The following is a 57054-nucleotide window of genomic DNA, read 5'->3' as shown; positions in this document are numbered from 1 at the left end:
TCAGGGTTCAGTACAGCATGGATCCGGTGGAGCCAGTAGGCCCCGCCTTCTCCATGCCCGGAAGGCTATGAGGGTTGGCACGGCCCGCGCAAACTATTTTTCCGGCAGATTCGTAACAGCCTCCGTGACAGATTCCGGAGCCCCTTCGTCCACTTGTTCGCCCGCCGGTTCCCCGGCGTCCGCGCCGACCTCCTCGCCCGCGCACAGGGCCAGTACGTCGGCGCCGAACCTCTGGAGTTTGCGTCCGCCCACACCGGGGATCCGCGCCAGCTCCGCCTCGTTGTCGGGCAGGGCCTCGGCGATCGCCATGAGGGTCTTGTCGGTGAAGACGCAGTAGGCGGGCTGGCCGAGCTGCCGGGCCTGGGCCGAGCGCCACTCGCGCAGCCGCTCGTACAGTTCCTCGTCGAGGTCGGACGGGCAGCCCTCGCAGCGCATCAGCTTGATCTCGCCCGCGTCGGTGAGGGTGCGCCCGCAGACCCGGCACCGCACCGGACCGCGCCGCCTGCGCGACCGCCCGCCGCCGCGCTCGACCCCGCCGGCGCCACCCGTACGGCCGCCGTCCGACTGGGAGCCGGGCCGCAGCCCCGCCAGGAACCGGCTCGGGCGGCGTCCGCCGCGCCCGCCCGGCGAGCGCGACAGCGCCCAGGACAGGGAGAGGTGGCGCCGGGCCCGGGTGACGCCGACGTAGAGCAGCCTGCGCTCCTCCTCGATCTGCTCGTCGGTCTTCGCGTAGGTGATGGGCACCGTCCCGTCGGTCAGTCCGACCAGGAAGACCGCGTCCCACTCCAGGCCCTTGGCGGCGTGCAGCGAGGCGAGGGTGACGCCCTCGACGGTGGGGGCGTGCTGCGCGTTCGCCCGCTCGTCCAGCTCGGCCACGAGGTCGGCCAGCGTCGCCTCCGGCCGGGCCCGCGCGAAGTCCTCGGCGAGCCGCACCAGGGCGGCCAGGGACTCCCAGCGGTCGCGCACCGCGCCCGAACCGGCCGGGGGCTGGGGCGTCCAGCCCGTGCCGCCGAGCACCGCCCGCACCTGGGAGGGGAGGTCCACGGCGTCGGCCAGCAGCGTGTCGTTGCCTCCGGCGCGCGCCGCGCCGCGCAGGGCGACACCGGCCTCGCGCACCTCGGGCCGCTCGAAGAACCGCTCGGCGCCGCGCAGTTGGTAGGGCACCCCCGCGTCCGCCAGGGCCTGCTCGTAGACCTCGGACTGGGCGTTGACGCGGTAGAGCACCGCGACCTCGCTCGCGGGGACCCCGGCGTCCATCAGTTCACGGATCCGGCGGGCGACGCCCTCGGCCTCGGCCGGCTCGTCGGCGTACTCGGTGTAGGCGGGCTCGGGCCCGGCCTCCCGCTGGGAGACCAGCTCGAGCCGGTGCTCGGCGGCCCGGCCCCGGGCCTGGGACAGCAGTCCGTTGGCCAGGTGCACCACCTGCGGTGTGGAGCGGTAGTCGCGCACCAGCTTCACCACCGTGGCGTCGGGGTGCCGGGCGCGGAAGTTGAGGAGGTGGTCGGGGGTGGCCCCGGTGAAGGAGTAGATCGTCTGGCTGGCGTCGCCGACGACGCAGATGCTGTTCCGCTCCCCCAGCCACAGCTCCAGCAGCCGCTGCTGGAGCGGGCTGACGTCCTGGTACTCGTCCACCACGAAGTGCTGGTACTGCCGCCGCACGGTGTCGGCGATGTCCGGCCTCTCCTCCAGGATCCCGACCGTGAGCAGCAGCACGTCCTCGAAGTCGATGACGGAGCGCTCGCGCTTGAGCTGCTCGTAGAGCCCGTAGATCCGGCTGATCTCGGCCGGGTCGCGCGGGGCCTCGCGCGAGGACTTCGCCACCGCGGCCGGGTAGTCCTCCGGCACCGTCTGGGTGACCTTGGCCCACTCGATCTCGCCCGTCGTGTCGCGCAGTTCGTTGCGGTCGAGCCGGATGCGGCAGCGGGCCGCGGCCTCGGCGACGAGCTGCACCTTGCGCTCCAGCAGGCGGGGCAGCTCGCCCCCGATCGCCTTCGGCCAGAAGAACTGCAGCTGGCGCAGGGCGGCGGAGTGGAAGGTGCGGGCCTGCACACCGCCGGCACCGAGCTGGCGCAGCCGCCCGCGCATCTCGCCCGCGGCGCGGTTGGTGAAGGTGACGGCCAGCACACTCGCGGGCGGGAGTATGCCCGCCCGCACCCCGTACGCGATCCGGTGCGTGATCGCGCGCGTCTTGCCCGTACCGGCCCCCGCCAGCACGCACACCGGGCCGTGCAGCGCCGTCGCCACCTCCCGCTGCTCGGGGTCGAGCCCGTCGAGCACCGCGTCGGGCGACCGGGGGACGGAGGGGAAGAGTGAGGAGGGGGTTGCTGCTGTCACCCCGCCATGCTGCCAGGTCGGCGCGGAGGCCCGTAACCGTCGTCCACAGGCGGTCGTGATTCCTCACAGGAATGCGGGGCGGGGACACCGGGAAGCGGCGGGGGCGCACGCGTACACGCGTACGGGGGAACGGGCGAGGCGGCCGGGAATGGTCCGGGCCGGTTGAACGTTCCACCGATGCCACAGCGGCGAGACCGTCGAGACTGCCGAGACGAAGGAGCGCGAGACCCATGGCGGGAACGGTGACGATGTACAGCACCACCTGGTGCGGCTACTGCCGCCGGCTCAAGGGCCAGATGGACCGCGAGGGGATCGCGTACACCGAGGTGAACATCGAGCAGGACCCGGAGGCCGCGGCCTTCGTGGAGAAGGTCAACAACGGCAACCAGCTCGTTCCCACCGTGCTCTTCCCCGACGGCTCGGCCCTCCCCAACCCGTCGATAGCGCAGGTCAGGGAGAGAGTCGGCGCCTGACGTCCCACCGCGGGGCGGTCCGGGCGGCCCCCAGCGGCCGCCCGGACCGCCCCGCCGTGCTTTTCCGGGGGGTTCCGGAACGTCCCGGGGCGTCCCGGGGTGTTCCGGGGGCTCGGCCGGGGGGCCGGGGGCCGGAGTCAGTCGGCCGCGGAGCCGGACGCCGCCGCGGGCACCTCCCCGAAGGCCTCTTCGAAGGCTTCCTCGAGGGCCTCCTCAAGGAGTGCCCCGGCGGCGTCGACGGCCGCCGCGAGGGCTTCGGGAGAGGCGTCCAGCCCCGCGACGACGCCGTCGACGCCGCGCAGTCCGGCCCGCGCCAGCAGGCTCTTCTCGTTGGTCACCCACTCGCCCCGTGCCGCCAGCACCGCGTGCCCCGCCTGCGCGGCGGCGGTGGCGACGGCCCCGGCGACCTCCGCGAGACGGCCGTGCGGCGCGTGGTGGTCCCGGGCGTAGGCCAGGGTGAGGCGCGCGGTCGCCCGCCACTCCTCGGCGGCCGCCCCGCGCAGCGCCGGCGGATAGGACGAGGGGCGGGGCAGGGTCCCGCGCAGCACCCGGTTGACGGCGAGTTCGGCGACGACCAGGTAACTGGGGATGCCGGCCAGGTGGAACATCAGCGGCTCGCGGTGGAAGCGTCCCCGCACGGCCTCGGCGAGCTGGTGCTCCACGACGTCCAGGTCCCGGTAGTGCACGTCGACCCGGCGGCCGTCGACGGTCAGCCAGGCGCCGCCGTTGAACACCCCGCCTCCCCAGTCGCCGATCCCGGAGACCTCGCCGGGCCAGCCGACCGCCCGCAGGTCCCCGGGGTCGAACCCGCCCCGGTAGTAGACCGCGAGGTCCCAGTCGCTGTCCGGCCGGTGCGTCCCCTGGGCCCGTGAGCCGCCGAGGGCCACGGCCCGGACGCCGGGGAGCGCCGCGAGCCGGTCCGCGACGTGGTCGAGGAACGCCCGGTCGTCCACGGGAACCACCTCGCCTTCCGATGCGTGCCGGTCATGTCCTGCCGCGGTGAAGCGTGCCACAGGGACGGCGGAGGCGGGGGCGGAGGCGGGTGCGGGCCGCGCGCCGAGCCCGGTGTGCGCGCCGTGCCGGAGGACGGACGGCTTCCCGCGGCGGGCCGGGGGCGCGCGCCGGTCACACCGGGCGCGGCAGCGGCTCCCCGTACCACAGCTCGATCAGCCGGGCCGCGATCGAGATGCCCGACGGCGGCAGCACCTCGCCGGAGGCGAAGGCGTCGCGCAGCTCCTCGCGGGAGAACCAGCGGGCCTCCTCGATCTCCTCGCCGTCCACCCGGATCTCGGTGGAGGTGGCGTGCGCCACGAAGCCCAGCATCAGACTGGACGGGAAGGGCCACGGCTGGCTGGCGACGTACTCGACCCTGCCGATCGTGACGCCCGCCTCCTCCCCCGCCTCGCGGACGACCGCCTGCTCGATGGACTCGCCCGGCTCCACGAAGCCCGCGAGCGTGGAGAAGCGGCCCTTGGGCCAGTGCACCTGGCGGCCCAGCAGCGCCCGGTCCCCGGAGTCCGTCACCAGCATGATCACGGCCGGGTCGGTGCGCGGGTAGTGCTCGCCGCCGCAGGCCGGGCAGCGGCGGATGTGGCCGGCGGCGGCGATGACCGTGCGCTCGCCGCAGCGCGAGCAGAAGCGGTGCATGCGCTGCCAGTTCTCCAGGGCCACGGCGTGCACCATCAGCTGGGCGTCGCGCTCCGAGAGCAGCACGCCCGCCTCCCGCAGCCCGGCCGGGCGGGCCGCGTCGTCCATCCGGCCCGGCAGCGCGTCCTTCTGGAGGGCGAAGTAGCGCACGCCGTCCCCGTCGATGCCGAGGAAGTAGCGGTGCGCCTCGGTCAGCGGGGCGTCGAAGGACGGCATGGTCACCAGTTCGGCGCGGCCGTCCCCGGTGTCCTCGATCAGCACCTGCCCGCCGGACACCACGAAGCAGCGGGTCGTCGGGTGACTCCAGGCCGCCCCGAGCCAGGCCTCGTCCAGCCGGTGGTGGGCGGCGCGGTCGATGCCGCCGGTGGCGGTGAGCGTGATCGGAGGGTGGGCGGTGGTGTGGTCGGGCCAGGTGATCACGGCTGCTACCAACTTCCCCTGCGGCGTGAGCGGTGGTTCGGGTGCGTACGACGGCCGCCCGACGGTCCCGTGCTGTCCGGGTGCGGTGGAAGCCCCGTTCCCCTCCGTCCGCGGCAGCGCCCGCTCACGGCCGTCCCGTCCGCTCCCCCGTGCCGGGGGGGCCGGGGCGCCGGCCGTCTGCGGGAACGGCAGGCCGACCAGCGGTGTGCGCGCGGACGGCGGTGTCCACGAGCGGCCGGGGTGGTGCTCATGCCCCGAGCCTATCCGGCCGCCCCACCCGTCCCGGAATCGGCCGCCGCGTCCCGCCGGGCGCCCGGCCCCTCGCGACGGCCCGGAATGTCCGGACCGTCCCGGAGCTCGTCCTCCCCGTCCTCCTCGGGGCCGCCGCGTCCCCCGCCGCCCTCGCGCTCCTCCGGCCCGTACAGCAGCAGCCGCTCCAGCTCGGCCCGGCCCGGCAGCCGGGCGGGGCGGACCAGCTCGCCGCTGCGGACGTGGAGGAAGGCGGCGCGCACGGCCTCGGGCGGCAGCCCGTGCCGCTCGGCCCAGGCGAGGCGGTAGACGGCGAGCTGGAGGGGGTCGGCCGTCCGGGAGTGCCCGGTCTTCCAGTCGATGATCTCGAAGCCGCCGTCCTCGTCGCGGTAGACCGCGTCGATCCGGCCCCGGACCACCCGGCCCGCGAGCACCAGGCGGAAGGGCGCCTCGACCCGGTACGGGGTGCGGTGGGCGTAGGGGGTGCGGCCGAACGCCTCCTTGAGCGCGGCGAGGTCCCTCTCGTCGGCGATCCCGGCGGCGGTCCCGCCCGGGTGGGTCCCACCGTCCTCCTCGCCGCCCGGCAGCTCCTCGGGGTCGAGCAGGGGCAGTTCCAGCGCCTCGAAGCGGGACTCCACCCAGGCGTGGAAGCGGGTGCCGCGCCGGGCCGCGGCGGGGCGCGGCGGCTGCGGCATGGGCCGGGCCAGCTCCTCGGCGAACCTCCCGGGGTCGGCGGCCAGGCGCACGAGCTGGGTCGCGGACAGGGTGGGGGGCAGCGGAACCTCCCGTACGCCCGACCGCGCGCGGCGCAGTTCGGCGGCGAGCGCGTCCAGGTCGCGGTCCCAGGAGGCGACGGCCCGCGCCTCCTCCGGGGTCAGCTCCGGCGCCGCGGGCTCCTCCCGCGGCGCCGTGCGGGGACGGGGCAGCGTCCGGGCCGGCGGCCCCCCATCGGGCCCGCCCCGCTCCCCGCGTCCGTCCGGCCCGCCGTCGGCGCCGCCGTCCGGCCCGCCGTCGGCGCCGCCGTCCGGCCCGCCGTCGGCGCCACCGTCCGCCCGTCCGTCCAGATGGGCCAGGACCCGCGCGGCGGCGGCGCGGCGGCGCGCCCAGGCCGCCTCGTCCAGCGGCAGGGGCCAGGCGCGCTCCTCGGCCGGCTCCTCCAGCGCCGGGTTCTCCTCGCCCTCCTCCGGCTCGTCGGCCCAGTGCTCGACCTCGCCGTGGCGGGGGTCGGCCTCGCAGTGCCCGCGCAGCGCCTCCAGGAACGCCGAGGGACCGCGCGGCGTCTTCTGGCTCGGCCCCCACCAGTGGCCGGAGCCCAGCAGCAGGGAGCGGGGCCGGGTGAAGGTGACGTAGCCCAGCCGCAGTTCCTCGGTGTACTGGTGCTCCCTGACCGCCTCGTCGTAGGCCTTGCGGTCCCCGGCCGTCCAGCCCCCCAGCTCCGGCAGGGTCGCCGCGTCGCCGCGCAGCGCGGGCGGCAGCACCTTCGGCTGGGCGAGCCAGGACTCGCGGGCCTGCTCGCTGGGGAAGTTCTTCCGCACCAGCCCGGGTACGGCGACCACGTCCCACTCCAGGCCCTTGGACTTGTGCGCGGTGAGCACCTTGACGGTGTTCTCGCCGCCGGGCAGCGAGCCGTCCAGGCCCTTCTCGTACTCGGCGGCGGCGCGCAGGAAGCCCAGGAAGGCCAGCAGGGTGGACTGCCCGTCCAGCGAGGCGAAGCCGGCGGCGATGTCCAGGAAGGTGCCGAGGGTCTCCCGGCGGCGGGCGGCCAGCGCGTGCGGGGAGGCGGAGAGCTCGACCTCCAGGCCGGTGGCGGACAGCACCCGGTGCAGCACGTCCATCAGCGGATCGGCCAGCGAGGCCCGCAGATCGCGGATCTCCTTGGCCAGCCGGGCGAAGCGCACCCGGGCCTCGGCGGAGAACGGCAGGGGGTCGTCGTGGCCGCTGGTCCCCAGGAAGGTGTCGAGCGCGTCGGCCAGCGAGACCACCTCGGCCGGGTCGGTGCCCTCCACGGCCGCGGCCAGCCGCGCCCCGACGTCGGCGTCCCCGCCCTCCGCACGCGGGCCGCCGGGCACCAGCAGCCGGGCGCGGCGGCCCAGCAGGGCCAGGTCGCGGGGGCCGATGCGCCAGCGCGGACCGGTGAGCAGGCGGACGAGGGAGGCGTTGGCGGTCGGGTCCTGGAGGACCTCGCACATGGCGACCAGGTCGGCGATCTCCGGCAGGTGCAGCAGTCCCGACAGGCCGACGACCTCCACCGGCACCTCGCGGGCCACCAGCGCGCCCTGGATCTCGGCGAAGTCGCCGGCGGTCCGGCACAGCACGGCGATCTCGCCGGGCGGCGTGCCGGTGCCGACCAGGTGGGCGATGGAGTCGGCCAGCCACGCGATCTCCTCGGCGTGGGTGCGCAGCAGCGCGCAGCGCACCAGGCCGTCGCGCTCGGCGCCGGGGGCGGGCCGCAGCGCCTCGACGCCGGCGTGGCGGGCGCGCAGCGGCGCGGCCAGGGTGTTGGCCAGGTCCAGCAGCCGTCCGCCGCTGCGGCGGTTCTCGCTCAGGGCGTGGCGGCGGGCGGGGGCGCCGTCGGCGCGGGGGAAGTGCTCGGGGAAGTCGTCGAGGTTGGCCACGGACGCCCCGCGCCAGCCGTAGATGGCCTGGCAGGGGTCGCCGACGGCGGTGACCGCGTGCCCGGTGCCCCCTCCGAACAGGCCCGCCAGCAGGACGCGTTGGGCGACGGAGGTGTCCTGGTACTCGTCCAGCAGCACCACGGCGTACTCCTCGCGCAGGATCCGCCCGACCTCGGGCACGTCGCGCGCCAGCCTCGCCGAGAGGGCCATCTGGTCGCCGAAGTCCAGCAGTTCGCGCTCGCGCTTGCGCCTGCGGTACTCCTCGACGAGCCCCAGCAGCTCCAGGCGGCCCCGCACGGTCTCGGGCACCTTCCGCAGGGCGGCGTTGGTGAGCTTCACCGCGCCGCTCTCCAGCAGGTCGAGCAGCGCGCGGTCGTACGCGCGCAGCCGCTCCGGCTCCACCAGGTGCTCGGACAGCTCGCCGTCGAGCGCGAGGAGGTCGCGCACCAGCTCGCTGACGGACTTGGTCAGCGCGGTGAAGGGGCCGGGCGCGGCGCGCAGCACCGAGGCGGCGAGCTGGTAGCGGGTGGCGTCGGCCAGCAGCCGGGCGGACGGCTCGATGCCCAGTCGCAGGCCGTGCTCGCCCAGCAGCTGTCCGGCGAAGGCGTGGTACGTGGAGATCCGCGGCTCGCCCGGCGCGTGGTCGGGGTCGGCGGGGTCGGGGTCCAGCACCCCGGCCTTCGTCAGGGCCTTGCGCACGCGGTCGGTCAGCTCGCCCGCGGCCTTGTTGGTGAAGGTCAGTCCCAGCACCCGCTCGGGCGCGACCTGCCCGGTGCCCACCAGCCAGACCACCCGGGCGGCCATCACCGTCGTCTTGCCCGAGCCGGCTCCGGCCACGATGACCTGCGGTGCGGGCGGCGCGGTGATGCACTCCATCTGCTCGGCGGTGAAGGGGATGCCGAGGAGCCGTCTGAGGTCGTCGGGGTCGGTGAGCTGTGCGGGCACCCGCAAGACGCTAGCGCTCCCCGCCGACAGCCGCGGCGGCGCGGTCGCCGGCGGGGAGCGCGGCACGCGGCGCGCCCGGGGGTCCGCGGACCGCCGGCGACCGCGCCGATCAGCCCCGCGGGGAGCCCGGTCGACCCGGTTCCCCCGTGTCGGCGGCCTCGGCCGGCTCCGGTTCCCCGCCCCGGCCTTCTCGCCGAAGCCGGTGAAATCGGTGGAACCGGCGAACCCGGTGAAGTCCGTCACACCGGGCCCGTCACCGCCCTCCCCCTCCACCCGCGGGACGCGGGGCTCGGCGTCGTCGCCGGCAACGCAACCGGCGGCGGTCTCCCCGGCGTAGCGGCCCGCCGGCCCCGCGGTCGGGGCGCAGACCGCCGCCGGGACGCCCCTCCGCACAACCGGGTTGCCGGTACCGTTCGTTCGCGCCGTGCCGCCGGGGCACGGGACCGGACCGCTCCGGACCGGTTCTCACTCCACGATGTGGCGCCCCTCCGGCCGGGCGCTGCACGCCCCCCTGAACGAGCAGGTGCCGCAGTGCCGTCCGGGCGAGGGCGTGAACCGCTCGTCCAGGACGCGTCCGGCCGCGTCGGCCAGCAGTTCGCCGACCCACTCCCCGTTCCCGTCGTAGGAGGACAGGGGCCGCTGCCGCTGCACGGCCGGGAGCGCGTCGCCGCCCTCCTTCCTCGGCGCGCCGATCCTGAGCTGTACCAGTTCCGCGCCACCCGGCTCCGGACGCCCGTCGAAGCCCTCGACGCCGTCGAGGGCGCCCTCGCGCACCGCGAGCTGGTAGACGGCCAGTTGGGGGTGGTGCTCGACCTCGGCGGCGGTCGGCTTGTTCTTCCCGGTCTTGAAGTCGACGACGTACGCCCGGCCGTCCGGTCCGCGCTCGACGCGGTCCATGGAGCCGCGGATGCGGACCCGGTGGCCGCCCGCGTCCAGCGTCACGTCGAAGCCGTGCTCGGTGGCGGCCGTCTCGCGCCCGGTGTCCCGCTCCATCACGTGCCAGCGCAGGAAGCGCTCCAGGGCGGCGCGGGCGTTCTCCCTCTCCTGCCGCGACTTCCAGGGCGCCTCGAAGGCGAGCGAGTCCCACACCGAGTCCAGCCGCTCCAGCAGGACGGACAGGTCGGCGGGGGTGCCGCCGGAGGCGACCTCGTCGGCCAGGACGTGCACCACGTTGCCGAACCCCTGGGCGGCGGTGGCGGGCGGTTCCGCCTTCACCTCGCGGCCCAGGAACCACTGGAGCGAGCAGGCGGTGGCGAGTTGGTGCAGCGCGCTGCCCGACAGCGTGACCGGCTGGTCGCGGTCGCGCAGCGGCACCTCGCAGCGGGTCGGCTCGTACAGCCCCCACCAGCGGTGCGGGTGCGCGGCGGGGACGAGGGCGTTGCCGTCGTCGTCGCGCAGCGCGGCCAGCCGCGCCAGCCGCCGCGCGGCGGCCTCGCGCAGCGCGGGCGAGGCGCCGGGGTCGACGGTGGTGGCGCGCAGTTCGGACACCAGGGCGGCCACCGACAGCGGACGGCGCGGACGGCCGGTGACGTCCTTCGGCTCCACGCCGAGCTCGGTCAGGAAGCGGGAGGGCTGGTCGCCGTCCTCGGCGGCGGCGCGCACGGCGGTGACGACCAGGCGGTCGGCGGCCCGGGTGGCCGCCACGTAGAACAGCCGGCGCTCCTCGGCCAGCATCGCGCCGGGGGTGAGCGGTTCGGCCAGCCCGTCGCGGCCTATGCGGTCGGGCTCCAGCAGCGAACCGCGCCGCCGCAGGTCGGGCCAGAGCCCCTCCTGCACCCCGGCGACGACCACCAGCCGCCACTGCAGGCCCTTGGCGCGGTGCGCGGTCATCAGCCGTACGGCGTCGGGGCGCAGCGCCCTGGGGGCGATGGTGTCGCCGGCGATGTCCTGGGCGTCCAGCTCCTCCAGGAAGTTGAGCGCGCCGCGCCCGCCGACGCGCTCCTCGGCGCGGGCGGCGGCGGCGAACAGCGCGCAGACGGCGTCCAGGTCGCGGTCGGCGTTGCGGCCCGCGGCGCCGCCGCGCAGGGTGGCGCGCCGCAACCGTTCGGGCCACCGGCCGTCGCCGGCGTTCCACAGCAGCCACAGCGCCTCCTCGGCCGTGGCGCCGCCGGCCAGCGCCTCGCGCGTCTTGCGCAGCAGCAGGCCCAGTTCGCGGGCGCCGCGCGCGTACGACGGGTCGTGCGCGACCAGCCGCTCGGGCTCGGACAGCGCCTCGGCCAGCAGTTCGTCCGAGGGGCGGGGCACGGCGCGGCCGGCGGCGCGCTCCTCCTCGCGCAGCGCCCGGCCCAGGCGGCGCAGGTCCGCGCCGTCCAGGCCGCCGAGCGGGGAGGTCAGCAGGGTGAGGGCGGTCTCCACGTCGATCCAGGGCCCGTCCGCGCCACCGTCCGCGCCCGTGTCCGCACCACCGTCAGCGCCAGCGTCACCGCCACCGATCGTCCCGGCCCCACCGGCGGAGTCCGCCGCGGCCGCCCGCGCCACCACGCGCAGCGCGGTCAGCAGGGGCGTCACCGCCGGCTCCCGGCCCAGCGGTACGTCGTCGCCGTCGATCTCCACCGGGACGCCGGCGGCCGTCAGCGCCCGCCGCACCGAGGGGATCGTGCGGTGGCCGGCGCGCACCAGCACCGCCATCTCCCCCCACGGGACGCCCTCCTCCAGATGGGCGCGGCGCAGCAGGTCGGCGACGTTGTCCAGTTCGGCGCCGGGGGTGGGGTAGGTGTACACCTCCACCCGGCCGCCCTCCCGGGCGGCGGACAGCTCGCGGTGGGCCCGCACGGCGCCGGCCGGGAGCCGGGTGAGCGGCATGCGGCGGGTGAGCCGGCGGGTGGCCTCCAGCACCACCGAGGCGGAGCGGCGGCAGGTGCGCAGCACCTCGACCGGGGCCGGGGAGCCGTCGCGCCGCCGGAAGACGCGGGGGAAGTCGAGGATGCCGTTGACGTCCGAGCCGCGGAAGGCGTAGATCGACTGGTCGGGGTCGCCGAAGGCCACCAGCGTGCGGCCCTGCCCGGCCAGCGCGCGCAGCAGCCGCACCTGCGCCGGGTCGGTGTCCTGGTACTCGTCGACGTACACCGCGTCGTACCGCGCGGCCAGCTCCGCCCCCACCTCGTCCCGCTCGGCGAGCAGCACCGCGCGGTGGACCAGCTCGGCGTAGTCGAGCACGCCCTGGAGGTCCAGCACGTCGAGGTACTCGGCCAGGAAGGCGGCGGCGGCCCGCCAGTCGGGGCGGCCGGCCCGGCGGGCGAAGGCGTCCAGCGCGTCCGGACCCAGGCCCAGCTCCCGGCTGCGGGCGAGGACGGCCCGCAGCTCGTCGGCGAAGCCGCGGGTGGTCAGGCAGGCGCGCAGCTCGTCGGGCCACCGGGCCCGCTCCCGCCCGGTGTCCTCCAGCTCCGCCTGGCCGGCCAGCAGTTCGCGGATGCGCAGGTCCTGCTCGGGGCCGGACAGCAGCCGCAGCGGCTCGGCGAACAGGTCGGCGTCCTGGTGGGCGCGGACCAGCGCGTAGCAGTACGAGTGGAACGTCGTGACCTGCGGAGTCTGCGAGGCGGGCCCGTGCAGGCGGGCCGCCATCCGGTCCCGCAGCCCGACCGCCGCCTTGCGGCCGAAGGTCAGCACGAGGATGCGCTCCGGGTCGCCCCCGCGCCGCACGCGCTCGGCGACGGACTCCACCAGGGTGGTGGTCTTGCCGGTGCCGGGGCCGGCCAGGACGAGCAGCGGTCCGCTCCTGTGGTCAACCACCGAGCGCTGGGCTGCGTCCAAGGCAGGGAGGCTCGCCGGACCGGGCGGGGTACGCACCAACCGGTACGTATCGGACTTGTGGGAGGAACTCACGTGGATCGCCGGTCCTGGTCGCTGTGCTGGATGGTGCAGACGGTACGCCAGTCGGCAGCCGTGGCGCATCGCGTCGCGCCCGTACCCCGTTCGGACGGCGCACCCCGTGTACGGCGATGCCATGACGGAAGCTGGTACGTGTGAGGAGTCCTATGCCAGGGGCGACGAGGGCGTCAGGGGCGCCGGGCGGGCCGTGCGCGGACCTCGTTTCCGCGGTTTCCGCGGTTCCCGCCGTTCCCGCCGTCGTTCACGCCGCCGTCCCCGCCGTTCCCGCCACCGTCCCCGCCGCCGTCGCCCTCGTCGCCGTCCCAGCGGGCCCGGCGCATGTCGATACGGACCGGGCCGGGGCCGGCCTCGGCGCCGGAGCCCCCGCGCAGCGGGGTGTCCTCCTCGCGGTAGTGGACCAGCGCCCGCCCCTCGTGGCACGGCGGCGGCGTCCCGTCGGCCCGCACCACGCGCCACCAGGGCACCGCGCCGCCGTAGAGGGACATCACCCGGCCCACCTGCCGCGGTCCCCCCTCCTCCAGCCACTCGGCCACGTCGCCGTACGTCATCACCCGGCCGGGCGGGATGCGCTCCACCACGGCCAGCACCCTCTCCGCGTACTCCGGCAGCTCGCCGGCGGGCCCGGTCATGGCGGCCATGGTGCCCCACCGCGGCGGCGCTCCGCACGGACACCCGCGCGAAGGCGGACGCGACACGCACAAAATCCGCTTTCCGTGGAGAAATGCGACCTCCCTCACCGGCCCGCCGCCCCCTCGTGCCACCATCGTCCCGGCGGTGACAGGTGATACGAGAGCAAGAAGAGGCCGAAGAGCAGGGCGGGACCCCTCCGCGGGAGGAGCCCCGTTCCGCTCCCCCCTCGCCGCACACCGGCGGCCCCGACGGAGGCGGCTCCGGGGGACGGGACGCGACGGGCCCGGACCACCTCGAGGGCGACGAGCCGATCCTCCCCGCCCGGGTGCACCGCCCCTCCGACCTGATGCGGCTGCTGCTCGGGGTCCTCGGCATCGCCGTCGTCCTGGTCCTCGCGGCCTTCGCCCACGGCACCACCGCCGGCCTGGAGCAGGACATCGACAAGGGCGCGGGCCAGGCGCCGCCCCTGCTGATCAGCTTCGCCGGCTTCGCCTCCAGCGTCGCCGTGCTGATCGTGCCGGTGGCCTTCGCCCTGGAGCGGCTGATCAAACGGGACGGGCTGCGGATCGCCGACGGCGTGCTCGCCGCCGTCCTGGCGCACGGCGTCTCGCTCGCCACCGACCTGTGGGTCGCCGAGCAGGCCCCGGCCTCCGTCCAGAACGCCCTGACCAGCCCGGCGCCCGAGGGCGGCCTCACCGACCCGGTGCACGGCTACCTGGCCCCCGTCATCGCCTACATGACGGCCGTCGGCATGGCCCGCCGCCCCCGCTGGCGCGTGCTGCTGTGGGTGGTGCTGCTGCTGGACGCCTTCGCGGTGCTGGTCGGCGGCTACACCACGCCGTTCTCGATCCTGGTCACCGTGCTGATCGGCTGGACCGTCGCCTACGGCACGCTCTACGCGGTCGGCTCCCCCAACGTCCGCCCCACCGGCCAGAACCTGCTGGCCGGGCTCCGGCGCGTCGGCTTCAAGCCGGTCCGGGCGCTGCGCGAGGACTCCGCGGAGGCCGAGCGGCACGAGCAGAGCGACCGGGGCCGCCGCTACCTGGTCACCCTGGAGGAGGGCCCGCCGCTCGACGTCACCGTGGTGGACCGCGAGCAGCAGGCGCACGGGTACTTCTACCGCGCCTGGCGCCGCCTGGCGCTGCGCGGCATCACCCAGCGCCGCAGCCTGCAGTCGCTGCGCCAGGCCCTGGAGCAGGAGGCCCTGCTGGCGTACGCGGCCATCGCCGCCGGGGCCAACGCCCCCCGGCTGATCGCCACCTCCGAGCTGGGCCCCGACGCCGTCATGCTCGTCTACGAGCACGTCGACGGGCACAGCCTGGGCGCCCTGCCGGACGGGGAGATCACCGACGAGCTGATGCGCGCGGTCTGGCGGCAGGTGCGGGCGCTCCAGTCGCGGCGGATCGCCCACCGGCGGCTGGAGGACGACGCGCTGCTGGTGGACGATTCCGGCAAGGTGTTCCTCACCGACCTCAGCGGCGGCGAGATCGCGGCCGGCGACCTGGTGCTGCGGATGGACGTCGCGCAGCTGCTGACCACCTTCGGCCTGCGCGTCGGCGCCGAGCGGGCGGTCGCGGCGGCGGTCGCGGTGCTCGGCCCGGACGCGGTGGCCGACAGCCTCCCGCTGCTCCAGCCGATCGCGCTCAGCCGCGGCACCCGCGCCACCCTGCGCAGGCTGGCCAAGGAGCGGGCGCAGCGCGAGCGGGAGGCGGCCATCGAGGCGTCCCGCCACAGCCGCGAGCTGCACCACGCCCAGGGGCACGCGCCCGCCGGCGACCGCAGGTCGATCCGGGCGGAGAAGCACGCCGAGAAGCAGGCCGTCATGGAGGCCCTGGAGGAGGCGCGCGAGGAGGACCTGCTCGCGCAGATCCGCCGGCAGGTGCTGCTGGTCCGCCCGCAGGCCCCGATACAGCCCGCCCGTCTGGAGCGCGTCAGGCCGCGCACGCTGGTCAGCTTCATCGCGGGCGCCTTCGCCGCGTACTTCCTGCTCTCCCAGCTCACCCACGTGGACTTCCGGCAGGTCATCGGCGGGGCGAACTGGGGCTGGGTGGCCGCCTCGCTGCTGTTCTCCGCCCTGACGTACGTCGCCGCGGCGATGAGCCTGCTCGGCTTCGTGCCCGAGAAGGTCCCCTTCCTGCGGACGGTGGTCGCCCAGGTGGCGGGCTCCTTCGTCAAGCTGGTGGCGCCCGCGGCGGTCGGCGGCGTCGCGCTCAACACCCGCTTCCTGCAGCGGGCCGGGGTCCGGCCCGGCCACGCGGTCGCCAGCGTCGGCGCGTCCCAGCTCTTCGGCCTGGGCAGCCACATCGTGCTGCTGCTGGTCTTCGGCTATCTGACGGGCACCGAGCACACCCCGACCCTCTCCCCGTCCCGCACGGTCATCGCCGGGCTGCTGACGGCGGCGGTGCTGTCCCTGATCGTGACGGCGATCCCGGCGCTGCGGAAGTTCGTGGTGGAGCGGGTGCGGGCGCTGTTCGCGGGCGTCGTCCCGCGGATGCTGGACGTCGTCCAGCGCCCGCAGAAGCTGCTCAGCGGCATCGGCGGCATGCTGCTGCTGACGGTGTCGTTCGTGATGTGCCTGGACGCCTCGGTCCGCGCCTTCGGCGGCGAGCTCAGCTACGCGAGCATCGCGGTCGTCTTCCTGGCGGGCAACGCGCTGGGCTCCGCGGCGCCCACCCCGGGCGGTCTGGGCGCGGTGGAGGCGGCGCTGATCGCGGGCCTGATCGCGTTCGGGCTGCCCAAGGAGATCGCCACCCCGGCGGTCCTGCTCTTCCGGCTGATGACCTTCTGGCTCCCGGTCCTGCCCGGCTGGCTGTCCTTCACCCATCTGACGCGCAAGCAGGCGCTCTGAGCACGGCTTGAGCACGGCCTGGGCACGGCACGGACGGACGCCCGCCTCGCGGATACGAGCCCCAGACCCCGAACCGCCTTGCTTCCGCCAGCCCGTACGCCATAACGTCGTGCACATGCGTTCCTACTCCATGGGCCGGGCGGCCCGGCTGCTCGGCGTCAGCCCCGACACCGTGCGCCGCTGGGCGGACGCCGGACGGCTGCCCACGCGCCGGGACGAGGGCGGACGGCGGCTGGTGGCGGGCGAGGACCTGGCCGCCTTCGCCGTCGCGCTCGCCGCGGAGGGCCCCGGTGGCCCCGGCGGCTCCGACGGGGAGGACCGCGAACCGCACACCAGCGTCCGCAACGCCTTCCCCGGGATCGTCACCGCCGTCAGACTCGGCGACGTCGCGGCCCAGGTCGAGATCCAGGCCGGGCCCCACCGGCTGGTCTCCCTGCTCACCCGGGAGGCCGTGGAGGAGCTGGGCCTGGCGGTCGGCGTGGAGGCCGTGGCCCGGGTGAAGGCCACCAACGTGCACGTCGACCGGGTGTGAGGCGGCCCGCCGTGCCCGGTACGCGTACGCCCCGCGCGCCCTCCCGGCCGTCCCGCCGCGTCCGTCTCGCCGCCGTGCTGCTGGCCGTCCTGACCCCGCTGACCGCCCTGACGGCGGCCTGCGGGGGCGGCGCGCTCGGCCGCACCGGCGACGGCGCGGAGACCACCGTGACGGTGCTGGCGGCCTCCTCCCTCACCGACGTCCTCACCGGGGCGGGCGCCGCCTACGAGGAGGAGCACCCCGGCGTACGGCTGCGCCTGTCCTTCGCCGGCTCCCAGGAGCTGGCCGCGCAGATCCGCCAGGGCGCGCCCGCCGACCTGGTCGTCACCGCCGACACCGCGACGATGGACGCGCTGCGGGACCTCACCGGCCCGCCCACCGTGATCGCCCGCAACCGGCTCGCCCTCGCCACCGCACCCGGCAACCCCCTGGGCGTCGACTCCCTCCACGACCTCGCCCGCGAGGACGTCAAGGTCGTGCTCGCCGCCCCCGAGGTCCCCGCCGGCCGGTACGGGCAGCGGCTGCTGGAGCGGCACGGCGTCACCGTGCGCCCGGTCTCCCGGGAGCCGAGCGTGCGGGCCGTGCTGAGCAAGGTGGAGCTGGGCGAGGCCGATGCCGGGCTGGTGTACGTCACGGACGCCGTGGCCGCGGACGGGCGCGTCGAGGCCGTGCCCGTCGGCGGCCCCGCCGTGCGCTACCCCGCCGCCCCGCTCAAGGACGCGGCGCACCCGCGGGAGGCCGCCGCCGTCATCGCGTGGCTGGGCACCGGGCCGGCCCGCCGCCTGCTGCGGGAGGCCGGTTTCCAGCTGCCATGAGCCGCCGCACCGCCCGTCGCGCCCGTGCGCGGACGCCCGCCGCGCTGGCCGTGCCCGCCGCGCTGGCGCTGGTCTTCCTGGCCCTCCCCCTGGCCGGGGTGGTGGCCCACACGCCCTGGCGGGACCTGGCCGGGCAGCTCTCCTCCCCCGCCGTGGTCCGGGCCCTGGGCCTGTCCCTGCTGGTCTCCGGCTGGGCCCTGCTGCTCTCCCTCGCCCTGGGCGTGCCGCTGGCGTGGCTGCTGGCCCGCACCGACTTCCCCGGCAAGGCGCTGGTGCGCTCCCTGGTGCTGCTGCCGATGGTGCTGCCGCCGACCGTCGCGGGCGTGGCCCTGCTGCGCGGCTTCGGACGCGGCGGCCTGCTGGGCGGACCGCTGGAGGCCGCCGGGGTGACGCTGCCGTTCTCCACCGCGGGCGCGGTGGTCGCCGCCGCCTTCGTGGCGATGCCGTTCCTGGTCATCAGTCTGGAGGGGGCGCTGGCCGGGATCCATCCGCGCTACGAGGAGGCCGCCGCCACGATGGGCGCGACCCTTCCCCAGACCCTGCGGTACGTCACCCTGCCCATGGCGACGCCCGCCCTGGTCGCGGGCGGGGCGCTGTGCTGGGCGAGGGCGCTGGGCGAGTTCGGCGCGACGATCACCTTCGCGGGCAACCTGCCGGGCGCCACCCAGACCCTGCCGCTCCAGGTCTACCTGCTCCTCCAGCAGGACCCGGCCGCCGCGACCTCGGTCTCCCTGCTGCTGCTCGCCGTGGCGACGGCCGTCCTGGTCGTCCTGCGCGGCCGCTGGCTGGGCCACTCGCGCTGAGACCGCCCGCCACCGATCACCACCGATCACCACCGCAGCCTTCCGTCCCGGCGGCCGTACGGCGGCCGGGACGCGCGGCGGCCCCGGAGACGGGGTCTCCGGGGCCGCTTCCACACGTCGCCCGCATGTCGTCCGGTCCTGCGGTCAGTAGACCGGCTTCTCCGGCTCGATCTGGGTGACCCAGCCGATGACGCCGCCGCCGACGTGGACGGCGTCGGCGAAGCCCGCGTTCTTCAGGACCGCGAGGACTTCCGCACTGCGGACACCCGTCTTGCAGTGCAAGACGATCCGCTTGTCCTGCGGCAGCTCGCCCAGGGCGTTGCCCATCAGGAACTCGTTCTTCGGGATCAGACGCGCACCGGGGATGGAGACGATCTCGTACTCGTTGGGCTCGCGGACATCGATGATGTCGATGTTCTCGCCCTCGTCGATCCACTCCTTGAGCTGCTGCGGGGTGATGGTCGCGCCCATCGCGGCCTGCTGGGCCTCGTCGGAGACCACGCCGCAGAACGCCTCGTAGTCGATCAACTCGGTGACCGTGGGGTTCTTGCCGCAGACCGCGCACTCGGGGTCCTTGCGGACCTTGACCTGGCGGTAGGTCATCTCCAGGGCGTCGTAGATCATCAGGCGGCCGAGCAGCGGCTCGCCGATGCCCGCCAGGAGCTTGATCGCCTCGGTGGTCTGGATGGATCCGATGGAGGCGCACAGCACGCCCAGCACGCCGCCCTCGGCGCAGCTCGGGACCATGCCCGGCGGCGGGGGCTCGGGGTACAGGCAGCGGTAGCACGGCCCGTGCTCGCTCCAGAAGACCGACGCCTGGCCGTCGAAGCGGTAGATCGAACCCCACACGTACGGCTTCTTCAGCAGCACGCAGGCGTCGTTGACCAGGTAGCGGGTGGCGAAGTTGTCGGTGCCGTCCACGATCAGGTCGTACTCGGCGAAGATCTCCATCACGTTGGAGGAGTCCAGCCGCTCCTGGTGCAGGTTGACCTTCACGTACGGGTTGATCCCGAGCACCGTGTCCCGGGCCGACTCGGCCTTGGACCGGCCGATGTCCGACTGGCTGTGGATGATCTGGCGCTGGAGGTTGGACTCGTCGACCTCGTCGAACTCGATGATGCCGAGAGTGCCGACGCCCGCCGCGGCCAGGTACATCAGGGTCGGCGAGCCGAGGCCGCCCGCGCCCACGCAGAGGACCTTGGCGTTCTTCAGCCGCTTCTGCCCGTCCATCCCGACGTCCGGGATGATCAGGTGGCGGGAGTATCTGCGGACCTCGTCGACAGTGAGCTCGGAGGCCGGTTCGACCAGGGGTGGCAGCGACACGGAGACCTCAACAGGGTTGGTCGGTGGACGGTTGTTCCTCGCGTAACACTGCCACGCCCTATCTCATTCCGAGATACCAGGTCCGAGGCGCGAGACGATCTCGTCCCAGTAGCCGGGCATGGTCTCCCAGGGGTCCGCGGTCTCCCCCCGGCGCCCCCGGCGGGTGCGGTCGGTGAACCAGACGGTGCCCGCTCCCTGCCAGCGGGCGATGCGCACGGCCTCCTCCAGGTGGGTGCGCGGTACGCCGTGCACCAGATGGCAGAAGCGTTCCGGCGGGTGGTCCGCCGTCCACTCCGCCACCTGCGACCAGCGGTACTCCGGCCACGGCCCGGAGAACGTCACGAGCTGGTCGCCCGCCTCCGCGTAGCCGGGGAAGGGGTGGGTGCCCGGCACGAGGACGACGTGGGCGTTCCCGCTCAGGGCGCGCAGCGCGGTCGCCACCCGGCGCACCTCCGGCAGCGAGGCGCGGTCGCCCGGGCAGCGGTCCAGGTAGAAGCCGTCCACCCCGTACCAGTCGAGGAAGCGGTGCGCGTCGCGGACCAGCGGGCCGAAGTCGCGGGTGCCGTGCCGCAGGTCCAGGTGGCCCAGCACGCGCACCCCGGCCTCGCGCAGCCCGGCGGCCGCCGCGGCGCAGTACGGGTCGGGGCGCGCCCCCGGCCCGCGTGCCACGTTGAGCACCGCCCAGTGCACCGGCGCGCCCGGGCGGGTCAGTCCGGCCCACTCCGCGGGCGCCACCATCGGGTGCGCGTAGCCGGGCACCCCGACGCCGAGGCGGCCGGGCGCGCCGGCGGCCGGTCTGCGTCTGCCGGAGCTGGTCAGATACGGCACGCCGCCTCCATCCAGATGTCCGCCAGCGACTCCTCCAGCCCGATCCGGGGCCGCCAGCCGAGCCGGTCGCGCGCGCTGCGCACGTCCGCCTGCTGCCAGGGGCCGCAGCCGTCGGGGTAGGGGGGCACCTGCGGGCCGCCCACCGGATGCTGGTCGTCCATCTCGTGCACCGGGCCGGTGTAGCCGGCGACCCGGGCCAGCACGGAGACCACCTCGCGCAGCCGCACCGCGCGCCCGCTCCCGATGTTGACCACGCCCTGGGCCGCGGAGAGCGCCGCGGCGTGCACCGCCCGCGCCACGTCCCGCACGTCCACGAAGTCGCGCTGGACGGCCAGCCCGGCGAGCCGCAGCTCGCCCTCGCCCTGCTGCATCACCCGGCGCATCGCCTCCGCCAAGCGCCCCAGCGGCGAGCCGGTCGGGGTGCCGGGGCCGGTCGGGGAGAAGACGCGCAGCACGATGGCGTCCAGCCCGGAGCCCAGCACCAGTTCGCTGGCGGCGAGCTTGCTGACGCCGTACGGGCTGCCGGGGCGCGGCACGGCGTCCTCCCCGGTCGAGGAGCCGGCCGGGGAGGGGCCGTACTCGGCCGCGCAGCCGAGGTGGACCAGCCGGGCCCCGCAGCCGCTGCGGCGCAGGGACTCGCAGACGGTGGCGGTGGCCACGGTGTTGTGCCGGATCAGGTCCCGCGCGCCGCCGCGGGTGGCGCCGGCGCAGTTGACGACGACGCCGGGGTGGACGGCGTCCAGGAAGCGGGTGAGCGCCCCGGGGCTGCCGGTGGACAGGTCGAAGCGGACGTCGGCGTCGTCGCCCCGGCCGAGCGCGGTGAGCTGGACGGCGGGGTCCGCGAGCAGGCGGTCGGCCACGTGGCGGCCGAGGTATCCGTTGGCTCCGATCAGCAGCACTCTCATCGGGCGTCCTCCCGCGCTGCGGGGGTGACGCCGGTGGCGCGCGGAACGGTCATCGGGTGTGCTCCTTCATCGGTGGTGCGCGGCGTGCGGGGGGACGTACGCCGGCGGGGGTCGGGGGGCGGGGTCTCAGGTCACGGCCCGTCCCGGTGGTGGGCGGAGGCGCCGGCGAGGGAGGAGGCGGCGAGGGCCAGCAGGGCCAGGGCCGCGCAGCCGCAGGCGAGGGCGGGTACGGCGGCCGGTCCCCAGGCGGTGGCCAGCGCCTCCACGGAGCGGCCCGGGAACGCCGGGCCGGGCCACCGGGAGGCCGCCGCGGCGGCGGCGAGCGCCGCGGCCTCCAGGACGCAGGCCGCGGCGATGCCCCCGGCGGCGGCGGCCGGGAAGCCGTGGGCGGCCAGCAGCAGGGCGGTGAACAGCAGGATCCCCAGCGCCGCGGCGGCGGCGATCCGTACGACCGCCGGGCCGGTCACGCCGCCGGGCAGGACGCCGTTCACGGCAGTGTCCACAGCGGTGTCCACGGCGGTGTCCACAGCGCCGTCCACGGCGGCGTGCGCGGCGACCAGCACGGCGAGCAGGGCCGTGGCGAAGAGCGCGACGGCGGCGGCGAGCAGCGAGCGCGTCCGGGCCGCGAACTCCTCCAGGCTGCGGCTCGCGCCGAGCCGCGACCTCGCCCGCGCGGCGAACCAGCGCGCGCACCACACGGCGGGTGCGACGGCCAGGGCCAGGCCCAGCGGCACGCACCGCTCGGCCGGGGGGACAGCCGCCGGGAGGACCGCCGCCGGCGCCCCGCCGCCCAGCGCCCAGGCCAGCAGCCGGTCGCCGGCCAGGGCGTAGCCGACCAGCCAGCAACTCCCCAGCACGGCGGCCCGGTTCAGGGCGGCGCCGCGCAGGCACGCCCGCACGGACAGCAGGACGAGCAGGGTCCCGGCCACCGCGACGGCGGTACGGGCGGACGCCGGGAGGTCCCCGGTGAGGGCGGGCGCGGCCAGCACCGCCGCGCACAGCCCGCCGGGCAGCAGGGGGAGCAGCGCGGCGCCCGCCGCGCGCGCCCGGCCGGCTCCCCGGCCGCGCCGGGGGGCGTCCGGCCGGACCGGCGCGGCGGGCGTCCCGTCGGCGCGGGGCGTACGGGCGTACAGCTCCTCGGCGAGCGAGAACACGTCCCGGTGCCGGTAGCCCGCCGCGGTGCGGTCGGTGATCCCGTGCGTCTCCAGGGCCGCGGCGATCTCCAGCGGGTCCACGGCCCGTTCGCACAGGTCCCGGTGGCGGTGCAGCAGCGAGCGCACCGGGTCGACGGGCCGGTACGGGCTGCGCGGGCCGCTCACCGGTGCCCCTCCCCCGGCCCCGCGGGCACGCCCGCGGCCGCCGTACGGGCCCAGCCCGGGGTGCGGACGGGGCGTCCGCCGGAGCGGGCGGCGGGTGCGGTCCACCGCCCGGGGAGGTGGGCCTCGGGCGGGCTGGCGAAGGGCAGCGCGGCGGCGGCCGGTCCGGCGGGCTGCGGGCGGCGCGAGAGCAGTTCGAGGTAGACGCCGCGGAACGCCGTGACGTTCCGCTCGGCGGTGAACAACTCCTGCGCCCGGGCCCGCGCGGCGGCGCCGAGCCGGGCGCGCCGGGCGGGGTCGCCCAGCAGGGCCGCGCAGGCGTCCGCCAGGGCGCGGGGGTTGCGCGGCGGCACCACCAGCCCCGTGCCGCCGATGGCCTCGCACACCGCGCCGACGTCCGTGGAGACCGTGGCCCGCCCGGCGAGCATCGCCTCGACCAGGGAGACCGGGAAGCCCTCCACCACGCTGGAGAGCACGGCGAGGTCGGCGGCGGCGTACGCGTCGGCGGGCCGGGGCAGCTCGGGGTCGCCGATCCGCGCGAAGCAGACCGGGTTGTCGCCGGCGCTGTGGGGGTCCGCGGCCTCGTCGGGGAAGAGCTGCGCGGCCAGCGCCCGGCAGTGCGCGAGGTACTGCGCCGCCTCCGGGTCCCGCTCCGCGGCGGGGCCGCCGGGGCGCTCGGCGATCAGCAGCCGGGCGCCGGGCACGGCCCTGCGGACCTCGGCGAAGGCGTGCAGCAGGCAGACCAGGTCCCTGGCGGGCGCGATCCGCCCGACCCACACCAGCACCGGGTCCGGGCGCTCCTGCCCGGAGTCCTCCTCGATCCCCGTCAGCTCCGACGCGTCCATGCCCGGGTGGACCGTGCGCAGCCGCCCGCGGTCCGCCCCGCACCTCTCCTGCCAGCGCCGGGCGTGGATGTTGCCGGAGGTGACCAGCTCCGCCCGGCGGTACGCCTCGCGCGCCAGGCACCCGTGGAGGGAGGCGAGCAGGGCCCGCACCGGCGCGCTCGCGGCATCCGGCGCGACGGCGTGGGCGGCGCTGGCGAGGTAGTGCTCGCGCAGCCGTACGCCGTACTCGGTCACCACCAGCGGGGTGCCGAAGAGGCGTCCGGCCAGCAGGCCGGGGAGCGCGCCGGGGCCGCTGCCCACCGCGTGGCAGACGTCCGCCGCCGCGAGCCCGGGGCCGCGTCCGCCTCCCCGGGCCCCGTACCAGTCCGCCGAGAGGGGCCGCAGCGCCCTCTCCACCTGCTCGACGACCGTGAGGAGGTCGGCCGGGGCCGCGGAGCGCACGGCGCGGAGCGCGCCGGGGGCGCGGCAGGCCTCCTCCAGCAGCCGGACCGCCCGCTCGGAGCGGAGGGCGGCGGCGAGCCCGCCGTACTCCAGGGCCAGGTCGGCGAGTCCGTGGAGCCCGCTGGCGAAACGGTCCGCCTCGGCGGCGGACCGCTCGCCGCCCGTCCCGGCGCAGACGGCGCCGGCCAGGTCGGCGAAGTGCTCGGCGAACCGGCGTCTCCCGCGCCTGCCGTGTCCGCGCCGGCGTCCGTCGCCTCCGGGGGCCGGCCCCCACAGCGGGGCGGTGCGCACCCGCCGGACGTTGTCCGGCAGCGCGGGCCAGGCGCCGTCCCGCTGCCGCTCGCCGCGGCCGAGCGCGTAGACCTCGAACTCGTGGCCGCCCAGGCCGCGCACCAGCCGGTCGCACCACACGGCCGAGTCACCGCCCGGATAGGGGTAACCACCCTCCGTGAGCAGTGCGATGCGCACGTGTCCACCCCCGTTCCTCCTCCGGGCCACCGGCCTTTCCCGTGGCGTCGCGGGAAGACGTTATGCGCGAGGTGGGGCGACGCGGCGGACGGTTGTCCGCCACACCACCGGAAGGGGTGAACTACCGTGACTTTCGACGCGTTTGTGCGTTCGACCCTCTAGTGGGGGCCGGAGGGGCCGTCAGGCGTCGGGGAACGGCCAGGCGTTGGGCCGGCAGGTCGGGCCGCCCACCGTCAGGTACTTCGTCTGCTGCATCATCACCGGCGCCAGGGCGCCTTCCCTGGGGCAGTTCACATGGCCCTTGCCGAGCCGGTGGCCCACCTCGTGGTTGACGAGCATCTCCCGGTACTCCCGGATCCGGTCCGGACCGAAGGTGTCCGCACCGCGCGCCCACCGGTAGGCGTTGATCATGACGCGCTCGGTCGAGGCCGAGTCGCACGAGACGTTGTCGATCGTGGTGTCCAGACCCGACTTCGCGCACCACTCGGCGGTGGTGGCCGGGGAGGCCAGCGTGATGACGAAGTCCGGCTTCCCGCCCCCCTCGTCCCCGGAGACCCGCTCGAAGGTGCGGGCGCCGCCGTGGCTCCAGCTCCGCTCGTCGTTGAGCGTGCGGTGGACGGCCTCGGCGAACAGCGCGCCGTCCAGCGGCAGTCCCTCCTCGACGTCGACCCGGTAGCGGACGCGCTGCCCCGTGCCGGGCGCCTCGTCCCGCCCGGCGACGGCGACGAGCCGGCCCGAGCCCGCGAAGTCCGGGGCGAGGTCGAAGAGCTGCTTCATCCGCTCCCCGTAGGAGGGGGGCCGCTCCTTCCCCGCCTCCTCCTTCCGCGAGACCTCCTCCCCCGAGGACGCGGGCGTGGGGCGCGCGTCGGAGCGGGAGGCGTCCTGGGCGCCCATGCGCTGGCTGCCCCCGCCCGCCCGCAACTGCCGCTCGGCGCCGCCGCGGACGTCGGCGACCTGCCCGGCCACCACGACGGCGAGCACGGTGGTCACGGCCGCGGCGGCGACCCCGGTGAAGGTCCGGCCGCGACCGCCGCGCTCCCGGCGCCCGCCCCGGCCTCTGCCACCGTCGCCGCCGGCCCGGCCCCCCTCGTCTGCCTCGCCGGCCTCGCCGGTCTCACCCGTCTCGTCGGCCTCGTCGGTCCCGCCGGCTTCTCCGGCTTCGTCCGCCCCGCCGGCGCGGACACCGCCGCCCGGGGTCCCGGCCTCACGGGTCGGCGCGGACGCGCCGGAGCCGCCGGGCACACCCGGGCGCCGCACTCCGGGCGAGCCGTAGACGCCGTCGTCGAAGGCCTCGACGTACTCCTGCCGCGGCATCCGCCCGGTCCCGTCCACGGCCGCCCGCGGCGGCCCGGCGGGCCGGTGCCCGGCGCCCGGGGCGCCGGGGCGCTGCGGCGGTACGGTCCAGCCGCCCGGCTCGCGCTGTTCGGGGTGGCCGCCGCGGACCCGGGGCGCGCCGTGCGGCCCGGGGGCCCACCCGTCGGCCGCGGGGTGGGGCGGCGCGGCGTGCCGCGGGGCTCCGCGCGGCGGGGCCGGCGCGGGCCGGGGGCGCGCGGCCTCCTCCTGGGCCGCCGGCCGGGCCGTGGGGCGCTGCCCCGTGGCCGTGGTCGTCGGCCTGCCGCTGTCCGGCCGGCCCCGGCGACTGTGACGTCCCACGACTCGTCAACCCCTGCCCGTATCGGTGTCTCCCAGCAGATCCCGGAAGGCGCCCGCCACCGCCCCCGGATACTCCATCATCGCGACGTGGCCCGCGTCGGGGAGCGCCAGCAGGCGCGAGTCGCGGAAGGCCGCGTTCGCCCTGCGCGCCATGCGGGACGAGACCAGCAGGTCCCGTCCGCCGTACACGAGCAGCGTCGGCGCCAGCACCCGCTCGGCCTGGCGCCACAGCGCGTGCTGGCCGCCGAGGGTGTAGGCGCTCACGAGGCCGCGCGCCGAGCGGGCGAGCGAGTCCCAGAAGTACGGTAGCGCCAGCCGGCGCTCGTACTCCGCCACGGCCGCCTCGAAGTCCTCCCGCGACACCGACGCCGGGTCGCCGTAGCAGAGCGCGAGGACCTCGCGGGTGCGCCGCTCGGCCGTCCAGTGCCGGGTCATCCGCCCGAAGAGCCTGGTGGCCCCGGGCACCGCCAGCAGGGCGGTGGGGACGGCGGTGCGCTGCGGGCGCAGTTCGGGCAGGGCGGGCGAGACGAGGGTGAGGGTGCGCACCAGGTCGGGCCGGACCGCCGCGACCCGGGTCGCGACCGTGCCGCCCAGGGAGTTGCCGAACAGGTGCACCGGCCCGCGCCCGGCGGCGTCGAGGTGGCGGATGACGGCGCGCGCGTGCCCGGAGACCGAGTAGTCGCCGTCGTCGGGCGGCGGCGAGTGGCCGAAACCCGGCAGGTCGAGCGCCTCCCCGTCGACCGTGTCGGCCAGTTCCCGCATCAGCGGGGACCAGTTCAGGGACGAGCCGCCCAGACCGTGGACGTACAGCGCGGCGGGCAGTCCCGCGCGCCGGGCCGGACGCCCGCGCACCGACAGTGTCAGACCGGGCAGCGAAACGAATCGGTGCGTCTCGTCCTCCCCGGCCCGCGACCGGCCCGCGGGAGGGACCTCGAACGGGGCCGCCGCCTGCGGTTGCGACTGCTCGGTCGATGACATGGAGGCAATGTTACGAGACGATCACTGCCGCTCTCACGTGTTCGCCGTCACACCCTCCTCGCTTACGGAATTCTCCTCTTCTAGGCTCGTGTGGAACCCCCTCAGCCTGGAAAGAGGACCGTCATGTCTGTTGATCCCACCGATCCCGACACCTTCGACCAGTTCGACGAGGAGGAGGAGAGGCCCGCGGCCGAGCGGTTCGGCGTCGAGGCGCCCGTGGCGGACGCCGCCGAGCAGCGCGCGGACGTGCTGCCCCGCAGGGACGCGCCGCTGCTGGGACCCGAGTCGCCGGAAGTGAACCCGGCGGACGCGGCCGAGCAGGCGCGGGTGGTCGACCTGGACGAGGACGATTACCGCTAAACCGATACATCGCGCGTTCGAGGCGCGGATTTCTGTGCCCGCCGGACGCACAGGAGGTTTACCCAAAAGTACGATGGCGGACGCAGCGCACCCCGCGCGCGGAACGACGACCTCTCCCCGGCTTCCCCCCGGGTCCGGTCCGGGCCCTGCCCGGGAGGCGTTCCAGGGAGACTCCAGGAGGCGAGCGTGACAGCCATCGAGCAGAGCGAGGCACGTCCGCGTGGCACGCGCCTGCCACGCCGGGCCCGGCGCAACCAGTTGCTCGGTGCGGCACAGGAGGTGTTCGTCGCCCAGGGCTACCACGCGGCGGCGATGGACGACATCGCCGAGCGCGCGGGCGTCAGCAAGCCGGTGCTGTACCAGCACTTCCCCGGCAAGCTCGACCTGTACCTGGCCCTGCTGGACCAGCACTGCGAGGCGCTGGTCCAGTCGGTGCGCGCGGCGCTGGCCTCGACCTCCGACAACAAGCACCGGGTCGCGGCGACCATGGACGCGTACTTCGCGTACGTGGAGGACGAGGGCGGCGCCTTCCGCCTCGTCTTCGAGTCCGACCTGACCAACGAGCCCGCCGTGCGCGACCGCGTGGACAAGGTCAGCCTGGACTGCGCCGAGGCGGTCAGCGAGGTGATCTCCGAGGACACCGACCTGCCGCCGGACGAGGCGATGCTGCTGGCCGTCGGGCTGTGCGGCATGGCCCAGATCACCGCGCGGTACTGGCTGAGCGCCGGGCAGAAGGTCCCGCGCGACGCCGCCGCCAAACTCATCTCGTCGCTGTCCTGGCGGGGCATCGCGGGTTTCCCGATGCACGGCTGACCCGCGCCCGGGGCGCGCCGGGCGACCGCCCGGTGTTCGCTGTCGGCGTGCGGGCGCGAGCGGCCCACCGCTCCGACGAGGACTAATGTTGCTGGCGTAACGGCGCGGCTGACCGCGCACCCGCCCCGGCTCCGCCAGGGGGAATCACCAAACCGTTCGGAAGGGACATAGCCGTGGAGGTCAAGATCGGCGTGCAGCACGCGCCCCGCGAGATCGTTCTGGAGAGCGGGCAGACGGCCGAGGAGATCGAGCGCGCCGTCGCCGAGGCGCTGACCGGCAAGGCGCAGCTGCTCAGCCTGGCGGACGAGCACGGCCGCCGGGTGGTCGTCCCGGCCGACCGGCTGGCCTACGTCGACATCGGCGAGCCGAGCGGCCGCAAGGTGGGCTTCGGGGCGCTGTGACGCCGCAGGGGCCGCGGAAGCCCTAGGGGCTCCGGCGGCTCCGCCGGGAGACCGGCTGCGAGACCGGCCGCGAGGCCGGTGGGACCGGCGCACGGAGGCCGGGCGGGATTCCCGCCCGGCCTCCGTTTCGTCCCCGGTGCGCCCTGGGTAGGACCGAGTAACCCGATGCGCACCCCACCGGCCCGCGGGAGGACCCATGTTCTGGGAAGTGCTCGGCTCGGCGCTCCTCGGTCTCGTCGTCGCCCTCGTCGCCAGCCACCGTTACGCGGACCGGTTCCGCGACCGGTCCCTGGTGCTGGCCACGGGGCCCGCGGCCGCCTTCGGCGGCGGCGTGATCACCCGCGTGGTGCTGGGACCGGGCCACGCGCTTCCCACCCTGGCGATCGCCGCGCTGGTCGCGGCGGCCCTGCTGTCCCTGCTGGTCCGCCCCCGCCGCGGCGCCCGGACCGCGGGCCGCCCGCGCGTGGGCGCGGCCTGAGCCCGGGGCCCGTACCGCGCCGCGTCGTCAGGCGGCCAGTCCCAGCGCGGCCATGCGCTTGGTGTGGGCCTCGGTGATCCGCGAGAACATCCGGCCGACCTCGGCCAGGTCGAAGCCCGCGGTGACCCCGCCGACCAGCATCATCGACAGCGCGTCGCGATCGGCGACCACCCGCTGGGCCTGCGACAGCGCCTCGCCCATCAGACGGCGGGCCCACAGGGCGAGCCGGCCGCCGACGCGGGGGTCGGCCTCGATGGCCGCGCGCACCTTCTCCACCGCGAAGCCGGAGTGCCCGGTGTCGTCCAGCACGCCCAGCACCAGGGCGCGGGTGTCGGAGTCGAGGCGGACGGCGACCTCGCGGTAGAAGTCCGAGGCGATCGAGTCGCCGACGTACGCCTTGATCAGGCCCTCCAGCCAGTCCGACGGCGCGGTCTGGCGGTGGAACTCGTCCAGCGCGGCGGCGAACGGCTCCATCGCCGCGGCGGGGTCCTCGCCGATCTCCGCCAGACGGCTGCGCAGCCGCTCGAAGTGCTGGAACTCCGCCGACGCCATCGAGGCCAGCTCCGCCTTGTCCACGAGGGTCGGGGCCAGCTTGGCGTCCTCCGCGAGCCGCTCGAACGCGGCCAGCTCCCCGTAGGCCAGCGCTCCCAGCAGGTCCACGACCGCCGCCCGGTACCGGGGGTCGGACGAGGCCGCCGCCCAGTCCTGGGCGGCCGTCTCCGTGAGGTCCTCGGGGTCCTCGGGTCCGGCGGTGGATGTGTCAGACGTCTCCATGCTGCGCACAATAGCCCGCCGGCGGCCCGTCCGACCTGCCCGGGAGCCCCCCGGCGCGGGCCCGGGCGGCCGTGCGTCGGGCCCTCGGCCGGAGATCGACCGGGCGCAGATGCGCGGCGAGGGGGTACAGTGATATTGGGCCCGCTTCCTGACAGCGGGTTCTACGCATACTGTGTTATCTGGGTCCTCGGGGACGTTCCCCGGGCCCGCAGCGGATGCCCGGTCGGTGGCCCGATCGGCTCCGACACGACCGCCCTCCACACGGGCCGTATGCGGAGCGGCGGCTGCGAAGACACGCAGCCGTGTGCTCCCCGCGGACCGTGGTGAGGGGCCCGCTCGCGCGGTACGTGCGCTTGAGCGAGAGCCCGTGGTCCTGCGCCGCGAGGCCGCCCGACAGGCAGCCGGCGTCCGGTGCGGTACGACCCACCCCGATCCCCCGGGGTGCGCCCTCGCTCCCCCGTCCCGCGTCTCACGGAAGAGGCAAGCATCCTGACCACCACATTCCGAGAGCTCGGGATCCTTCCCGAGACCGCCGAGGCCCTGGAAGCCGTCGGCATCACGTCCCCGTTCCCCATCCAGGAGATGACCCTGCCGGTCGCCCTGGCCGGCGCCGACGTCATCGGCCAGGCCAAGACCGGCACCGGCAAGACCCTCGGCTTCGGTCTGCCGCTCCTGGAGTCGGTCGTCGTCCCCGCCGACGTCGAGGCCGGCCGGGCCGCGGCCGACCAGCTGACCGAGGCACCGCAGGCGCTCGTGGTCGTCCCCACCCGCGAGCTGTGCCAGCAGGTCACCAACGACCTCCTCACCGCAGGCAAGGTCCGCAACGTCCGCGTGCTGGCGATCTACGGCGGCCGCGCGTACGAGCCGCAGGTCGAGGCGCTCAGGAAGGGCGTCGACGTGGTCGTCGGCACCCCGGGCCGCCTGCTGGACCTGGCGGGCCAGCGCAAGCTCAGCCTGGCGCACATCCGCACGCTGGTGCTGGACGAGGCCGACGAGATGCTCGACCTCGGCTTCCTGCCGGACGTCGAGAAGATCATCCAGCAGCTTCCCGCCAAGCGGCAGACGATGCTGTTCTCCGCGACCATGCCGGGCCAGGTCATCTCCCTCGCCCGCCGCTACATGTCGCAGCCCACGCACATCCGCGCCACCGCGCCGGACGACGAGGGCGCGACGGTGGCCAACACCACGCAGCACGTCTTCCGGGCGCACTCGCTGGACAAGGTGGAGATGGTCTCCCGGATCCTGCAGGCCGAGGGCCGCGGGCTGGTGATGGTCTTCTGCCGCACCAAGCGGACGGCGGCCGACGTCGCCGACCAGCTCTCCCGCCGCGGCTTCGCCTCGGGCGCGGTCCACGGCGACCTCGGCCAGGGAGCGCGCGAGCAGGCGCTGCGCGCCTTCCGCAACGGCAAGATCGACGTGCTCGTCTGCACCGACGTCGCCGCCCGCGGCATCGACGTCGACGGCGTCACGCACGTGATCAACTACCAGACGCCCGAGGACGAGAAGACCTATCTGCACCGCATCGGCCGCACCGGCCGCGCGGGCAACAAGGGCACGGCCGTCACCCTCGTCGACTGGGACGACATCCCGCGCTGGCAGCTGATCAACAAGGCGCTGGTGCTGGACTTCAACGACCCGCCGGAGACGTACTCCACCTCCCCGCACCTGTACGAGGCGCTGGGCATCCCCGAGGGCACCAAGGGGATACTGCCGCGCGCCGAGCGCACCCGCGCCGGGCTCGCGGCCGAGGAGGTCGAGGACCTGGGCGAGACCGGCGGCCGGGGCCGGGGCCGCGGCACCGCCTCCACCGAGGAGCGCGCGCCGCGCACCCGCACCCCGCGCCAGCGCCGCCGCACCCGCGGCGGCCAGACCGCGGAGCACGCCGGTTCCGGCGCCGGGTCCGCGGCGGAGCCGGTGACCCCGGCCGGTCCGGCCGAGGACGCCGGGTCGCCGGCGGACTCCTCCGGCGAGACCCGCAGGCCGCGCCGACGCCGCCGCACCCGCGGCGGAGCCGCCGGGCAGGCCGACGCCCCGGCCGCGCGGAGCGGCGAGGACGCGCACACGGACGCTCCGGCGGACTCCTCCGGCGAGGCCCACAGGCCGCGCCGACGCCGCCGCGCCCGCGGCGGGGCCGCCGCCCGGTCGGCGGCCCCGGAGGCCACCACGGAGAGCTGACGGCACACGGACGGCGCACCACCGCCGTCCCGGAGTGGACGCCCGCCCCCCGCCGCACCCGCGGCGGGGGGCGGGCGTCGTCACGGGGGCGGGCATCGTCACGGGGGCGGGCGGAGGTCGCTAGCCTCGCCCACATGAGCAAGCCGCCGACCCTGACCCTGCCCCCCGGTGCGCGGGCGTACCGCCTGAAGACCGCGCGCGGCGACTTCGCCGTGCACGACGCGGGCGAGCCGCGCGCCGGCACGGCCCTGCTGGTGCCCGGGTTCACCGGCAGCAAGGAGGACTTCATCGCCCTGCTCGCCCCGCTGGCACGCGAGGGCTTCCGCGTGCTGGCCGTGGACGGCCGCGGGCAGTACGAGACCGGGGGACCCCGCGAACTCGGCGCGTACGCCCAGGACGAGCTGGCCCTCGACGTGCTGGCCCAGGCGGAGGCGCTCGGCGGGGACGTCCATCTGCTGGGGCACTCCCTGGGCGGGCTGATCGCCCGCGCCGCCGTGCTGCGGGACGCGGCGCCCTTCCGCTCGCTGACGGTCATGAGCTCCGGCCCCGCCGCCATCACCCGTCTCCAGCAGGAACGCACCAGGATGCTGATCGAGGCGCTGGCGGTGCTGGACATGGAGTCGGTGTGGCGGGCGATGCGCGACCTGGACCCGCCCGAGGCCGCCGACGCGGCCACCGACCCCGCGGTGGGCGAGTTCCTGCGCCGCCGCTGGCTGGCCACCGTCCCCGAGCAGCTCGTCGCCACCGGCCGGCAGCTCCTGACCGAGCCGGACCGGGTCGCGGAGCTGGCGGCCGTGCCCCTGCCCAAGCACGTGCTGTCGGGCGAGGTGGACTACGCCTGGCCGGTGCCGCTGATGGACGAGATGGCGCGGCGGCTGGACGCCCGGCGCACGGTGGTGGCCGGCGCCGAGCACTCGCCGGGCGCCGAGCGCCCGGCGGAGACGGCCGGGGCGCTGGCCGCCTTCTGGCACGGCCGCGGGGCCTCGGGCGGGGCCGGGACCGGCACCGGCACTGGGACTGGGACTGGGACTGGGACCGGGACCGCCTAGCCGCCCTGGATGAACCGGGTGACGCCGTTGGCGATCTGCTGGACCGCGATCGCCGACAGCAGCATCCCCGACAGACGGGTCACCAGGACCACACCGCCGTCCTTGATGACGCGGATGATCAGCAGCGAGTACCGCATCACCAGCCACAGCACCACGTGCAGCACGGCGATCGCCGACCACACCGCGACGTGGTCGGCCGCCCCGTCCGCGCGCTGCACGGCCAGGATGACGGAGACGATCGCGCCGGGCCCGGCCAGCAGGGGCATGCCCAGGGGCACCAGCGCGGCGTTGACGTCCTTGGTCTGCGTGGGCTCCTCCGCCCGGCCGGTGAGCAGGTCCAGGGCGACCAGCAGCAGCAGGAGGCCGCCCGCGACCATCAGCGCGGGGATCGACACGTGCAGGTAGTCCAGGATCTGCTGCCCCAGCAGGCCGAAGACGGCGATCACCCCGAAGGCGACGGCCGTGGCCTGGAGGGCCATCCTGCGCTGCACCTTGACCGGGCGTCCGGAGGAGAGGGCGAGGAAGATCGGGATGATGCCGGGTGGGTCCATGATCACGAAAAGCGTGACAAAGACGGATCCGAAGAGGGCGAGGTCGAACACGGTGCTGCCTTGCGTGGTGTCCGCGCGGGAAAGCCGCGGCGGGGAGCGGGAGGGCGGTTCAGGCGGAGACGGGGGCCGCGCCTGACGCCCGGGCGGCGATCTCGGCGTAGACGTCGGGGTCGGTGGTGTGCTCCCCGAGCCGGCAGGTCTTGCGGCTGCCGTGGTAGTCGCTGGACCCGGTGGCCAGCAGGCCGAGGTCGCGGGCCATGCCGCGCAGCCGGTCGCGGGTCGCGGCGTCGTGGTCCATGTGGTCCACCTCGACGCCGTCGAGCCCGGCCGCGGCCAGCTCCGCGATGGCGCTCTCGGGCACGCACTCGCCGCGCTTGACGGCCAGGGGGTGCGCGAAGACGGCGACCCCTCCGGCGCCCTTGATCAGGCGGACCGCCTCGAAGGGGTCCAGCTCGTGCTTGTCGACGTACGCGCGGCCGTCGTTGGCGATCCACTCGGCGGTGAAGGCGTCGGAGACGGTCTCGACGACGCCCAGCTCCACCATCGCGGTCGCGATGTGCGGGCGGCCGACGGAGCCGTCCCCGGCGATCTCGGCGACCCGCTCCCAGGTGATCGGCACACCCAGCTCGCGGAGTCTGGCGACCATGCCCCGGGCGCGCGGCACCCGGTCGTCGCGGACGAGTTCGCGCTCGCGCGCCAGCTCCGGCTCGGCCGGGTCGAACAGGTACGCCAGCATGTGCAGGCTCACCCCGTCCAGGCGGCAGGAGAGTTCGGCGCCGGTGACGAGGGTGAGTCCCGCGGGGAGGGCCGCGACCGCCTCGCCGTGGCCGGCGACCGTGTCGTGGTCGGTCAGCGCCACCACGTCCAGCCCGGCGGCCGCGGCGTTCCGCACCAGTTCGGCGGGGGTGTCGGTGCCGTCCGAGGCGGTGGAGTGGGTGTGCAGGTCGATGCGCACGGTACGTAGCTCCCACGGCGGACGGCTGAGGCGGACACTCCAGGATAGAACAGGTGCCCGCCCGGTCCGCCGCCCGGTCCGCCGCGCGGTCGGCCAAGCGGTCGGCCGTCAGGCGCCGGGGCGCGTGAGCAGCTGGGGGGAGAGCGCCCCGCACGGCACCAGCTCCACCTCGGCGCCCGCCTCCCGCAGGTCCGTGAGCACCAGCTCGTCGTACATCAGCATCCCGGACTGCTCGGGCCAGACGATCGCCCACAGCCACAGACCGCGCGCCTCGCCCGCGAACACCGCCCGGTCCTGCGGCGCGTCCTCCACCAGCCACAGCGGGGTGGGCCGCCCGGCGGCCAGGACCTTGGCGTGCGGGGGCCTGTCCACGTCCATCAGCGGTCCGGGGTCGGGGCCGGGCACGCCTGCGTAGCGCGCGCCGAGTCCGACGCCCAGCTCCTCGGCGACCAGCAGCAGTTCGCCGGGGCCGCCGAGCGGGCCGGGGCCCGAGCACGCGACGGCGGTGGCCCGGCCGCCGCTGCGGTCGTCCCCCGCGTGGGCGATCCCGGTGAACAGCCAGCCGATCGGCAGCGGCCAGGGCATCCACACCGGGACCTGGGCTCTGTGCAGGACGACGCCGAGCGCCTCGACACTCGGCGGGAGGACCGGCTGCAGCGGGTGGACCGTGCCGTGCACGTCGCACTGCCAGGAGTCGGCGAAGAGACCGGGCGCCCTGACACGGCCGCCGCACTTCGGGCAACTGGGTTCGCCCCTCATGGGGCCCACGGTCCTCCCCGGGGGCCCTCACGTCAAGGACGATCACTCGTACGGATCGCGGGGCCGCGTCCGGCGCGCCCCCTGGCGGAGGTGCCGTCAGATCCCCCCTCCCGTCCCTTCCCGTCCCCTCCCGCCCCCTTCCGCCGGACCGGGCCGGGTCCGGGTCCGGCGGGGCCGGCCGGAGGGTGTCAGTCCGTCAGGGGCACGGACGCGCGCCGGGGGTCGCGCAGGTCCGTGCCGTGCGCCAGCCATCGCTCCTCCAGCGCCGCCGCGCCGTGCACCCGCTTCCAGGCCGCCTCGTTGGGCGTCATCGGCAGCAGGGGCAGGAAGCGGACTGGGTCCATCGGCGGGTCCAGTTCCAGGTCCTCCACCAGGCCGCCGGACTCGGCGACCAGCACCGAGGTGAAGGGCGCTCCCGGCCACAGCGGCCCGCCCACGTCCAGCGAGGCGCCCGGGGCCACGACCACGCCCTCCACCTGGGGGGACGCGGCGAGCACGGCGAGCGGTCGCAGCACCTTGTCGGTGTCGGCCGCCCCGGCGCGCACCGACAGCACCAACTCGGCGCGGGGGCCGCGGTCGGGGTCGGCGAGGACGGCGGCGGGGTCGGTCATGGGCGCGGCGGACATCCCCAGGGTGGCGTAGCGCACCACGCCGTTCCCGCCGCCGGGCTCCAGGAAGCGCAGCACCTCGATCCGGTCGGCGCCCAGGAAGGTCACCGCGGCCCGTGCCTCGGGCTCGCCCAGGGCGGAGCGCAGCCGGGCCTCGACCAGTTCCAGAACGTGTGCCATACGGCGAGCATAGATCGTGTATTGATCAGGCAAAGAGGGTACGCGGAGGCTTCGGAGCGGATCGGAGGGGCGTCCGCGAGTGCTACCGTTGACTGCTGGTCAAGGCGTGTACACAGATTTCCCCCAGCGGGGACCGGCCGGAGGAGGTGGGGCTGCGATGGATCCGAGTCGACCGTGCAGTACCAGCCGCTCTTCCGTACGACAGCCGCGTCCCCTTGTCTGACGGCCTTCCTCCCCCCACCGCCGAGCGGTGAAACCCGGGAAGTCCCGGCTTCTCCTCCCGCGGACCGGCTTCGTGGAAGAGCGCGTGCGTCTCTTGCTCGACCGACGTTCTCAGCGAATGCCGCCTGTGCGTACGGCTCCGCGTGGTGCCCGCTTTGCAGGCCTCCGGTCCGTGGACTTCCCGTCATCGGTCCCGTAGGTCCCCATTCCGGGCAGCGCTGCGCCCGTTCACCGGCGGCTCGGCACGCGAAGGAGCCCAGCATGTCGATGATCCGTGACCTGCGCGCCGCGGTCCGCCCCACCCTCCGCCGGGGCGGCCGCTCCCCCTACGCCCTCGGCGGCGCCGGGGGCGACACCACCGCGACCAGCGCGGTGGTGGACTGCGCCGTCTACCGGGACGGCCGCCGCGAGTCGCGGCACATGTCCCCCGCCGAGGCCCTGCGCGCACTGCGCTCGCAGGGGGCACAGGGAGCTCCGGACGGCGGGGCGTTCGTGTGGATCGGGCTGCACGAGCCCACCGAGCGGGAGTTCTCCGGCATCGCCCGCGAGTTCGGCCTCCACCCGCTCGCCGTGGAGGACGCGGTCCACGCGCACCAGCGGCCGAAGCTGGAGCGGTACGACGACAGCCTGTTCACCGTCTTCAAGACGATCCACTACGTCGAGCACGCCGAACTCACCGACAGCAGCGAGGTGGTGGAGACCGGCGAGGTGATGTGCTTCACCGGCCGGGACTACATCATCACCGTCCGGCACGGCGGCCAGGGCTCGCTGCGCACGCTGCGCCACCGCCTGGAGGACGACCCCGAGCTGCTGGCCAAGGGCCCCTCGGCCGTGCTGCACGCCATCGCCGACCAGGTCGTGGACGGCTACCTGGCGGTCGCCGACGCGGTGCAGGACGACATCGACGAGGTGGAGATCCAGGTCTTCTCGGAGAACGCGGGCAAGGGCCGCCGGGGCCGCGACGCCGGGCGGATCTACCAGCTCAAGCGCGAGGTGCTGGAGTTCAAGCGGGCCGTCTCGCCGCTGCTGCGGCCGATGCAGCTGCTGAGCGAGCGGCCGATGCGGCTGATCGACCCCGACATCCAGAAGTACTTCCGCGACGTGGCCGACCACCTGACGCGGGTGAACGAGCAGGTGCTGTCCTTCGACGACCTGCTCAACTCCATCCTCCAGGCGAACCTCGCCCAGGCGACGGTGGCGCAGAACGAGGACATGCGGAAGATCACCTCGTGGGCGGCGATCTTCGCCGTCCCGACGATGATCGCCGGGATCTACGGCATGAACTTCGAGTACATGCCGGAGCTCCGGTGGCGCTACGGCTACCCGACCGTGATGGCCGTGATCGTGGGGATCTGCTACGCCATCCACCGCGGTTTCAAGCGCAACGGCTGGCTGTAGGCGCCTCCCCGGGGCGCGGGGGAAGGCCGCGGGGCGGAGGGCGGGCGGGAGCGGCTGTCAGGCCCGCGCGCGGCGCGCGGACCCGGCGTTCCCCCGGACCACCAGCGCCAGTCCGGCCAGGATCACCACGAGCGCCCCGTAGACGGCCGCCGGCGGGTTCTGGCCCAGCCAGAGCGCCGCGATCAGCGCCGCGCCCGGGGTCTCCAGCAGGATCGCCGTGGAGGTGACCGACGGGCCGAGCCCCCGCACCACCCGGTTGATCAGCGAGTGGCCCAGCAACTGCGCGGCGACGGTGAGGACGGCGAGCTTGAGCCAGGTCTCGCCGCTGTAGCCGCCGCCGAGGTCGGCGCCGGAGACCAGGCAGGCGGCCAGCAGCAGCACGGCCGTCGTGGTGTAGCAGACGAAGGTGTACGCGGTCGTGGAGACCGTACGGCGCACCTCCGCCCCCAGCAGGACGTATCCGGCCGCCGCCATGCCGCCGCCGAGCGCGAGGGCGTCGCCCGCCAGCGCCCGCGGCGAGAGCGTCAGGTCGACCCCGGTGAGGATCACCACGCCGGCGAAGGCCACGGCGGTGCCTGCCCAGACCAGCGGGGGCGAGTTCCGGCCGCGCAGCCGCAGCAGCAGGGTGGTCCAGATCGGGGTGGTGGTGACCAGCGCGGTCGAGGAGGCGACCGAGGTCATGTGGAGGCTGGGCAGCCACAGCGCGAAGTGCAGCGCGAGCAGCGCCCCGGCGGCCACGGCCAGGAGGACGTTGCGGCGGCCCATGGCGCGCAGCCCGGTCCGGTGGCGGGTGAGGGCCAGCGGGGCGAGCACGCCGACCGCCATGGCGTTGCGCCAGAAGGCGATGGCCAGGGCCGGGGCGGCGGTGGCCGCGATCAGGGGCGCGGACAGGGAGATGCCGGAGACGGCGACCGCCAGCAGGAACAGGTCCGGGCCGGTGCCCCGGCCCCCCGCCGCGGCGCCCGCTCCGAACACCTGGCGGGGCGCGGCGGTACGTGTCCTGACGGCGCGCACGGGGCTCCTCTCCGGGGCGGGGGTCGGGATCGAATGCGGACTCGGGTTCGGGTCCGGGCTGCCGGGGCGCTCGGTGCCGCGCGCCGCCGGCCACCAGGGTAAGGCGCGTGGCGCTGCCGCGGTACTGACCGTCCGGTGGCCGGGCCTCCGGCGGGGATGCGGGGGACGGACGGCGCGGCGGTAGGGTCGCCCCATGGCCGATCCGTCCGTTCCCGCGACCTCCGGGGCGTCCGCGCAGACGTCCGCCCCGGCGTCCGTCCCCGCGCTCGACCGGGCGCTGATCGAGGAGGCGGCGAAGAAGTCCGCGCTGGTGTGGGTGCGCGGCCCCCGGGGCCCGGAGCGCGCCCTGTGGCACGTCTGGCACGACGGCGCCGTCTGCCTGGTGGGCGACGGCCCGGCGGAGCAGCCGCTGGACGCCCTGGGACTCGTGGACGGCGCGACCGCCACGGTCACCGCGCGCAGCAAGGACAAGGGCGGGCTGCTGGCCGTCTGGCCGGCCCGGGTGGCGGAGCTGCCGCCGGGCGGCGAGGAGTGGCGGGCGGCGGCGGCCGAGCTGGCCGGCAAGCGGCTCAACGCGCCGGACGCCACGACGATCGCCGAGCGCTGGGCGCGCGAGTGCCGTGTACTGCGCCTGGAGCCCGCCGGAGCGCTCCTCCAGGGGCCCGGTTCGATGCCGGACGGGCCGCGCGCCGCCGTTCCGCTGCCGACGCCGGCGACCACGCGCCGCCCGGTCCCGGCCGGACTGCCCAGGCTGCTGCGCCGCGGGCGCCGCGGGCGGACGGAGGGCTAGCGGGGCGGGACCGGGCGCGTGGGAAGCGGTTGAAGCAGACGAAGCGGGTGGAGCGGGCGGAGGAGCGCCCGGCCGCGCCTCACTCGGCCGCGGAGATCTTCCTGCCGTAGTCGACGATCTGGTCCTTCGCCGGGGCCCGCAGGGTGAACTCCTTGTCCCACTCCAGCAGTTGCACCACACCCGCGTCGCCGCCGCGCTCCAGCCGCAGCGGGTACGGCTTCCCGATCAGCGCGACGCTGAGGATCCCGCCGGCGCCCTTGGCGGCCCGCACCTCGATCGTCCGCACGTCCTCGACCTCGCCGCGGTCGCCGGTCTCCCGCTCGCCCTGGAGCGTGAGCAGCCCGTCGAGCAGCACGTCCTTGTCCGTGAAGCCGCTGAGCTGCTTGTAGGCGGGGTCGCCGGGAGGCACCTTGACGTACTTGCCCTCCAGCTTGCGGGCCGCCGCCAGATCGGTCTCGGTCGGCTCCGCGTCGCCCTTGCCCTGGTTGGCCCAGAAGTCGGCGTTCGCCTTGAGGTAGAGGTCCTGATCGACCCGCAGCAGCTCGAAGCGGGGCCCGCCCTTGGCCGAGACCTCGCCGAGGCCGCCGTTGCCCTTCAGCCGCATGTCCAGCCGGTAGGTGCGGCCCTTGCTGACCACGCTGCCCGACAGCCGTACGGACTCCGCCCCCCGGGCCGCCTCGCGCGCCTTGCCCTCGATCTTGGCGGCGGGAAGCCTGCCGACCCCGTTGGTCCCCTTGTCCGGGTCCTCCGAGGCACATCCCGTGAGCACGGCCAGCAGGACCGCGCAGACCGCCCCCACCGCCGCCGCCGCACTCCGGGCACGAACACCGTGGACCCACGCAGTCACGTCCGCTCTTCCTCCTGATGCCGGGGGCAGGACGACGGCACCTTACCCGGGGTACCGGCCCGGGACGGAAGGCGACCGTACGGCCGGTGCCGCCGCACGCGGCCGGACGGGGGCGCGTTAGCCTGAAAGCCGCATTCGGGTCGCGTCCCGGATGCGGACACTCGGCCACACGCGGGTACACGGCACACGGACAGCACGTACGGCACTTACCGCACACAGCGGATACGAGTGGGAAGCGGAGGACAGCCATGGCGCTGGGCGCCCCGCGGGTCTTCGTCTCGCACCTCTCCGGCGTGGCCGTCTTCGACCCCGTGGGGGACCAGGTCGGCCGGGTACGGGACGTGGTGGCGATGCTGCGCGTCGGCGGACGTCCGCCGCGCGTGCTCGGGCTGGTCGTCGAGGTGGTCAGCCGGCGGCGGATCTTCCTGCCCATGACCCGGGTGACCGGCGTCGAGTCGGGCCAGGTGATCACCACCGGCGTGGTCAACATGCGGCGTTTCGAGCAGCGGCCCACCGAGACCCTGGTCCTGGGCGAACTTCTGGACCGCCAGGTGATGCTGGTCGAGACGGGCGAGAAGGTCACCGTGCTCGACGTCGGCCTCGCCCAGGTCCCCGGACGCCGCGACTGGCTGATCGACAAGGTCTTCGTGCGCCGCGGCGGCGGCGGCCTGCGGCGGCGGCGCGGCGAGACGCTGACCGTGGAGTGGTCCGCGGTGACCGGGCTCTCGCTGGAGGAGGAGGGGCAGGGCGCGGCCAATCTGCTGGCCACCTTCGAGCAGCTGCGCCCGGCCGACCTCGCCAACGTCCTGCACCACCTGTCGCCCAAGCGCCGGGCGGAGGTCGCCGCCGCGCTGGACGACGACCGGCTGGCGGACGTGCTGGAGGAACTGCCCGACGACGACCAGGTGGAGATCCTCGGCAAGCTCAAGGAGGAGCGCGCCGCGGACGTCCTGGAGGCGATGGACCCCGACGACGCCGCCGACCTCCTCTCCGAGCTGCCGGAGAAGGACATGAACCGGCTGCTGGAGCTGATGGAGCCGCAGGACGCGGCCCCGGTGCGGCGGTTGCTGACGTACGAGGAGCGCACCGCGGGCGGCATGATGACCACCGAGCCGATCGTGCTGCGGCCCGACGCCACGGTCGCCGACGCGCTGGCCCGGGTGCGCGTGCAGGACCTGTCGGCGCCGCTGGCCGCCCAGGTGTACGTGTGCCGGCCGCCGGAGGAGACCCCGACGGGCAAGTACCTGGGGCTGGTGCACTTCCAGCGGCTGCTGCGCGAGCCGCCCGGGACGCTGGTCGGCTCGGTCGTGGACACCGATCTGCGGCCGCTGCCGCCGGACACCCCGCTGCCCACGCTGACCAGCTACCTGGCCGCGTACAACATCGTGTCGGTGCCGGTGGTGGACGAGAGCGGATCGCTGCTGGGCGCCGTCACGGTCGACGACGTACTGGACCACCTGCTGCCCGAGGACTGGCGCGAGGCGGCGGCCCAGGAGGCGTTCGGGACGCACGGGACGCCGAAGTCGCCGGAGAACCGGCAGAACGGCAGGGGGAGCGCCGATGGTCGATAGGGAACGGGACGAGCGCATGGCCCGCAGGGAACGCGAGCGGAGCCTTCCGCCGGTCACCGGACGGGCGGCCCGCGCCAGGCTGGACCAGCCGATGGTGCCGCGCCGCAGCCCGCTGCCGGAGTACGACCCGGAGGCCTTCGGGCGGCTGTCGGAGCGGATCGCGCGCTTCCTGGGGACCGGGCGGTTCATCGTCTGGATGACGTTCACCATCATCCTGTGGGTCATCTGGAACACCACGGCCCCGCAGCACCTGCGCTTCGACGAGTACCCGTTCATCTTCCTGACCCTGGCCCTGTCGCTCCAGGCCTCGTACGCCGCCCCGCTGATCCTGCTGGCCCAGAACCGGCAGGACGACCGCGACCGGGTGAACCTGGAGCAGGACCGCAAGCAGAACGAGCGCTCCATCGCCGACACCGAGTACCTCACCCGGGAGGTCGCCGCGCTGCGGATGGGGCTGGGCGAGGTCGCCACCCGGGACTGGATCCGCTCCGAGCTGCAGGACCTGCTCAAGGAGCTGGAGCAGCGCGGCGCGGTCGAGCCCTCGCCCGACCGGGACCGGTGACCGGGGCGCGCGGGGCCCGCCGGCGGTGACCCGCGTCTCAGACGGTGACCCGCGTCTCATCCGCCGCCTTCGGCGGCGCCGCCCGTGCGCCGTACCATCGGGGCATGGCTACTGACACGTCCGCGGCATCCAGCGGAGTCCCGACCGAGGACGCGGTCCGCGCCGCGCTCGCGACCGTCGACGACCCCGAGATCCACCGCCCGATCACCGACCTCGGCATGGTGAAGTCGGTGGAGATCGGCGACGGCGGCTCGGTCGCGGTCACGGTCTACCTGACGGTCTCCGGCTGCCCGATGCGCGAGACCATCACCACGAGGGTGACCGAGGCGGTCCGCGGCGTGGCGGGCGTCACGGACGTGGCGGTCTCCCTGGACGTGATGAGCGACGAGCAGCGCCGCGAGCTGGCGGCCACGCTCCGCGGCGGCCAGGCCGAGCGGGAGATCCCGTTCGCCAGGCCCGGCTCCCTGACCCGGGTGTACGCGATCGCCTCCGGCAAGGGCGGTGTCGGCAAGTCCTCGGTGACGGTCAACCTGGCGGCGGCGATGGCGGCCGACGGGCTGAAGGTGGGCGTCGTGGACGCCGACATCTACGGCCACTCGGTGCCGCGCATGCTGGGCGCCGACGGCCGGCCGACCCAGGTCGAGAACATGATCATGCCGCCGTCCGCGAACGGCGTGAAGGTCATCTCGATCGGCATGTTCACCCCGGGCAACGCCCCGGTGGTGTGGCGCGGGCCGATGCTGCACCGCGCGCTCCAGCAGTTCCTCGCCGACGTCTACTGGGGCGACCTGGACGTGCTGCTGCTGGACCTGCCCCCGGGCACGGGCGACATCGCCATCTCCGTGGCGCAGCTCGTCCCCAACGCCGAGATCCTGGTGGTGACCACCCCGCAGCAGGCCGCCGCCGAGGTCGCCGAGCGCGCCGGGTCCATCGCCGTGCAGACCCACCAGAAGATCGTGGGCGTGGTCGAGAACATGTCCGGGCTGCCCTGCCCGCACTGCGACGAGATGGTGGACGTCTTCGGCACCGGCGGCGGGCAGCGCGTCGCCGACGGGCTGAGCCGGACCACCGGCACCACCGTCCCCGTCCTCGGCTCCATCCCGATCGACGTGCGGCTGCGCGAGGGCGGCGACGAGGGCAGGCCGGTGGTGCTGACCGACCCGGACTCCCCCGCGGGCTCCGCGATCCGCGCGGTCGCGGGCAAGCTGGGCGGGCGCCAGCGCGGGCTGGCGGGCATGTCGCTGGGGATCACCCCGCGCAACAAGTTCTGAGGCTCCGCCGGGGGCCCGCGGGGGCGGCGCGCGACGACACCGTACGCGCCGTCCCCGCCGCGCGTACGGCTCCGCGGGCCGCGCTCAGTGGTCGTACGTGGTGATGTCCTTGATCACCGAGAAGCCCAGTCCGTACGCGCTCATCCCCCGCCCGTACGCGCCGATGTGCACGCCCTCGTGCGCCGGGCCGGCCAGCACCCACCCGTACTCCGACTCCCGGTAGCGGAAGTCGGTGGGGGCGCCGTCGACCGGCAGTGACAGGGTGGACCAGGCGGAGCCGTCCAGATCGTCCGCCAGTTCCCAGGCGATCGCCGTCTGCTGGTCGAGCCAGCTCTGTCTGAGCCCCCGCTCCATCTGGGTGGGCCAGGTGCATGACAGCAATCCCGATCCGGCCAGCCAGGCGGCCGACGAGACCGAGGTGGCCTCCAGGACCCCCGTGCCGTCCGGGCTGCTGCGCACCGGGCGGTCGGCGACCGTCACGACGACGGCGAAGCGCTGGGTGTCCGGGCCGGACTCGGCCCGGAAGGAGGGCTCGTCCCCGTGGCCGGTCGAACCGTGCTCGACCGTGCCGTCCGCGGCGGCTCCCACTCGCATCAGCCAGCGCGGGCCGGTGAAGGCCTCGTCGAGGCCGTACCAGGGGAAGCCGGCCATCAGATAGCCGTCGATCGCCCGGTCCGCCCCGGACGCGGGTGCGTCCTGCGGCTCTACCCGGCCCGTCGTCTCCATCTGCGCGACGCCTCCTCGTGTGCCCTGCGTGGTGGGAGGCCCGCCCCCCTCGGGCGGCCCGACCCCGGACACAGGGAGGATAGCCACCCTTGTGCGCCGAACCGGACAGGACCGGCTGTGGAGTACGGGAGGTGGCCCTCCCGGATCACCGGCGGGAGGCGTCAGGTGGCGTCGGAGTCGTACGGCGGCGGGTCCGCCTTGGGCGCGGGGTCGGCCTTGCGGAGCCGGTCGGGCGCGGCGCCGTCCGGAGGGGCCGCGGCGCCGCCCGGGGCGTCCGCGGAGGAGCGGCCCGAGGTGATCTCCCGGCCGTTGACCGCGTCCGTGACCTCGGCGAGTTCCTGGCGCAGGTCGAAGCCGTTGCGGATCTCCTTCAGCCCGAGGTCCTCGTTGTCCAGCAGGTGCTTGCGCGCGAAGTTCTTGGGGTTGAGGTCCTCGAAGTCGAAGTCCTTGAACTCCGGCCCCAGCTCCCTGCGGATGTCGTCCCGGGCGCTGTCGGAGAACTCACGGATCTTGCGGATGAACCTCGCGACGTCCTGGATCACCTTCGGCAGCTTCTCCGGGCCGAAGACGAGGATCGCGAGGATGACGAGAGCGATCAGCTCGAGGGGTCCTATGTCGAAGAACACCGTTCAGCTCCCTCATGTGCGTCCACGACCCGTGCGGCCACAGTCACGGTACCCGGCGCGGCCACGGGACGGGAGTCGGCCGGGCGAACAGCGGCCGTCGCGGCGGCCATCGTGACGGCCGTCACGGGCCGGCCGCCGCGCCGAGGACGACCGTCACCGGCCGCTCCCGGCCGCCGCGCTCGACGGTCAGTTCCAGCCGGTCGCCGGGGCGGTGGCCGCGGATCCTCACGATCAGCTCCTCGCCGCTCCGCACCGGGGTGCCGTCCACCGCGGTGATCACGTCGCCCTCCTCGATGCCCGCCGCGTCGGCGGGTCCCCCCGGCACGACCGCCGCGCCCTCGTGCCCGGAGGGCAGCCCGACCCGGGCCCCGTCGCCGGAGTACCCCATGTCGACCCGCACGCCGATCACGGGGTGGGTGGCGCGGCCGGTGTTGATCAACTCCTCGGCCACCCGCCTGGCCTGGTTGACGGGGATGGCGAAGCCCAGGCCGATGCTGCCGCCGGCGCCCCCGTCCGGCAGGCCGTCGCCGGCGGCCCGGATCGCGCTGTTGACGCCGATCACCCGGCCCCGCGCGTCCATCAGCGGACCGCCGGAGTTGCCGGGGTTGATCGGGGCGTCGGTCTGCAGCGCCTCCACGTAGCTGACGTCGCTGCCGCCGCCGTCGTCCTGATCGCCGCCCGCGGTGATGGGGCGCTCCTTGGCGCTGATGATCCCGGCGGTGACCGTGCCCGCCAGGTCGTACGGCGAGCCGATCGCCACGACCGGGTCGCCCACCCGCACGGAGTCGGAGTTGCCCAGCGGCAGCGGGCTGAGCCCGGAGACCCCCTCCACCCTCAGCACGGCCAGGTCGTAGCCGCTGTCGGTGCCGACGACCTCGGCGAGCGCGGTCTCGCCGCCGTGGAAGGTCACCCTGATGTCGCCGCCTTCCCCGGCGGGCTCCACCACGTGGTGGTTGGTGAGGAGGTGGCCCCGCGTGTCGAGGACGAAGCCGGTGCCGGTGCCCTGCTCCCCGGCGCCGCGGACGTGGAGGGTCACCACGCCCGGCAGGGCCCGCTCGGCGATCCCCGCCACGCTGTCCGGGGCGCGGCCGGTGTCCTCGGCCGGGGCCTGGGACAGCTCGACGGTGCCGATCTCGCCGTGGCGCTGCGCGTACGCCCCGATGCCGCCGCCCACGGTCCCGGCGGCCAGCGCCAGGACGACGGCCGCGGCGGCCGTCCGGCCCCGGCGCGGCGAGGGGGGCGGCGGGGGCGGGGCGTGCGGCGTGTGCGGGAGCGGCGTGTGCGGGGGCGGCGCCGCGGCCGACGGCGGCGCCCACGGGTCGTAGCGCGCGAAGACCCCCGTCCCGGGCTCGGCGGCCTCCGTCGGGGGCGGCAGCCGGGTGCCCTGGGCGGGCGTCGCCACGGGGCGCTGGACGGGCGGCGCGGGGGCCCAGGGGCCGGGGCCGCCGTAGGGCGGTGTGCCGTACGGGTCCTCTCCGTGCAGCGGTGCCGGAGCGTCCCCGGCGGTGGCGCCCTCCGCCGCCGGGCGCGGGGCGAAGATCCCGCGCGGACGGCTCCACCACGTCGGCCGCGACCCGGCGGCCTTCCCCTCGTCCATGTTCTCCCCAGCATCCGCCCGCGTTGCGCTTCGCGCGGACTCGCACCGCATCCCCACGATTCAACCAGTTCCGCACCTCCGGGCGAAGCCGGACCGGCCGGGGGTGCGGGGTTGTCCCCCGAAAGACCGCGAGCGCCGGTTCCGCGCGCCCCCGGGCCCCCGAGCGTACGGAACCGCCGGGGCGCGTCGGCGCCCCGGCGGGAGGACGGGCGGGAGGAGGCCCGGTCAGGGCCCGGCCAGCGGCCCGACGGGCGCCGGGGCGGTGGCCGTGGCCGTGCCGGTGGCCGGAGCCGTGACCGAGGGCGCCGCCGCCATCGGGGACGCCGCGACGAGCGGCTGCCCGGTGGGTCCGTGCCGCTCCGGCGGACCGGCGTCCAGCGGCTGCGTCCCGTACTGCGTCGGGCGTATCAGGGGCGGGTGCGGGGTGGGGAGCACATCGATCACCGGCACCGTCATCAGTCCGTCGTACCGGGCGGTGTACGCGGCCTCCAGCGGTGGCACCGGCCGCGTGGGCGAGTGCATCGGCGTCAGCGTCGGCGTCGGCGCCGGGGTGGGCCCGCCCGGGGTGCCGGCCTCTCCCTTCCGGGCGCTCTCGCCCGGTCTGCTGCCGGGCCGCTCCCCGCCGCGCTCCGCTCCGACCGCGGCCGTACGCGGCGGGCGGGTGGTCGTACCGCCGTCCCCGCCCGCGGCGACCGTGGAGCCGCCGGTGGCGGCGGAGGTGAGCGCGCCGCCGATGGCGAAGGCCGCCAGCGAGACGGCGCCCGCCGCCACGAAGGCGAAGCGGCGCCCGCGCGAGGCCGGCCGGTCCGTCTCGTGGATGCGGAACCCCCGGTCCGGGGTGAGCGCGCCGCCGGTCGGCAGGTACTCGAAGTCCCAGACGGACCCGGGCGGGCCCGACGGCCCGCCCCGGCCCCGCCCGGGGCCGTCGTCCAGTCCTCCCGGCAGGCCCTGGAGCCTGGCGAGCAGCCCCTCCGAGGGCGGCGGGGGCGCGGAGTCGGCGAAGACGCTCTTGAGCCTGCGCTGGGCATCGGCCTCGGCCTTGCAGGTGTGGCAGGTCGCCAGGTGGGCGAGGACGCGCTCGCGCGTCTCGTGCCCCAGCTCGCCGTCCACCAGGGCCGCGAGGCGGTCGCCCAGGTGCTGCTCCGCCGGGGTCGGTTCCAGGTCGGGTGCGCCATCGTATGTGTCGTATGTACCGCTCACGCGGGGTCGCCCTCCCCTCCCACGGCACCGGGGAGCACCCCGGCCAGCGCGCGCTGCTCGGCGCGCACCTCGGGCGACCGGTGCTTGAGCGCCTTCCGCAGGTGGGAGCGGCCGCGGTGGATGCGGCTGCGGACCGTGCCGAGCTTCACGCCGAGCGTCGCGGCGATCTCCTCGTACGACAGCCCCTCGATGTCGCAGAGCACCACCGCCGCCCGGAACTCCGGGGCGAGGGTGTCCAGCGCCTGCTGGACGTCGGCGTCGAAGTGGGTGTCGTTGAAGTGCTGCTGCGGCGAGGGCTCGCGGCTGGGCAGCCGCTCGGCCGCGTCGTCGCCGAGGGCGTCGAAGCGGATGCGCTGCTTGCGCCGCACCATGTCCAGGAACAGGTTCGTGGTGATGCGGTGCAGCCAGCCCTCGAAGGTGCCGGGGGTGTAGGTGGACAGCGAGCGGAAGACCCGGACGAAGACCTCCTGGGTCAGGTCCTCGGCGTCGTGCTGGTTCCCGGTGAGGCGGTACGCGAGCCGGTAGACCCGTGCGCTGTGGGTGCTGACGATCTCCTCCCAGGTGGGAGGCGTCCACGCCGGGGCGTCCGCGTCGGTGGCGAAGGTCGCGGTGGTCACGGAGTCGCCGGCGTGGCGGTGGTCAGCGGTGTCGTTCACGGATTTCGGCTCGCCGGACGACCTGAGGAAGCGCCTCAGCACTCCCCGGTCACCGGCCGCAGCCGCACCTCCCCTGTCGGCTCTGGTGGTGTCCAGTGGAGCCCCTACCATAGCCACCTCGCCCGTTAGCTCCGGATAAGCTTCTTTGACCCTCTTCTGGCCATGTGCCATGTACGTTCCCCCCACCGCTCACCGCACGGCCTCTCCCCGACCAACGCGCGGTCCCATCTGCGGGTTCCCGACGCCAACGGATACAGTCACGGTTGCGTGGACCACGGGGACAGGAGAGGGCGATTACCGGCAACCGGCAGACGAGCTGGGCGTTCGCCGATGCGTACGGCGCGGAGAACGTCCAGCACGCCGAGCGCTCCGAGCACTCGGCAGCGCTGCGCTGGGCTCGTGACCGGGCCCGGGAGGCGGGCCTGCGCGCGGTGTCGGACGGCACGGGCGCCGCGCTGCGGCTGCTGGCGGCGGCCGTGGACGCCAAGGCGGTGGCGGAGATCGGCACCGGCACCGGGGTGTCGGGCATCCACCTGCTGCACGGCATGCGGCCCGACGGCGTGCTGACGACCGTGGACACCGAGCCGGAGTGCCAGCAGATCGCCCGCCAGGCGTTCCGCGCGGCGGGCTTCGCGGCCAACCGCGCCCGCTTCATCCCCGGCCGCGCCCTGGACGTCCTGCCCAGGCTCGCCGACGGCGGGTACGACCTGGTGTTCTGCGACGGCGACCGGACGGAGTGCCTGGAGTACCTGGGCGAATCGTTGCGTCTGCTGCGCCCGGGCGGTCTGGTCTGCTTCGAGGGCGTCTTCGCCGACGGCCGCACCGTCGACTCCTCGGCGCAGCCCGCCGAGGTCCTCAGGCTGCGCGAGCTGCTGCGCACGGTCCGGGACAGCACCGCGCTGCTGCCCTCGCTGCTGCCGGTGGGCGACGGCCTGCTGTGCGCGGTCAAGCGCGGCCACTGAGCCGCCGCGGCCGTCTGCCGCGGCGGCCCTGCGGCAGACGGCCGGCGCCGGAGGGCGCACAGTCGCCGGACAGCACACCGCCGCCCCCGGGCGCCGTGCGCTCCGGGGGCGGCGGTGACACAAAGGCGGTGGTGGCGCCAGAGGTCTTCGATGTCTCCTCGGCCTCAGCCGCAGGCCTTCTTCAGAGCTTCGCCGAGTGCATCCGCCTCGTCGGGGGTGAGCTCGACGACGAGTCGTCCACCGCCTTCGAGCGGAACGCGCATGATGATGCCCCGCCCCTCCTTGGTCACCTCGAGCGGGCCATCGCCCGTCCGCGGCTTCATGGCCGCCATGCTCGTTCCCCTTCCTGAAACCAGCTGATCTCGGCCGGCAACCCAGGTGTCGCCGACGTCGAACACATTGCTTCCCGTTCATTATCCCGCATCACATGACCCCATGACCAACATCGGTCCGTATCCCTTGCACAACGCTCTCTCGCAAAACCACCCAATTCGGGGATCAAGCTGCGATACTGCGCCCTTCTCCCCCGCAGCCGGCTCCGCGTCCGTTTGACGCAGGTCACATGCCGGGCCGTATGTCGACCGCCGTCGTTCCTTGCCATGCTGGCCCCCATGTCAGACAACGTGGTCTACGAAGTGTCCGAGGGTCTCGCGACCGTCACCCTCAACCGCCCCGACGCCATGAACGCGCTCGACACCGCGCTCAAGGAGGCGCTGCGGGACACCCTGCGGAGGGCCGCCGACGACCCCGCCGTCCGCGCGGTGCTGCTGACCGGCAGCGGGCGCGCGTTCTGCGTCGGGCAGGACCTCAAGGAGCACGTCGGCATCCTGCGGCGGGGCGGCGGCGACGCCCTGGACACCGTGCGGGAGCACTACAACCCCATCACCCTGGCGATCGCCTCCATGCCCAAGCCGGTGGTGGCGGGGGTCAACGGCGTCGCGGCCGGGGCCGGGGCGGGCTTCGCCTTCGCGGCCGACTACCGCGTGGTGGCCGACACCGCCGCCTTCAACACCTCCTTCGCCGGGGTGGCCCTCACCGCCGACTCGGGGGTGTCCTGGACCCTGCCGCGCCTGGTCGGCCCGGGCCGCGCCGCCGAACTGCTGCTGTTCCCGCGCAGCGTGGAGGCGCGGGAGGCGCTGGAGCTGGGCCTCGCCAACCGGGTCGTCCCGGCCGACCGGCTCGCGGACGAGGCCCGCTCCGTGGCCCGGCGGCTCGCCGAGGGTCCGACGGCCGCGTACGCCGCGCTCAAGGAGTCCCTCGCCTACGGCTCCACGCACTCCCTGGCCGAGACGCTGGAGAAGGAGGCGGAACTCCAGGTCCGGGCCGGCGCCTCGGAGGACCACAGGATCGCGGTGGAGGCGTTCGTCAGCAAGGAGAAGCCCGTCTACCGCGGCCGCTGACGCCCCGTCGGCCCGCGCCCCGCCGCCCGGCGCCGTGTGCCGGGCCGCGGGGCGGCGTGCAGCGGGACGGCGTGCGTCAGACGGCGAGGCGCGGGCCGCGGGCGCAGCAGTCCGCCAGGTGGTCGTCGACCAGGCCGCACGCCTGCATCAGCGCGTAGGCCGTGGTGGGCCCGGTGAAGCGGAAGCCGCGCTTCTTGAGGGCCTTGGACAGCGCCGTGGACTCCGGCGTGACCGCGGGGACGTCGGCGAGCGTGCGCGGTGCGGGCCGGCCGGCCGGGTCGGGGGCGTGGGACCACACCAGGGCGTCCAGCTCGCCCGGGGCCCACTCGGCCACGACCCTCGCGTTGGCGATGGTCGCGTCGATCTTGGCGCGGTTGCGGATGATGCCCGGGTCGGCGAGCAGCCGTTCCCGGTCGGCGTCGGTGAACCTCGCCACCTCCGCGATCCGGAAGCCCGCGAACGCCGCCCGGAAGCCCTCGCGCCGGCGCAGGATGGTCAGCCAGGAGAGCCCGGACTGGAACGCCTCCAGGCACAGCCGCTCGAACAGCGCGTCGTCGCCGTGCACCGGGCGGCCCCACTCGGTGTCGTGGTACGCGGTGTAGTCCTCCGTGGCCAGGCCCCACGGGCAGCGCGGCAGTCCGTCCGGACCGGGCAGCGCCCCGCCCGCGGCGCTCACCGGGACTCCCCGGGCTCGCCGGCGGCCTCGCCGAACAGCTCGGGGCTGCCCATCGCGGCCGCCTGCGCGCCCGCCAGCGACGCCTCCAGTTCGGCGATCCGGGCGTCGCGCTCGGCCAGTTCGGCGCCGAGCCGGTCGAGCACGTCGTCCACCTCGGCCATCCGGTAGCCCCGCACGGCCGGCGGCAGCCGCAGCGCGTCCAGGTCGGCGCGGTTCAGGGGGCGGTCGGCCGGCAGCCAGGCCTCGAGCCGGTCCGGCGGGGCGTCGGCGAGTCCGCCCCTCGCGGTGCGGCCCGGCCCGTCGCCGCCTCCCACCACGGCCAGCGCGACCGCGGCGACCACCACGACCAACGCGATCAGCAGAAACCAGAACACGCCATCTCCCCGGGTCCGACGCACCAAACGACAGGTACAGCTCTCCTGTGATCGTGCCATGAGGTGCCGGGGGCTAGGGTCGGCGGCGTGACACGGTGCGGTGCCTGGGGACCGCAGGAGGAGAGGACAGCGGATGCTGCGGCTGGGACGGCGCGAGTTCGGCGAGCACGAGACGGTGGTCATGGCCATCGTGAACCGGACGCCGGACTCCTTCTACGACCGGGGCGCCACCTTCCGCGACGGACCGGCGCTGGACCGGGTCGAGCAGGCGGTCTCGGAGGGCGCCGCCATCATCGACATAGGGGGCGTGAAGGCCGGGCCCGGCGAGGAGGTGTCGGCCGAGGAGGAGGCGCGGCGCACGGTCGGCTTCGTCGCCGAGGTGCGGCGGCGCTGGCCGGACGTGGTGATCAGCGTGGACACCTGGCGGCACGAGGTCGGCGAGGCGGTCTGCGAGGCGGGCGCCGACCTGCTCAACGACGCCTGGGGCGGCGTGGACCCGAAGCTGGCCGAGGTGGCGGCGCGGTACGGCGCCGGGCTGGTGTGCACCCACACCGGCGGCGCGCGGCCGCGCACCCGCCCGCACCGGGCGGCGTACGACGACGTCATGGCCGACGTGCTGCGCCGCACGGTCGCGCTCGCCGAGCGCGCGGTCGGGGCGGGGGTGCGGCGGGACGCGGTCCTGATCGACCCCGGCCACGACTTCGGCAAGAACACCCGGCACTCGCTGGAGGTCACCCGGCGGCTGGACGAGATGGTGGCCACGGGGTGGCCGGTCCTGGTGTCGCTGTCCAACAAGGACTTCGTCGGGGAGACCCTGGACCGGCCGGTCAGGGAGCGGCTGACCGGGACCCTGGCCACGACCGCGGTCTCCGCCTGGCTGGGGGCGCGGGTCTACCGCGTCCACGAGGTGGCCGAGACGCGGCAGGTGCTCGACATGGTGGCCTCCATCGCGGGCCTGCGCCCGCCGGCCGTGGCCCGCCGCGGGCTGGCCTGAACGGGCGGGACGGCGGGACGGCGGGACGGCGGCGCCCGGCCGGGTGCTCCGGCCGGGTGCGGCCCCCGCCTCCGGGACGGCCCGGTCAGTCCGGGTCCTCCGGCTGGAACCTCTCCCCCGGCGAGCCCTGGCCCGAGGTCTCCTTGGTGACCAGCGCGATCGTCTCGTCCACGTCGTCGGTGAGGTGGAAGAGCTCCATGTCGTGCTGGCCGATCTTGCCGCTGGGCACCACGGTGTCGCGCAGCCAGTCCACCAGCCCCCGCCAGTAGTCCGTGCCGAACAGCACGATCGGGAAGCGGGTGACCTTGCGCGTCTGGACCAGGGTCATCGCCTCGAACAGCTCGTCCATCGTGCCCATTCCGCCCGGCAGGACGACGAAGCCGCTCGCGTACTTCACGAACATCGTCTTGCGCACGAAGAAGTAGCGGAAGTTGACGCCGATGTCGACGTACTGGTTCATCCCCTGCTCGAAGGGCAGTTCGATGCCCAGTCCGACCGAGGTGCCCTCCGCCTCCCGCGCGCCCTTGTTGGCCGCCTCCATGGCGCCCGGGCCGCCGCCCGTGATCACCGCGAAGCCGGCCTCCGCCAGCGCCCGGCCGATCCGCACCCCGGCCTCGTACTCGGGCGACCCCTCGGGCGTGCGCGCCGAGCCGAAGACGCTGATGGCGGGGCCGATCTCGGTCAGGGTGCCGAAGCCCTCGACGAACTCCGACTGGATGCGCATGACCCGCCAGGGGTCCTGGTGCAGCCAGTCCGAGGGGCCGGCGGTGTCCAGCAGGCGCTGGTCGGTGGTGCTGTGCTGTACCTGGCCGTGGCGGCGCACCACCGGTCCGAGGCGCTGCTCCCGCGGTGCGCGCCGCTGCTCGAACTCCTCCGCACTGGCCATGCCGTACTCCCTTGTCGACGCCGACGTACAGGCCGCCAGGGTACGCAGGTTCCGGCCACACGGAGCGGAACGTGCCCGGGCGCACCGGCGGCCACCCGATGACGTGGGGCCCGCACCGACGGCGCGGACCCCGTGGATCAGCCGATACCCAGTGGATCAGGCGGTAAGCCAGGCGCGCAGCCGCTCCTCGCAGTGCTCGATCAGCGCGGTCTCGACCCTCTCGTCGCGCCTGTGCGCCAGATTGGGGTTCCCGGGACCGTAGTTGACGGCGGGCACGCCCAGCGCGCTGAACCGGGAGACGTCGGTCCAGCCGAACTTCGGCCGCGCCTCGCCGCCGACCGCCTCGACGAAGGCCGCGGCGGCCGGGTGCGTGAGACCGGGCCGTGCCGGGCCGGAGCTGTCCTCCACCGTGAACTCCGCCACGCCGCAGTCGGCGAACACCTCGCGCACGTGCGCGACGGCCTGCTCCTCGGTGAGGTCGGGCGCGTAGCGGTAGTTGACGGTCACGGTGCACTCGTCCGGGATGACGTTGCCCGCGACGCCGCCCTCGATCCCCACCGCGTTCAGGCCCTCGCGGAACTCCAGTCCGTCGACCACCGGCCGCCTCGGCTCGTACGCGGCCAGGCGGGCGAGGACGGGGGCCGCGGCGTGGACGGCGTTGGCGCCCATCCAGCCGCGCGCGGAGTGCGCGCGGCGCCCGGCGGTGCGCAGCCGCACCCGCAGCGTGCCCTGGCAGCCGCCCTCGACCTGGCCCTCGGAGGGCTCCAGCAGCACCGCGAAGTCCCCGGCCAGCCAGTCGGGATGGGCCTGCGCCAGGTGGCCGAGGCCGTTGAGGTGGGCGGCGACCTCCTCGTTGTCGTAGAAGACGAAGGTCAGGTCCCGGTTCGGCTCGGGGACGGTGGCGGCGATCCTGAGCTGGACGGCGACCCCGGCCTTCATGTCGGAGGTGCCGCAGCCCCACAGCACGCCGTCCTCCAGCCGGGAGGGCACGTTGCCGGCGATCGGCACGGTGTCGATGTGCCCGGCCAGGACGACCCGTTCGGCCCGGCCGAGCCCGGTGCGGGCGACGACGTTGTTGCCGTACCGGTCCACGCGCAGGTGCGGCAGCGCGCGCAGCGCGGTCTCGATCGCGTCCGCGAGCGGTTTCTCGCCGCCGCTGACCGAGGGGACGTCGACGAGCCGCGCGGTCAGCCGCACGGCGTCCTGGGTCAGGTCGAGGCCCTCTTCGGGGGCGGGTCCGGGGTCCTGGGGGGCACGCTCCATACGGCCGACCCTACCGGGCGCCCGCGCGCGGGATCCCTCTCCGTCCGGGTCGCGGACGCGGTGGGCACCGGTACCTTTGTCGCGTGTCCGAGCGAGCTTCAACTCCGCGTCGCGGCAGGCTGCTGCGCCTGGCCGCCGCGTGCGTCGTCCTGCTCGGACTCGCCGGGTACCTGTTCGTGCGCCACGACCCCGGCGGGTCCGGACCGGCGCGCTGCACCGTGACCGCCGCCGGGAGCGGCGAGCCGTACGTCATCGAACCGCAGCAGGCCGCCAACGCGTCGACCATCCAGGCCGTCGCCTCCGCCCGCGGACTGCCCGAACGGGCCGTCACCATAGCCCTGGCCACGGCCATGCAGGAGTCGGCGCTGCGCAACATCGACTACGGCGACCGCGACTCCGTCGGCCTCTTCCAGCAGCGCCCCTCCCAGGGCTGGGGGACGGCGGAGCAGATCATGGACCCGGTGTACTCGGCCGGGAAGTTCTACGAGCACCTGGTGGAGATCCCGGGCTACTCCCGGCTGCCGCTGACCGTCGCCGCGCAGCGGGTGCAGCGCAGCGGTTTCCCCGACGCCTACGCCAAGCACGAGTCCAGGGCGGCGCTGCTCGCCGCCGCGCTCACCGGCCGCCGGGCCGCCGCGCTGAACTGCGTGCCCGGGGACGGCGCCCGGGGGGCCGCGGCCGCCGGCGACCCGGTGCGGGTGCGCGAACGGCTGGTCCGCGAGTTCGGCGCGGACGTCCTGCCGGACGCCCGGGGCTTCGACGGCGGCGCCGGGCGCAGCGCGCCCGGCCCGGTGGTCTCCGTCCCCGTCCACACCCCGGCGCGCGGCGGCGAGGCGGACGCCGAACGCCGCGGCTGGGAGGTGGCGCACTGGGCGGTGGCCCACTCCCTGGAGCTGGGCATCGAACGCGTCTCCTACGGGGAGCGGGTCTGGGAGGCCGGCAGGGCGGCCGAGGGCTGGCGCGCGGCCGGGGGCGGCGCCCCTTCGGAGGTCGTCATCGCCACCGCGCGGTAGCGCACCGCGCGCCCCCGGCGGTGGTCCCCGGGACCTCCGCCGTCACCGCACGGCACTTCTCGGTGTCACCCGGACGGGGGTCGTTCGCCCCATCGGCCGAACCCTCGGGGACCACGCGCCCGGCCTCCTCCGAAAAGCGCCGAAATCCTTGGGGGGACTGGCCCCGGAGGCCCTCCGGGGCCCGTTCGATCTGACCCGGTTGTCCGTTCTCGCCCCGGCCGGAGCGCGCGGCGCATTGCCAATCCTTTACCCGGGCGGCCGCAACTTCCGGGCCTCCCGGCGCGATAGGCACGGCGTCCGAGGGGCGCCGCCCCGGCCGGACGCGCAACGACGCCCCGCGGGCCGCGGCCCGCGGGAACTCCTCAGCAAGCCTCTTCTCCGTCGAAGGAGCAACATGTCCCTCCCCCTCTCGCGCCGGATCGCACGGACCGCGCTGCTGGTCGCAGCGGGCGCCGCCTCCGCAGTCGGTGCGGCCGGTTCCGCGAACGCCGCCGACCTCCTGCCGTCCGCCAAGAACCTGGGCGGAGTGAGCAACCTGGACGGCGCGAACCTGGGCGACACCATCGACGACACCTCGCGCAAGACGAGCGACCAGGCGGCCAACACCGGCAGCAAGGCCGTCAAGAAGACCGTGCCGACCGCGGGCAGGACCGTCGGCGCCGCGGGCAAGACCGCCGTCCCGGCCGTGCAGAAGACCGTCGACGACGCGGTGGGGACCGCCGGTTCCCTCCTCGGCGAGACCGCCGAGCCCGCCACCGGCGGCAAGGGCAAGGCGGCCAAGGACACGAAGGACGGCAAGGGCGGCAAGGGTGCCAAGGGCACCAAGAGCGCCCAGGACGGCAAGGGCGCCAAGGGCAAGGTGCCCTCCGTCGGGAAGCTGGCGAAGGCCGACTCGCTGACCGACGGCCTGCCCGCGGCCGACAAGCTGCCGCCGGTCAAGAACCTGCCGCTGGTCTGACGCCGGTACGCGCGGGCGGGGCCCGGGGAGCCGATGCGCTCCCCGGGCC

The 57054-nt window shown here is 75.4% G+C and carries 50 protein-coding genes and 1 pseudogene; 21 read left to right on the top strand and 30 right to left on the bottom strand.

The annotated features are described in order from the left end of the window. Nucleotides 1-93: 93 nt before the first annotated feature. On the bottom strand, nucleotides 94-2334 hold the full coding sequence (locus tag QC029_RS08030; protein WP_279554776.1) for an ATP-dependent DNA helicase UvrD2: 2241 nt from the start codon (nucleotides 2332-2334) through the stop codon (nucleotides 94-96). Nucleotides 2335-2564: 230 nt separating this feature from the next. Here QC029_RS08030 and QC029_RS08025 point away from each other — a divergent pair, with 230 nt between their 5' ends. Beyond that, on the top strand, nucleotides 2565-2807 hold the full coding sequence (locus QC029_RS08025) for a mycoredoxin (RefSeq protein WP_279554775.1): 243 nt from the start codon (nucleotides 2565-2567) through the stop codon (nucleotides 2805-2807). A 137-nt stretch (nucleotides 2808-2944) separates the two neighbouring features. Here the strand turns inward: QC029_RS08025 and QC029_RS08020 are convergent, their stop codons facing one another. From QC029_RS08020 to QC029_RS08000, 5 genes are all read right to left on the bottom strand, one after another. Beyond that, complete coding sequence (locus QC029_RS08020; RefSeq protein ID WP_279554774.1) at nucleotides 2945-3769, bottom strand: nucleotidyltransferase family protein; 825 nt, start codon at nucleotides 3767-3769, stop codon at nucleotides 2945-2947. A gap of 163 nt (nucleotides 3770-3932) precedes the next feature. Next, on the bottom strand, nucleotides 3933-4874 hold the full coding sequence (gene nudC / locus QC029_RS08015) for an NAD(+) diphosphatase (RefSeq protein WP_279554773.1): 942 nt from the start codon (nucleotides 4872-4874) through the stop codon (nucleotides 3933-3935). A gap of 260 nt (nucleotides 4875-5134) precedes the next feature. After that, on the bottom strand, nucleotides 5135-8683 hold the full coding sequence (locus tag QC029_RS08010; RefSeq protein ID WP_279554772.1) for an ATP-dependent DNA helicase: 3549 nt from the start codon (nucleotides 8681-8683) through the stop codon (nucleotides 5135-5137). Nucleotides 8684-9148: 465 nt separating this feature from the next. Continuing rightward, nucleotides 9149-12433 carry an ATP-dependent helicase gene (locus tag QC029_RS08005; RefSeq protein ID WP_279554771.1) on the bottom strand — a complete coding sequence of 1095 codons (3285 nt, stop codon included), beginning with the start codon at nucleotides 12431-12433 and terminating at the stop codon, nucleotides 9149-9151. A gap of 245 nt (nucleotides 12434-12678) precedes the next feature. Beyond that, entirely contained in the window at nucleotides 12679-13149 is a 471-nt protein-coding gene (locus tag QC029_RS08000) for an MGMT family protein (RefSeq protein ID WP_279554770.1), read from the bottom strand. Nucleotides 13150-13292: 143 nt separating this feature from the next. Between QC029_RS08000 and QC029_RS07995 the strand changes: the two genes are divergently transcribed. From QC029_RS07995 to QC029_RS07980, 4 genes and pseudogenes are all read left to right on the top strand, one after another. Then, nucleotides 13293-15989, top strand: coding sequence for a YbhN family protein (locus QC029_RS07995; RefSeq protein WP_279554769.1), 2697 nt, complete (start codon nucleotides 13293-13295; stop codon nucleotides 15987-15989). Between the two features lie 115 nt (nucleotides 15990-16104). After that, nucleotides 16105-16521 carry a molybdopterin-binding protein gene (locus QC029_RS07990; RefSeq protein ID WP_279554768.1) on the top strand — a complete coding sequence of 139 codons (417 nt, stop codon included), beginning with the start codon at nucleotides 16105-16107 and terminating at the stop codon, nucleotides 16519-16521. 107 nt (nucleotides 16522-16628) lie between these two features. Next, nucleotides 16629-17336 carry a molybdate ABC transporter substrate-binding protein gene (gene modA, locus QC029_RS07985; protein ID WP_279554870.1) on the top strand — a complete coding sequence of 236 codons (708 nt, stop codon included), beginning with the start codon at nucleotides 16629-16631 and terminating at the stop codon, nucleotides 17334-17336. Continuing rightward, nucleotides 17333-18127: pseudogene (locus QC029_RS07980) on the top strand (ABC transporter permease); the annotation flags it as partial. The gene modA and the pseudogene QC029_RS07980, both read left to right, overlap by 4 nt. Before the next feature lie 156 nt (nucleotides 18128-18283). On the opposite strand, the gene moeZ reads toward QC029_RS07980, so the two are convergent. The 7 genes from moeZ to QC029_RS07945 form a co-directional block, all read right to left on the bottom strand. Then, a complete protein-coding gene (gene moeZ, locus QC029_RS07975; protein ID WP_279554767.1) occupies nucleotides 18284-19462 on the bottom strand; it encodes an adenylyltransferase/sulfurtransferase MoeZ in 1179 nt (392 codons plus the stop codon). 63 nt (nucleotides 19463-19525) lie between these two features. Beyond that, nucleotides 19526-20290, bottom strand: a complete 765-nt coding sequence (locus QC029_RS07970; RefSeq protein ID WP_279554766.1) for a spherulation-specific family 4 protein — start codon at nucleotides 20288-20290, stop codon at nucleotides 19526-19528. Next, nucleotides 20278-21195 (bottom strand): NAD(P)-dependent oxidoreductase, encoded by a 918-nt coding sequence (locus QC029_RS07965; protein ID WP_279554765.1) that lies wholly within the window; start codon nucleotides 21193-21195, stop codon nucleotides 20278-20280. The genes QC029_RS07970 and QC029_RS07965 overlap by 13 nt, the downstream gene beginning before the upstream one ends. A 131-nt stretch (nucleotides 21196-21326) precedes the next feature. Continuing rightward, the gene (locus QC029_RS07960) at nucleotides 21327-22514 is read right to left on the bottom strand and encodes a hypothetical protein (protein ID WP_279554764.1); all 1188 of its coding nucleotides are present in this window, start codon (nucleotides 22512-22514) and stop codon (nucleotides 21327-21329) included. Next, nucleotides 22511-24265, bottom strand: coding sequence for a DUF3492 domain-containing protein (locus tag QC029_RS07955; RefSeq protein ID WP_279554763.1), 1755 nt, complete (start codon nucleotides 24263-24265; stop codon nucleotides 22511-22513). The genes QC029_RS07960 and QC029_RS07955 overlap by 4 nt, the downstream gene beginning before the upstream one ends. Nucleotides 24266-24445: 180 nt before the next feature. Continuing rightward, entirely contained in the window at nucleotides 24446-25918 is a 1473-nt protein-coding gene (locus tag QC029_RS07950; protein ID WP_279554762.1) for a DUF3152 domain-containing protein, read from the bottom strand. Nucleotides 25919-25924: 6 nt separating this feature from the next. Next, nucleotides 25925-26896, bottom strand: coding sequence for an alpha/beta fold hydrolase (locus QC029_RS07945; RefSeq protein WP_279554761.1), 972 nt, complete (start codon nucleotides 26894-26896; stop codon nucleotides 25925-25927). 123 nt (nucleotides 26897-27019) lie between these two features. Here QC029_RS07945 and QC029_RS07940 point away from each other — a divergent pair, with 123 nt between their 5' ends. From QC029_RS07940 to QC029_RS07925, 4 genes are all read left to right on the top strand, one after another. Beyond that, nucleotides 27020-27256, top strand: coding sequence for a hypothetical protein (locus QC029_RS07940; RefSeq protein WP_279554760.1), 237 nt, complete (start codon nucleotides 27020-27022; stop codon nucleotides 27254-27256). Nucleotides 27257-27442: 186 nt separating this feature from the next. After that, on the top strand, nucleotides 27443-28069 hold the full coding sequence (locus tag QC029_RS07935) for a TetR/AcrR family transcriptional regulator (RefSeq protein WP_279554759.1): 627 nt from the start codon (nucleotides 27443-27445) through the stop codon (nucleotides 28067-28069). Nucleotides 28070-28242: 173 nt separating this feature from the next. Further along, nucleotides 28243-28470, top strand: coding sequence for a DUF3107 domain-containing protein (locus QC029_RS07930; protein WP_279554758.1), 228 nt, complete (start codon nucleotides 28243-28245; stop codon nucleotides 28468-28470). 196 nt (nucleotides 28471-28666) lie between these two features. Further along, nucleotides 28667-28948: a hypothetical protein gene (locus tag QC029_RS07925; protein WP_279554757.1), complete on the top strand. Its 282-nt coding sequence runs from the start codon at nucleotides 28667-28669 to the stop codon at nucleotides 28946-28948. Nucleotides 28949-28975: 27 nt separating this feature from the next. Here QC029_RS07925 and QC029_RS07920 read toward each other — a convergent pair whose 3' ends face one another. Beyond that, nucleotides 28976-29722 (bottom strand): ferritin-like fold-containing protein, encoded by a 747-nt coding sequence (locus QC029_RS07920; RefSeq protein ID WP_279554756.1) that lies wholly within the window; start codon nucleotides 29720-29722, stop codon nucleotides 28976-28978. A gap of 582 nt (nucleotides 29723-30304) precedes the next feature. Here QC029_RS07920 and QC029_RS07915 point away from each other — a divergent pair. Further along, on the top strand, nucleotides 30305-31897 hold the full coding sequence (locus QC029_RS07915) for a DEAD/DEAH box helicase (RefSeq protein ID WP_279554755.1): 1593 nt from the start codon (nucleotides 30305-30307) through the stop codon (nucleotides 31895-31897). Nucleotides 31898-32031: 134 nt separating this feature from the next. After that, nucleotides 32032-32946, top strand: coding sequence for an alpha/beta fold hydrolase (locus QC029_RS07910; RefSeq protein ID WP_279554754.1), 915 nt, complete (start codon nucleotides 32032-32034; stop codon nucleotides 32944-32946). Here QC029_RS07910 and QC029_RS07905 read toward each other — a convergent pair. From QC029_RS07905 to QC029_RS07890, 4 genes are all read right to left on the bottom strand, one after another. Then, nucleotides 32943-33548 carry a MarC family protein gene (locus QC029_RS07905; RefSeq protein WP_279554753.1) on the bottom strand — a complete coding sequence of 202 codons (606 nt, stop codon included), beginning with the start codon at nucleotides 33546-33548 and terminating at the stop codon, nucleotides 32943-32945. The two genes, QC029_RS07910 and QC029_RS07905, sit on opposite strands and share 4 nt — an antisense overlap. 58 nt (nucleotides 33549-33606) lie before the next feature. Continuing rightward, entirely contained in the window at nucleotides 33607-34452 is an 846-nt protein-coding gene (locus QC029_RS07900; RefSeq protein WP_279554752.1) for a PHP domain-containing protein, read from the bottom strand. A 108-nt stretch (nucleotides 34453-34560) separates the two neighbouring features. After that, nucleotides 34561-35211 carry a DUF6758 family protein gene (locus QC029_RS07895; protein WP_279554751.1) on the bottom strand — a complete coding sequence of 217 codons (651 nt, stop codon included), beginning with the start codon at nucleotides 35209-35211 and terminating at the stop codon, nucleotides 34561-34563. 188 nt (nucleotides 35212-35399) lie between these two features. Beyond that, on the bottom strand, nucleotides 35400-35999 hold the full coding sequence (locus tag QC029_RS07890) for a suppressor of fused domain protein (protein ID WP_279554750.1): 600 nt from the start codon (nucleotides 35997-35999) through the stop codon (nucleotides 35400-35402). 483 nt (nucleotides 36000-36482) lie between these two features. On the opposite strand from QC029_RS07890, the gene QC029_RS07885 reads away from it, so the two are divergent. Further along, nucleotides 36483-37619, top strand: a complete 1137-nt coding sequence (locus tag QC029_RS07885; protein WP_279554749.1) for a magnesium and cobalt transport protein CorA — start codon at nucleotides 36483-36485, stop codon at nucleotides 37617-37619. A gap of 57 nt (nucleotides 37620-37676) precedes the next feature. Here QC029_RS07885 and QC029_RS07880 read toward each other — a convergent pair whose 3' ends face one another. Further along, a complete protein-coding gene (locus QC029_RS07880; RefSeq protein ID WP_279554869.1) occupies nucleotides 37677-38594 on the bottom strand; it encodes a DMT family transporter in 918 nt (305 codons plus the stop codon). A gap of 232 nt (nucleotides 38595-38826) precedes the next feature. Between QC029_RS07880 and QC029_RS07875 the strand changes: the two genes are divergently transcribed. Continuing rightward, nucleotides 38827-39423, top strand: a complete 597-nt coding sequence (locus tag QC029_RS07875) for a hypothetical protein (RefSeq protein ID WP_279554748.1) — start codon at nucleotides 38827-38829, stop codon at nucleotides 39421-39423. A gap of 79 nt (nucleotides 39424-39502) precedes the next feature. On the opposite strand, the gene QC029_RS07870 is transcribed toward QC029_RS07875, so the two are convergent. Next, nucleotides 39503-40270: a hypothetical protein gene (locus tag QC029_RS07870; RefSeq protein ID WP_279554747.1), complete on the bottom strand. Its 768-nt coding sequence runs from the start codon at nucleotides 40268-40270 to the stop codon at nucleotides 39503-39505. 248 nt (nucleotides 40271-40518) lie between these two features. Here QC029_RS07870 and QC029_RS07865 point away from each other — a divergent pair, with 248 nt between their 5' ends. From QC029_RS07865 to QC029_RS07855, 3 genes are all read left to right on the top strand, one after another. After that, nucleotides 40519-41841 carry a CBS domain-containing protein gene (locus QC029_RS07865; protein ID WP_279554746.1) on the top strand — a complete coding sequence of 441 codons (1323 nt, stop codon included), beginning with the start codon at nucleotides 40519-40521 and terminating at the stop codon, nucleotides 41839-41841. Between the two features lie 16 nt (nucleotides 41842-41857). After that, on the top strand, nucleotides 41858-42403 hold the full coding sequence (locus QC029_RS07860) for a DUF1003 domain-containing protein (RefSeq protein ID WP_279554867.1): 546 nt from the start codon (nucleotides 41858-41860) through the stop codon (nucleotides 42401-42403). Between the two features lie 104 nt (nucleotides 42404-42507). After that, nucleotides 42508-43674 carry an Mrp/NBP35 family ATP-binding protein gene (locus tag QC029_RS07855; protein ID WP_279554745.1) on the top strand — a complete coding sequence of 389 codons (1167 nt, stop codon included), beginning with the start codon at nucleotides 42508-42510 and terminating at the stop codon, nucleotides 43672-43674. Between the two features lie 84 nt (nucleotides 43675-43758). Here the strand turns inward: QC029_RS07855 and QC029_RS07850 are convergent, their stop codons facing one another. The 5 genes from QC029_RS07850 to sigE form a co-directional block, all read right to left on the bottom strand. Beyond that, on the bottom strand, nucleotides 43759-44400 hold the full coding sequence (locus QC029_RS07850) for a hypothetical protein (protein WP_279554744.1): 642 nt from the start codon (nucleotides 44398-44400) through the stop codon (nucleotides 43759-43761). Nucleotides 44401-44561: 161 nt separating this feature from the next. After that, nucleotides 44562-45026 carry a sec-independent translocase gene (locus QC029_RS07845; RefSeq protein ID WP_279554743.1) on the bottom strand — a complete coding sequence of 155 codons (465 nt, stop codon included), beginning with the start codon at nucleotides 45024-45026 and terminating at the stop codon, nucleotides 44562-44564. A gap of 121 nt (nucleotides 45027-45147) precedes the next feature. After that, entirely contained in the window at nucleotides 45148-46623 is a 1476-nt protein-coding gene (locus QC029_RS07840; RefSeq protein ID WP_279554742.1) for a trypsin-like peptidase domain-containing protein, read from the bottom strand. A gap of 225 nt (nucleotides 46624-46848) precedes the next feature. Further along, entirely contained in the window at nucleotides 46849-47823 is a 975-nt protein-coding gene (locus QC029_RS07835; RefSeq protein ID WP_279554741.1) for an anti-sigma factor, read from the bottom strand. Next, a complete protein-coding gene (gene sigE / locus QC029_RS07830; protein WP_279554740.1) occupies nucleotides 47820-48590 on the bottom strand; it encodes an RNA polymerase sigma factor SigE in 771 nt (256 codons plus the stop codon). Before sigE ends, QC029_RS07835 begins: the two co-directional genes overlap by 4 nt. 152 nt (nucleotides 48591-48742) lie before the next feature. Here sigE and QC029_RS07825 point away from each other — a divergent pair, with 152 nt between their 5' ends. Continuing rightward, the gene (locus QC029_RS07825) at nucleotides 48743-49441 is read left to right on the top strand and encodes an O-methyltransferase (protein WP_279554739.1); all 699 of its coding nucleotides are present in this window, start codon (nucleotides 48743-48745) and stop codon (nucleotides 49439-49441) included. 164 nt (nucleotides 49442-49605) lie between these two features. Here the strand turns inward: QC029_RS07825 and QC029_RS07820 are convergent, their stop codons facing one another. Continuing rightward, nucleotides 49606-49773, bottom strand: coding sequence for a DUF3117 domain-containing protein (locus tag QC029_RS07820; RefSeq protein WP_014137929.1), 168 nt, complete (start codon nucleotides 49771-49773; stop codon nucleotides 49606-49608). A 279-nt stretch (nucleotides 49774-50052) separates the two neighbouring features. On the opposite strand from QC029_RS07820, the gene QC029_RS07815 reads away from it, so the two are divergent. Continuing rightward, nucleotides 50053-50841: an enoyl-CoA hydratase-related protein gene (locus QC029_RS07815; protein WP_279554735.1), complete on the top strand. Its 789-nt coding sequence runs from the start codon at nucleotides 50053-50055 to the stop codon at nucleotides 50839-50841. Nucleotides 50842-50917: 76 nt separating this feature from the next. Here the strand turns inward: QC029_RS07815 and QC029_RS07810 are convergent, their stop codons facing one another. Together QC029_RS07810 and QC029_RS07805 are read right to left on the bottom strand one after the other, a co-directional pair. Then, nucleotides 50918-51517, bottom strand: coding sequence for a DNA-3-methyladenine glycosylase I (locus QC029_RS07810; protein WP_279554734.1), 600 nt, complete (start codon nucleotides 51515-51517; stop codon nucleotides 50918-50920). Beyond that, nucleotides 51514-51891 carry a DivIVA domain-containing protein gene (locus tag QC029_RS07805; RefSeq protein WP_279554733.1) on the bottom strand — a complete coding sequence of 126 codons (378 nt, stop codon included), beginning with the start codon at nucleotides 51889-51891 and terminating at the stop codon, nucleotides 51514-51516. The genes QC029_RS07810 and QC029_RS07805 overlap by 4 nt, the downstream gene beginning before the upstream one ends. Nucleotides 51892-52024: 133 nt before the next feature. Here QC029_RS07805 and folP point away from each other — a divergent pair, with 133 nt between their 5' ends. Continuing rightward, the gene (folP, locus tag QC029_RS07800) at nucleotides 52025-52885 is read left to right on the top strand and encodes a dihydropteroate synthase (protein ID WP_279554732.1); all 861 of its coding nucleotides are present in this window, start codon (nucleotides 52025-52027) and stop codon (nucleotides 52883-52885) included. A gap of 85 nt (nucleotides 52886-52970) precedes the next feature. Here the strand turns inward: folP and QC029_RS07795 are convergent, their stop codons facing one another. Together QC029_RS07795 and dapE are read right to left on the bottom strand one after the other, a co-directional pair. After that, nucleotides 52971-53771 (bottom strand): TIGR00730 family Rossman fold protein, encoded by an 801-nt coding sequence (locus QC029_RS07795; RefSeq protein WP_279554731.1) that lies wholly within the window; start codon nucleotides 53769-53771, stop codon nucleotides 52971-52973. Nucleotides 53772-53927: 156 nt separating this feature from the next. Beyond that, entirely contained in the window at nucleotides 53928-55034 is a 1107-nt protein-coding gene (gene dapE, locus QC029_RS07790; protein WP_279554730.1) for a succinyl-diaminopimelate desuccinylase, read from the bottom strand. Nucleotides 55035-55117: 83 nt separating this feature from the next. On the opposite strand from dapE, the gene QC029_RS07785 reads away from it, so the two are divergent. Further along, nucleotides 55118-56047 (top strand): heavy metal transporter, encoded by a 930-nt coding sequence (locus QC029_RS07785; protein ID WP_279554729.1) that lies wholly within the window; start codon nucleotides 55118-55120, stop codon nucleotides 56045-56047. A 394-nt stretch (nucleotides 56048-56441) separates the two neighbouring features. Then, nucleotides 56442-57005 carry an ATP-binding protein gene (locus QC029_RS31075; protein WP_336621567.1) on the top strand — a complete coding sequence of 188 codons (564 nt, stop codon included), beginning with the start codon at nucleotides 56442-56444 and terminating at the stop codon, nucleotides 57003-57005. The last annotated feature ends 49 nt before the right edge of the window (nucleotides 57006-57054 follow it).

It is taken from the genome of Streptomyces sp. DH37 (genome assembly GCF_029813835.1).
Taxonomy (GTDB): domain Bacteria; phylum Actinomycetota; class Actinomycetes; order Streptomycetales; family Streptomycetaceae; genus Streptomyces.
The sequence above is the reverse complement of the archived record's forward strand: the minus strand, read 5'-3'. Positions and strand labels throughout refer to the sequence as shown.

Coding starts and splice junctions, on each gene's coding strand:
- QC029_RS08025 (WP_279554775.1), top strand. CDS start 2,565: ATGGCGGGAACGGTGACGATGTACAGCACCACCTGGTGCGGCTACTGC.
- QC029_RS08000 (WP_279554770.1), bottom strand. CDS start 13,149: ATGGCCGCCATGACCGGGCCCGCCGGCGAGCTGCCGGAGTACGCGGAG.
- QC029_RS07990 (WP_279554768.1), top strand. CDS start 16,105: ATGCGTTCCTACTCCATGGGCCGGGCGGCCCGGCTGCTCGGCGTCAGC.
- QC029_RS07965 (WP_279554765.1), bottom strand. CDS start 21,195: ATGAGAGTGCTGCTGATCGGAGCCAACGGATACCTCGGCCGCCACGTG.
- QC029_RS07945 (WP_279554761.1), bottom strand. CDS start 26,896: ATGTCATCGACCGAGCAGTCGCAACCGCAGGCGGCGGCCCCGTTCGAG.
- QC029_RS07940 (WP_279554760.1), top strand. CDS start 27,020: ATGTCTGTTGATCCCACCGATCCCGACACCTTCGACCAGTTCGACGAG.
- QC029_RS07925 (WP_279554757.1), top strand. CDS start 28,667: ATGTTCTGGGAAGTGCTCGGCTCGGCGCTCCTCGGTCTCGTCGTCGCC.
- QC029_RS07920 (WP_279554756.1), bottom strand. CDS start 29,722: ATGGAGACGTCTGACACATCCACCGCCGGACCCGAGGACCCCGAGGAC.
- QC029_RS07915 (WP_279554755.1), top strand. CDS start 30,305: ATGACCCTGCCGGTCGCCCTGGCCGGCGCCGACGTCATCGGCCAGGCC.
- QC029_RS07910 (WP_279554754.1), top strand. CDS start 32,032: ATGAGCAAGCCGCCGACCCTGACCCTGCCCCCCGGTGCGCGGGCGTAC.
- QC029_RS07895 (WP_279554751.1), bottom strand. CDS start 35,211: ATGAGGGGCGAACCCAGTTGCCCGAAGTGCGGCGGCCGTGTCAGGGCG.
- QC029_RS07890 (WP_279554750.1), bottom strand. CDS start 35,999: ATGGCACACGTTCTGGAACTGGTCGAGGCCCGGCTGCGCTCCGCCCTG.
- QC029_RS07885 (WP_279554749.1), top strand. CDS start 36,483: ATGTCGATGATCCGTGACCTGCGCGCCGCGGTCCGCCCCACCCTCCGC.
- QC029_RS07875 (WP_279554748.1), top strand. CDS start 38,827: ATGGCCGATCCGTCCGTTCCCGCGACCTCCGGGGCGTCCGCGCAGACG.
- QC029_RS07865 (WP_279554746.1), top strand. CDS start 40,519: ATGGCGCTGGGCGCCCCGCGGGTCTTCGTCTCGCACCTCTCCGGCGTG.
- QC029_RS07860 (WP_279554867.1), top strand. CDS start 41,858: ATGGCCCGCAGGGAACGCGAGCGGAGCCTTCCGCCGGTCACCGGACGG.
- QC029_RS07855 (WP_279554745.1), top strand. CDS start 42,508: ATGGCTACTGACACGTCCGCGGCATCCAGCGGAGTCCCGACCGAGGAC.
- QC029_RS07850 (WP_279554744.1), bottom strand. CDS start 44,400: ATGGAGACGACGGGCCGGGTAGAGCCGCAGGACGCACCCGCGTCCGGG.
- QC029_RS07840 (WP_279554742.1), bottom strand. CDS start 46,623: ATGGACGAGGGGAAGGCCGCCGGGTCGCGGCCGACGTGGTGGAGCCGT.
- sigE (WP_279554740.1), bottom strand. CDS start 48,590: ATGGTAGGGGCTCCACTGGACACCACCAGAGCCGACAGGGGAGGTGCG.
- QC029_RS07820 (WP_014137929.1), bottom strand. CDS start 49,773: ATGGCGGCCATGAAGCCGCGGACGGGCGATGGCCCGCTCGAGGTGACC.
- QC029_RS07815 (WP_279554735.1), top strand. CDS start 50,053: ATGTCAGACAACGTGGTCTACGAAGTGTCCGAGGGTCTCGCGACCGTC.
- folP (WP_279554732.1), top strand. CDS start 52,025: ATGCTGCGGCTGGGACGGCGCGAGTTCGGCGAGCACGAGACGGTGGTC.
- QC029_RS07795 (WP_279554731.1), bottom strand. CDS start 53,771: ATGGCCAGTGCGGAGGAGTTCGAGCAGCGGCGCGCACCGCGGGAGCAG.
- dapE (WP_279554730.1), bottom strand. CDS start 55,034: ATGGAGCGTGCCCCCCAGGACCCCGGACCCGCCCCCGAAGAGGGCCTC.
- QC029_RS31075 (WP_336621567.1), top strand. CDS start 56,442: ATGTCCCTCCCCCTCTCGCGCCGGATCGCACGGACCGCGCTGCTGGTC.